56 protein-coding genes (2 of these 56 only partly in view) are annotated in these 55,230 nt (G+C 71.0%); 26 read left to right on the plus strand and 30 right to left on the minus strand.

From position 1 onward, the window contains the following. The 3 genes from hutH to ACIP93_RS06510 form a co-directional block, all read left to right on the plus strand. Positions 1–242, plus strand: partial view of a histidine ammonia-lyase gene (hutH, locus tag ACIP93_RS06500; RefSeq protein WP_401756338.1) — the 3' portion only. It extends 1,387 nt beyond the left edge of the window; 242 of the gene's 1,629 nt are visible here — the last part of the coding sequence; the start codon falls outside the window, past its left edge; it ends in the stop codon at positions 240–242. Positions 243–625: 383 nt separating this feature from the next. Continuing rightward, positions 626–2,044 carry an amino acid permease gene (locus ACIP93_RS06505; RefSeq protein ID WP_401757005.1) on the plus strand — a complete coding sequence of 473 codons (1,419 nt, stop codon included), beginning with the start codon at positions 626–628 and terminating at the stop codon, positions 2,042–2,044. A 366-nt stretch (positions 2,045–2,410) separates the two neighbouring features. Next, entirely contained in the window at positions 2,411–3,001 is a 591-nt protein-coding gene (locus ACIP93_RS06510) for a malonic semialdehyde reductase (protein ID WP_345228646.1), read from the plus strand. Positions 3,002–3,091: 90 nt separating this feature from the next. Here the strand turns inward: ACIP93_RS06510 and ACIP93_RS06515 are convergent, their stop codons facing one another. Then, entirely contained in the window at positions 3,092–3,649 is a 558-nt protein-coding gene (locus ACIP93_RS06515) for a DUF4245 domain-containing protein (RefSeq protein ID WP_401756341.1), read from the minus strand. A gap of 174 nt (positions 3,650–3,823) precedes the next feature. On the opposite strand from ACIP93_RS06515, the gene glpX reads away from it, so the two are divergent. Continuing rightward, positions 3,824–4,855 carry a class II fructose-bisphosphatase gene (glpX, locus tag ACIP93_RS06520; RefSeq protein ID WP_345228648.1) on the plus strand — a complete coding sequence of 344 codons (1,032 nt, stop codon included), beginning with the start codon at positions 3,824–3,826 and terminating at the stop codon, positions 4,853–4,855. Between the two features lie 107 nt (positions 4,856–4,962). Here glpX and ACIP93_RS06525 read toward each other — a convergent pair whose 3' ends face one another. Both ACIP93_RS06525 and ACIP93_RS06530 read right to left on the minus strand, forming a co-directional pair. After that, on the minus strand, positions 4,963–5,346 hold the full coding sequence (locus tag ACIP93_RS06525; protein WP_345228649.1) for a WhiB family transcriptional regulator: 384 nt from the start codon (positions 5,344–5,346) through the stop codon (positions 4,963–4,965). A 126-nt stretch (positions 5,347–5,472) separates the two neighbouring features. Next, on the minus strand, positions 5,473–6,144 hold the full coding sequence (locus ACIP93_RS06530; protein ID WP_401756346.1) for a DUF1707 domain-containing protein: 672 nt from the start codon (positions 6,142–6,144) through the stop codon (positions 5,473–5,475). 173 nt (positions 6,145–6,317) lie between these two features. Between ACIP93_RS06530 and ACIP93_RS06535 the strand changes: the two genes are divergently transcribed. After that, positions 6,318–7,985 (plus strand): fumarate hydratase, encoded by a 1,668-nt coding sequence (locus ACIP93_RS06535; protein ID WP_345228651.1) that lies wholly within the window; start codon positions 6,318–6,320, stop codon positions 7,983–7,985. A gap of 525 nt (positions 7,986–8,510) precedes the next feature. Here the strand turns inward: ACIP93_RS06535 and ACIP93_RS06540 are convergent. After that, the gene (locus ACIP93_RS06540) at positions 8,511–9,923 is read right to left on the minus strand and encodes a class II fumarate hydratase (protein ID WP_401756349.1); all 1,413 of its coding nucleotides are present in this window, start codon (positions 9,921–9,923) and stop codon (positions 8,511–8,513) included. A gap of 106 nt (positions 9,924–10,029) precedes the next feature. Here ACIP93_RS06540 and ACIP93_RS06545 point away from each other — a divergent pair, with 106 nt between their 5' ends. Both ACIP93_RS06545 and ACIP93_RS06550 read left to right on the plus strand, forming a co-directional pair. Then, entirely contained in the window at positions 10,030–11,544 is a 1,515-nt protein-coding gene (locus tag ACIP93_RS06545; RefSeq protein WP_401756352.1) for a ricin-type beta-trefoil lectin domain protein, read from the plus strand. Positions 11,545–11,560: 16 nt separating this feature from the next. Further along, positions 11,561–12,442 carry a trypsin-like serine peptidase gene (locus tag ACIP93_RS06550; protein ID WP_401756355.1) on the plus strand — a complete coding sequence of 294 codons (882 nt, stop codon included), beginning with the start codon at positions 11,561–11,563 and terminating at the stop codon, positions 12,440–12,442. A gap of 86 nt (positions 12,443–12,528) precedes the next feature. On the opposite strand, the gene ACIP93_RS06555 is transcribed toward ACIP93_RS06550, so the two are convergent. After that, the gene (locus tag ACIP93_RS06555; RefSeq protein ID WP_401756358.1) at positions 12,529–12,885 is read right to left on the minus strand and encodes a winged helix-turn-helix transcriptional regulator; all 357 of its coding nucleotides are present in this window, start codon (positions 12,883–12,885) and stop codon (positions 12,529–12,531) included. A 79-nt stretch (positions 12,886–12,964) separates the two neighbouring features. Between ACIP93_RS06555 and ACIP93_RS06560 the strand changes: the two genes are divergently transcribed. After that, positions 12,965–13,906, plus strand: a complete 942-nt coding sequence (locus ACIP93_RS06560) for an NAD(P)-dependent oxidoreductase (RefSeq protein ID WP_401756361.1) — start codon at positions 12,965–12,967, stop codon at positions 13,904–13,906. A gap of 74 nt (positions 13,907–13,980) precedes the next feature. On the opposite strand, the gene ACIP93_RS06565 is transcribed toward ACIP93_RS06560, so the two are convergent. After that, positions 13,981–15,309, minus strand: coding sequence for a hypothetical protein (locus tag ACIP93_RS06565; protein ID WP_401756364.1), 1,329 nt, complete (start codon positions 15,307–15,309; stop codon positions 13,981–13,983). Positions 15,310–15,521: 212 nt separating this feature from the next. Between ACIP93_RS06565 and ACIP93_RS06570 the strand changes: the two genes are divergently transcribed. Beyond that, a complete protein-coding gene (locus ACIP93_RS06570; protein WP_345228658.1) occupies positions 15,522–16,208 on the plus strand; it encodes a DUF402 domain-containing protein in 687 nt (228 codons plus the stop codon). A gap of 332 nt (positions 16,209–16,540) precedes the next feature. Continuing rightward, entirely contained in the window at positions 16,541–18,541 is a 2,001-nt protein-coding gene (locus tag ACIP93_RS06575) for a SpoIIE family protein phosphatase (protein WP_345228659.1), read from the plus strand. 118 nt (positions 18,542–18,659) lie between these two features. Here the strand turns inward: ACIP93_RS06575 and ACIP93_RS06580 are convergent, their stop codons facing one another. Next, positions 18,660–21,083: a transglycosylase domain-containing protein gene (locus ACIP93_RS06580; protein ID WP_401756368.1), complete on the minus strand. Its 2,424-nt coding sequence runs from the start codon at positions 21,081–21,083 to the stop codon at positions 18,660–18,662. Positions 21,084–21,413: 330 nt separating this feature from the next. Here ACIP93_RS06580 and ACIP93_RS06585 point away from each other — a divergent pair, with 330 nt between their 5' ends. The 5 genes from ACIP93_RS06585 (at position 21,414) to ACIP93_RS06605 (ending at position 26,270) form a co-directional block, all read left to right on the plus strand. After that, positions 21,414–22,361, plus strand: coding sequence for an SPFH domain-containing protein (locus ACIP93_RS06585; RefSeq protein WP_401756371.1), 948 nt, complete (start codon positions 21,414–21,416; stop codon positions 22,359–22,361). Next, the gene (locus ACIP93_RS06590; protein WP_401756373.1) at positions 22,358–22,663 is read left to right on the plus strand and encodes a hypothetical protein; all 306 of its coding nucleotides are present in this window, start codon (positions 22,358–22,360) and stop codon (positions 22,661–22,663) included. Before ACIP93_RS06585 ends, ACIP93_RS06590 begins: the two co-directional genes overlap by 4 nt. 96 nt (positions 22,664–22,759) lie before the next feature. After that, on the plus strand, positions 22,760–23,284 hold the full coding sequence (locus ACIP93_RS06595; protein ID WP_345228663.1) for a PadR family transcriptional regulator: 525 nt from the start codon (positions 22,760–22,762) through the stop codon (positions 23,282–23,284). Then, positions 23,281–23,973 carry an ABC transporter ATP-binding protein gene (locus ACIP93_RS06600; RefSeq protein WP_345228664.1) on the plus strand — a complete coding sequence of 231 codons (693 nt, stop codon included), beginning with the start codon at positions 23,281–23,283 and terminating at the stop codon, positions 23,971–23,973. The genes ACIP93_RS06595 and ACIP93_RS06600 overlap by 4 nt, the downstream gene beginning before the upstream one ends. After that, entirely contained in the window at positions 23,970–26,270 is a 2,301-nt protein-coding gene (locus tag ACIP93_RS06605; protein WP_401756377.1) for an ABC transporter permease, read from the plus strand. Before ACIP93_RS06600 ends, ACIP93_RS06605 begins: the two co-directional genes overlap by 4 nt. Here the strand turns inward: ACIP93_RS06605 and ACIP93_RS06610 are convergent. Then, entirely contained in the window at positions 26,206–27,228 is a 1,023-nt protein-coding gene (locus ACIP93_RS06610; RefSeq protein ID WP_401756380.1) for a LysR substrate-binding domain-containing protein, read from the minus strand. The genes ACIP93_RS06605 and ACIP93_RS06610 overlap by 65 nt on opposite strands. Before the next feature lie 135 nt (positions 27,229–27,363). On the opposite strand from ACIP93_RS06610, the gene ACIP93_RS06615 reads away from it, so the two are divergent. Next, positions 27,364–27,918, plus strand: coding sequence for a peroxiredoxin (locus ACIP93_RS06615; RefSeq protein ID WP_345228668.1), 555 nt, complete (start codon positions 27,364–27,366; stop codon positions 27,916–27,918). 51 nt (positions 27,919–27,969) lie between these two features. Next, positions 27,970–28,503, plus strand: a complete 534-nt coding sequence (locus tag ACIP93_RS06620; RefSeq protein WP_345228669.1) for an alkyl hydroperoxide reductase — start codon at positions 27,970–27,972, stop codon at positions 28,501–28,503. Positions 28,504–28,570: 67 nt separating this feature from the next. Here ACIP93_RS06620 and ACIP93_RS06625 read toward each other — a convergent pair whose 3' ends face one another. The 5 genes from ACIP93_RS06625 to ACIP93_RS06645 all read right to left on the minus strand — a co-directional run bounded on the left by ACIP93_RS06625 (position 28,571) and on the right by ACIP93_RS06645 (position 34,338). After that, complete coding sequence (locus tag ACIP93_RS06625; RefSeq protein WP_401756384.1) at positions 28,571–29,299, minus strand: hypothetical protein; 729 nt, start codon at positions 29,297–29,299, stop codon at positions 28,571–28,573. Further along, positions 29,296–30,669, minus strand: a complete 1,374-nt coding sequence (locus ACIP93_RS06630) for an AI-2E family transporter (protein ID WP_401756387.1) — start codon at positions 30,667–30,669, stop codon at positions 29,296–29,298. The genes ACIP93_RS06625 and ACIP93_RS06630 overlap by 4 nt, the downstream gene beginning before the upstream one ends. 141 nt (positions 30,670–30,810) lie before the next feature. Continuing rightward, positions 30,811–31,563, minus strand: a complete 753-nt coding sequence (locus ACIP93_RS06635) for a transglycosylase SLT domain-containing protein (RefSeq protein WP_345229163.1) — start codon at positions 31,561–31,563, stop codon at positions 30,811–30,813. 386 nt (positions 31,564–31,949) lie between these two features. Continuing rightward, on the minus strand, positions 31,950–33,272 hold the full coding sequence (locus ACIP93_RS06640) for a PhoH family protein (RefSeq protein ID WP_401756390.1): 1,323 nt from the start codon (positions 33,270–33,272) through the stop codon (positions 31,950–31,952). A 304-nt stretch (positions 33,273–33,576) separates the two neighbouring features. Further along, positions 33,577–34,338, minus strand: a complete 762-nt coding sequence (locus tag ACIP93_RS06645; protein ID WP_189820801.1) for an isoprenyl transferase — start codon at positions 34,336–34,338, stop codon at positions 33,577–33,579. 140 nt (positions 34,339–34,478) lie between these two features. Between ACIP93_RS06645 and mgrA the strand changes: the two genes are divergently transcribed. Beyond that, a complete protein-coding gene (mgrA, locus tag ACIP93_RS06650) occupies positions 34,479–35,519 on the plus strand; it encodes an L-glyceraldehyde 3-phosphate reductase (protein ID WP_345228674.1) in 1,041 nt (346 codons plus the stop codon). Positions 35,520–35,777: 258 nt separating this feature from the next. On the opposite strand, the gene ACIP93_RS06655 is transcribed toward mgrA, so the two are convergent. The 3 genes from ACIP93_RS06655 to ACIP93_RS06665 form a co-directional block, all read right to left on the minus strand. After that, positions 35,778–37,301 (minus strand): DUF2079 domain-containing protein, encoded by a 1,524-nt coding sequence (locus ACIP93_RS06655; RefSeq protein ID WP_401756394.1) that lies wholly within the window; start codon positions 37,299–37,301, stop codon positions 35,778–35,780. A 237-nt stretch (positions 37,302–37,538) separates the two neighbouring features. Beyond that, positions 37,539–38,693, minus strand: a complete 1,155-nt coding sequence (locus ACIP93_RS06660) for a chemotaxis protein (protein ID WP_401756397.1) — start codon at positions 38,691–38,693, stop codon at positions 37,539–37,541. A 95-nt stretch (positions 38,694–38,788) separates the two neighbouring features. Beyond that, positions 38,789–39,604 carry a prepilin peptidase gene (locus tag ACIP93_RS06665; RefSeq protein WP_401756400.1) on the minus strand — a complete coding sequence of 272 codons (816 nt, stop codon included), beginning with the start codon at positions 39,602–39,604 and terminating at the stop codon, positions 38,789–38,791. A 133-nt stretch (positions 39,605–39,737) separates the two neighbouring features. On the opposite strand from ACIP93_RS06665, the gene ACIP93_RS06670 reads away from it, so the two are divergent. Further along, positions 39,738–40,130, plus strand: coding sequence for a DUF192 domain-containing protein (locus tag ACIP93_RS06670; protein WP_401756403.1), 393 nt, complete (start codon positions 39,738–39,740; stop codon positions 40,128–40,130). Positions 40,131–40,148: 18 nt separating this feature from the next. Here the strand turns inward: ACIP93_RS06670 and ACIP93_RS06675 are convergent, their stop codons facing one another. Further along, positions 40,149–40,736, minus strand: a complete 588-nt coding sequence (locus ACIP93_RS06675; RefSeq protein WP_401756406.1) for a DUF1707 domain-containing protein — start codon at positions 40,734–40,736, stop codon at positions 40,149–40,151. Between the two features lie 89 nt (positions 40,737–40,825). On the opposite strand from ACIP93_RS06675, the gene ACIP93_RS06680 reads away from it, so the two are divergent. Further along, positions 40,826–41,446 carry a hypothetical protein gene (locus ACIP93_RS06680; protein WP_401756409.1) on the plus strand — a complete coding sequence of 207 codons (621 nt, stop codon included), beginning with the start codon at positions 40,826–40,828 and terminating at the stop codon, positions 41,444–41,446. A gap of 108 nt (positions 41,447–41,554) precedes the next feature. Here ACIP93_RS06680 and ACIP93_RS06685 read toward each other — a convergent pair whose 3' ends face one another. Beyond that, a complete protein-coding gene (locus ACIP93_RS06685) occupies positions 41,555–42,253 on the minus strand; it encodes an alpha/beta fold hydrolase (protein WP_401756412.1) in 699 nt (232 codons plus the stop codon). A 233-nt stretch (positions 42,254–42,486) separates the two neighbouring features. On the opposite strand from ACIP93_RS06685, the gene ACIP93_RS06690 reads away from it, so the two are divergent. The 4 genes from ACIP93_RS06690 to ACIP93_RS06705 all read left to right on the plus strand — a co-directional run bounded on the left by ACIP93_RS06690 (position 42,487) and on the right by ACIP93_RS06705 (position 44,672). Further along, positions 42,487–43,146, plus strand: a complete 660-nt coding sequence (locus ACIP93_RS06690; protein ID WP_401757007.1) for an NADPH-dependent F420 reductase — start codon at positions 42,487–42,489, stop codon at positions 43,144–43,146. 113 nt (positions 43,147–43,259) lie between these two features. Next, positions 43,260–43,694, plus strand: coding sequence for an SgcJ/EcaC family oxidoreductase (locus tag ACIP93_RS06695; protein WP_401756415.1), 435 nt, complete (start codon positions 43,260–43,262; stop codon positions 43,692–43,694). An 87-nt stretch (positions 43,695–43,781) separates the two neighbouring features. After that, positions 43,782–44,000 carry a hypothetical protein gene (locus ACIP93_RS06700; protein ID WP_401756418.1) on the plus strand — a complete coding sequence of 73 codons (219 nt, stop codon included), beginning with the start codon at positions 43,782–43,784 and terminating at the stop codon, positions 43,998–44,000. 186 nt (positions 44,001–44,186) lie between these two features. Next, complete coding sequence (locus tag ACIP93_RS06705) at positions 44,187–44,672, plus strand: hypothetical protein (protein ID WP_401756421.1); 486 nt, start codon at positions 44,187–44,189, stop codon at positions 44,670–44,672. 423 nt (positions 44,673–45,095) lie between these two features. On the opposite strand, the gene ACIP93_RS06710 is transcribed toward ACIP93_RS06705, so the two are convergent. Further along, positions 45,096–45,803, minus strand: a complete 708-nt coding sequence (locus ACIP93_RS06710) for a hypothetical protein (protein ID WP_401756424.1) — start codon at positions 45,801–45,803, stop codon at positions 45,096–45,098. After that, positions 45,800–46,330: a SigE family RNA polymerase sigma factor gene (locus ACIP93_RS06715; protein WP_401756427.1), complete on the minus strand. Its 531-nt coding sequence runs from the start codon at positions 46,328–46,330 to the stop codon at positions 45,800–45,802. The genes ACIP93_RS06710 and ACIP93_RS06715 overlap by 4 nt, the downstream gene beginning before the upstream one ends. 481 nt (positions 46,331–46,811) lie before the next feature. On the opposite strand from ACIP93_RS06715, the gene ACIP93_RS06720 reads away from it, so the two are divergent. Next, positions 46,812–47,114 carry a hypothetical protein gene (locus ACIP93_RS06720; RefSeq protein ID WP_401756430.1) on the plus strand — a complete coding sequence of 101 codons (303 nt, stop codon included), beginning with the start codon at positions 46,812–46,814 and terminating at the stop codon, positions 47,112–47,114. Positions 47,115–47,173: 59 nt separating this feature from the next. Here ACIP93_RS06720 and ACIP93_RS06725 read toward each other — a convergent pair whose 3' ends face one another. Both ACIP93_RS06725 and ACIP93_RS06730 read right to left on the minus strand, forming a co-directional pair. After that, positions 47,174–47,365, minus strand: coding sequence for a hypothetical protein (locus ACIP93_RS06725; protein ID WP_401756433.1), 192 nt, complete (start codon positions 47,363–47,365; stop codon positions 47,174–47,176). Between the two features lie 13 nt (positions 47,366–47,378). After that, positions 47,379–48,230, minus strand: coding sequence for a helix-turn-helix transcriptional regulator (locus ACIP93_RS06730; protein WP_345228687.1), 852 nt, complete (start codon positions 48,228–48,230; stop codon positions 47,379–47,381). 282 nt (positions 48,231–48,512) lie between these two features. Here ACIP93_RS06730 and ACIP93_RS06735 point away from each other — a divergent pair, with 282 nt between their 5' ends. After that, positions 48,513–49,007: an ATP-binding protein gene (locus ACIP93_RS06735; protein ID WP_401756435.1), complete on the plus strand. Its 495-nt coding sequence runs from the start codon at positions 48,513–48,515 to the stop codon at positions 49,005–49,007. Positions 49,008–49,051: 44 nt separating this feature from the next. Here ACIP93_RS06735 and ACIP93_RS06740 read toward each other — a convergent pair whose 3' ends face one another. The 8 genes from ACIP93_RS06740 to ACIP93_RS06775 form a co-directional block, all read right to left on the minus strand. Beyond that, positions 49,052–49,855, minus strand: a complete 804-nt coding sequence (locus tag ACIP93_RS06740; protein WP_401756438.1) for an SGNH/GDSL hydrolase family protein — start codon at positions 49,853–49,855, stop codon at positions 49,052–49,054. A gap of 175 nt (positions 49,856–50,030) precedes the next feature. Further along, positions 50,031–50,705 carry an OmpA family protein gene (locus tag ACIP93_RS06745; RefSeq protein WP_401756441.1) on the minus strand — a complete coding sequence of 225 codons (675 nt, stop codon included), beginning with the start codon at positions 50,703–50,705 and terminating at the stop codon, positions 50,031–50,033. Positions 50,706–50,707: 2 nt separating this feature from the next. Beyond that, the gene (locus tag ACIP93_RS06750; protein WP_401756444.1) at positions 50,708–51,310 is read right to left on the minus strand and encodes a hypothetical protein; all 603 of its coding nucleotides are present in this window, start codon (positions 51,308–51,310) and stop codon (positions 50,708–50,710) included. A 32-nt stretch (positions 51,311–51,342) separates the two neighbouring features. Further along, positions 51,343–51,957, minus strand: a complete 615-nt coding sequence (locus ACIP93_RS06755) for a pilus assembly protein TadG-related protein (protein WP_401757009.1) — start codon at positions 51,955–51,957, stop codon at positions 51,343–51,345. Then, positions 51,954–52,163, minus strand: coding sequence for a hypothetical protein (locus ACIP93_RS06760; protein ID WP_401757011.1), 210 nt, complete (start codon positions 52,161–52,163; stop codon positions 51,954–51,956). Before ACIP93_RS06760 ends, ACIP93_RS06755 begins: the two co-directional genes overlap by 4 nt. A 197-nt stretch (positions 52,164–52,360) precedes the next feature. Then, complete coding sequence (locus tag ACIP93_RS06765) at positions 52,361–53,389, minus strand: response regulator (protein ID WP_401756447.1); 1,029 nt, start codon at positions 53,387–53,389, stop codon at positions 52,361–52,363. Between the two features lie 110 nt (positions 53,390–53,499). Continuing rightward, positions 53,500–55,107, minus strand: a complete 1,608-nt coding sequence (locus ACIP93_RS06770; RefSeq protein WP_401756450.1) for a histidine kinase — start codon at positions 55,105–55,107, stop codon at positions 53,500–53,502. A 5-nt stretch (positions 55,108–55,112) separates the two neighbouring features. Continuing rightward, positions 55,113–55,230: the 3' portion of a DUF5936 domain-containing protein gene (locus tag ACIP93_RS06775; RefSeq protein ID WP_345228697.1), read on the minus strand. The gene runs 773 nt beyond the window's last position; only the last 118 of its 891 coding nucleotides appear in the window; its start codon lies off the right edge, out of view; the stop codon is at positions 55,113–55,115.

Raw genomic sequence — 55,230 nt, forward strand, 5'->3', positions numbered from 1 at the left:
GTACGGTCGTGGAACTGGTTCGCCAGGTCACCGCCATCCACCTCCTGGCCCTGTGCCAGGCGGCGGACCTGCGCGGCCAGGACTGCCTGAGCGCTCCGACGCGTGCCGCCTACGAGCTGATCCGCTCCGTTTCCGCCACGATGGACGGTGACCGGCCGCTGGCCCGGGACATCGAGCTCGTGGCCGGCCTCATCGCCTCCGGCGAGCTCCGCCGGGCCGTCGAGGGCACCGACCGCGGCTGACCCACCATTGCGCGGGGAGGACTGCGCCGGATGCGAGACGGGTGGCCACCACACGGACCACCCGTCTCGCGGGGCCGCCGACTCCTGCCACCGCCGCACGGCCTTTCAGCGCTGCCCGGGACCGTCGTGGTCGTGCCGCGGGGGACCTGTACCGAGACGTGGTCAACAGGTGGCCACACGATGCCCCTCCGTCGCAGTACCTGGAACTCGTAAGGCGCCGAAACTCAGCGGATGGCCGCGCATGCATGCGGGGCGCGGTCGCACGCGCTGTGGCAACCGCCGGCCACATGCTTCCCCGGCGGCCACCGCTTTCCGCGCACCTCGGACCCCGCTCCTGCCGCATCACGGACAGGAATCCTCTCGCCCCGGGAGTACACAGCTTGTTGACCACCCCCAGAGACCAGAGCGTGGATTCTCGATCCACACAGCCGGTCGACCAAGATGTTCCGGGCCGCGGTCCGGCGCCGAAACACGCGCTGCAGCAGCGTCATATCGTCATGATCGCGCTGGGTGGGGTGCTCGGCTCCGGGCTCTTCGTCGGATCGGGAGCCGGCCTGCGTCTGGCCGGACCGGGCATCATCCTGTCCTACACGGTGGCCGGAATCCTGTTCCTGCTGGTAATGCGCATGCTGGGGGAAATGGCCGCGGCGTATCCCACCGGTGGATCGTTCTCGGTCCATGCCACGCGCGCCCATGGTCGGTCCGTCGGCACCACACTGGGCTGGATGTACTGGCTACTGCTGGTCGTGGCGATCGCGGTCGAGGCAGGGATCGCGGCCACCCTCCTGCACGGATGGCTCTCGTGGCTTCCGCAGTGGGCCGGCGTACTGGTCCTCATGACGGTCTTCACCGCGGTGAACCTCGCCGCAGTGGGAGTCTTCGGAGAGCTGGAGTTCTGGTTCGCCGCGCTGAAGGTGGCCGTCGTCCTCGCGTTCATCGGGCTCGGCGCGCTCTCCATGTGCGGCGTGCTGCCCGGCTCCCCGGCCACGGTCACCGCCCATCTGACCGGTCACGGCGGATTCCTCCCGAACGGTCTTGCGGGAGTGGCCGCGGGGCTGCTCGCGGTGATGTTCTCCTTCGGCGGGAGCGAAGCGGTGACGATTGCCGCGGCGGAGACGGCCGACCCCGTGCGGGCGATCCGCAGTGCCGTGCGCACTGTCGTATGGCGGCTCCTGGGGTTCTACCTCGGATCCATTCTGGTCATGATCCTGCTGTTGCCTTGCGACTCCGTTCCGGCGGGCCACAGCCCTTACGTCGCGGTGCTCGATGTCATCGGCTTTCCCGGCGCGGCGTTCTTCATGGAGGCAGTGGTATTCGTGGCGGTGCTTTCCGCCTTGAACGCCAACCTCTACAGCGCTTCCCGTATGATCCGCTCGCTCGCCGAGCGGGGTGAGGCTCCCGGCGCACTGACCCGCACCACCCGGCAGGGCGTGCCGGCGCTGGCCGTTGTCGCCTCGGCCTCCTTCGGATTCATCGCGGTCGCCCTCAACTTCCTGTGGCCGACGACGGTGTTCACCGTCTTGCTGAACTCGGTCGGCGCGGTGATGCTCCTTGTCTGGTTTGCCGTCGCGGCCACCCACTTGCGGCTGCGCCGCCATCTCGAAAAGCACGAACCGGAACGGCTGGTGCTGCGCACACCGGGATTTCCGTATCTGACCTGGGTCGCACTCCTTGTCATCGGCGTGCTCTTCGTCCTCATGCTCACCACGTCCGAGGCCCGACTGCAATTGCTGGGCACCGCGCTCACCACGGGAATCGTGCTGTGTGTCGTCACGGTCACCGGGAAGGGCCGCACCTCGTAGATCCCCCTCCGCCGGACACGCCCAGAGCATGCCTGCCACCGGTTCGGCACGGCCCGTCGCGGCGGTGGGCCCCGCCTCGCAGGAGTGCTGCCGCCGTGTTCGCGCTCTTCGGCCCGAAGGCGCCCGGAGGAGGGACGCGACGGGTGCGGTCCGGCTCTGTGCCCGGCCGCACCCCGCGGGTGGTGCGGACGACCGGCCGCCCGTTCCCGGCCGCTGGTGCGGGTTCCTCCGGTCAGCGGTAGGCGGCGAGAGGCGGGGGGAATGTGAGCCCCGCCACGATCGCGGCGCTTTAGTTGAAACTTAACCTAAACCTGTTCTACGGTGGCCGCATCGCTTGATCCTCCGCACGTTTGGAAGGCACGACGCATGTCCCTCGTTCTTGACCCCGCCGCCCAGGACCTCCTCTTCCGTGAGGCCCGCACCGCCAACACCTTCTCCGACGAGCCGGTGACCGAGGAGCAGGTCGCGGCGATCTACGACCTGGTCAAGTACGGTCCGACCGCGTTCAACCAGTCGCCGCTGCGCATCACGCTGGTCCGTTCCGAGGAGGCCCGTGAGCGTCTCGTCGGTCTGATGGCCGAGGGCAACCAGGCCAAGACCCGCACCGCGCCGCTGGTCGCGATCCTGTCCGCCGACAACGAGTTCCACCACGAGCTCCCGGCGCTGCTCCCGCACTTCCCGCAGGCCAAGGACGTCTTCTTCGCCGAGCGTCCGGTCCGCGAGCAGGCCGCGCTGGTCAACGCCACCCTCCAGGCCGGTTACTTCATCGTCGGCGTGCGCGCCGCCGGGCTGGCCGCCGGTCCCATGACGGGCTTCGACTTCGCCGCCGTCCAGAAGGAGTTCCTGGACGACGACCACACCCCGCTGATGGTCGTCAACATCGGCAAGCCGGGCGAGGACGCCTGGTTCCCGCGCTCCCCGCGACTGGCGCAGGACGAGGTCATCACGACCGTCTGAGCCGCCGCGTACGGGTATGCCGTACGGCACGAGGGGCCGTCGCACCGGGCAGGTGCGGCGGCCCCTTTCCGCGTGCGGCGCGGGCGCGGGCTACGTCGCCGGGGCCGACGGCTTCGGCAGTTCCTTCGGCTTGAGGGCCGCGGCCATCTCCGCCAGGCGTTCGTCCTTCGCCGTGCCGAGGACGACCGTCGTCGCGCCCTTGTCGGTGCGCACCAGGGCGTCGTACTTCTCGCCCTTCCACACCTGCCAGTCCGCGCCGCCGATCGCCTGCGTCCTTCCGGAGTTCTTGGCGGCGAGGGTGACCTCGGGCACGTACTTCGCCGGGTCCTTCGTCGACTGCTCGACCGCGACGTACTCCTTGTCCGGGTCGAGGAAGCCCAGGTGCCAGGCCTTGCCCTCGTTGCCCCGGTACGTCACGGAGGTCGCGCGCCACTCCGGGGACAGGCCCTGCGGGGCGAGCACCGGGTAGGGGGCGGACCGCTGGGCCGTGCTGAGCTCGACCCGGTAGTCGACCGTCTTGACCGGGTCGGCGTCCTCGTCGTGCGGGATCACGGTGTAGACGAGGGCGACCACGGCCCCGATGACCACCATCGAGAGCACCATGTCCCGGATCTTCTGATTGCCACGCTTCGCTGCCACGCCCTCCATGCTCCCTCATGGGGTTCGCGGGCCCCGCCGCGGCCCCGCACCCCGGGGACGTAACCCGATATGCCGCTCATACGTGCACCCCCTCTGCTCATTTTGTCGATGTACGGATAGAGTCGCACTACCGCCGCCGCTCCCGTGCAGCCACACAGGCAGAACAGAAAGGGTTGCTCACCGATGACCGAGCACCAGCTCCCGTCGCAGCTCGAAGTGCCCGCCGAGGCTCCCGACCGCAACCTCGCCCTTGAGCTCGTACGCGTCACGGAGGCCGCCGCCATGGCCGCCGGCCGCTGGGTGGGCCGCGGCGACAAGAACGGGGCGGACGGCGCCGCGGTCAACGCGATGCGCACCCTGGTCTCGACCGTGTCGATGAACGGCGTCGTCGTCATCGGCGAGGGCGAGAAGGACGAAGCCCCGATGCTCTACAACGGGGAGCACATCGGCGACGGCACCGGCGCCGAGGTCGACATCGCGGTCGACCCGATCGACGGCACCACGCTCAACGCCAAGGGCATGCCGAACGCCATCGCCGTCCTGGCGGCCGCCGACCGCGGGACGATGTTCGACCCGTCGGCCGTGTTCTACATGGACAAGCTCGTCACCGGCCCGGAGGCGGCCGACTTCGTCGACATCAACGCCCCCGTCGCGGTCAACATCCGCCGCGTCGCCAAGGCCAAGAACTCCACCCCCGAGGACGTCACCGTCGTCATCCTGGACCGCCCCCGCCACGAGGGCATAGTCAAGGAGATCCGGGAGACCGGCGCGCGGATCAAGTTCATCTCGGACGGCGACGTCGCCGGTTCGATCATGGCGGTACGGGAGGGGACCGGCGTCGACCTGCTGATGGGCATCGGCGGCACCCCGGAGGGCATCATCAGCGCCTGCGCGATCAAGTGCCTCGGCGGCACCATCCAGGGCAAGCTGTGGCCCAAGGACGACACCGAGCGCCAGCGCGCCATCGACGCCGGGCACGACCTGGACCGCGTCCTGCACACGAACGACCTGGTCAGCGGCGAGAACGTGTTCTTCGTCGCCACCGGCATCACCGACGGCGAGCTGCTGCGCGGGGTGCGCTACCGCTCGGCGACCGCCACCACCCAGTCGCTGGTGATGCGGTCGAAGTCCGGCACGATCCGCCAGATCGACTCGACGCACCGCCTGTCCAAGCTGCGCGCGTACAGCGCGATCGACTTCGACCGCGCGAAGTAGGACAGACAGAGAAGACAGGCAGAGAAGCAGGACAGACAGAGACGCACCCACGACGAAGGGGCGGCCACCGTGTCGGGCGGCCGCCCCTTCGTCGTCGCGCGTACGCGTCATCCGGCTATGCGGTGGTCCCCCGCTCCCGGGGCCGCCTTGAGCTCCATCTCGCGGCGGCGGCGCCTGGCCAGCACCACCCGGCGCTCGGCGGCGGTCAGGCCGCCCCAGACGCCGTACGGCTCGGGCTGGAGGAGGGCGTGCTCGCGGCAGGCGATCATCACCGGACAGCGGGCGCAGACCCGCTTGGCTGCCTCCTCGCGGGCCAGCCGGGAGGCGGTCGGCTCCTTCGACGGGGCGAAGAACAGCCCGGCTTCGTCCCGGCGGCACACCGCCTCCGTGTGCCAGGGGCCGGCCTGGCCTTGCCGATCACGGACCGGTGCCGGGACGCGTTGCGCGGGCACGGCGGCGACCTGCAAGGACTGATGCGGCGGTTGCAGCACGGTCTACTCCTGACGACGGCTTCGCGAGCGAGCGACGATGCGCAGTCCCTACCCGCTGTGCCGACGCCTATGCACAGGGTTTCGAACCATGTCCAGTACGCGTCACCCGGCGTGTCCCGGTTTCCGTCAGTGTCCGAGGTGTTTGCGCAGGCGGTCGTGCAGGTCGGCGATGAGCTTGCCGCGCCTGGGCTTCGCCTCGATGTTGCCGAGTACCGCCGTCCCGTTCACCACGACCACGGGGGCCTCCGGGTCGGCGGCCTCCAGGGTGCGGATCTCGAAGTTGCCCAGGATGCCGTTGCCGGTGCCGCGCAGGGTGATGTTCTCGGGGACGGTGATCTCGACGTTGCCGAAGACCGAGGTGGCGTTGATGGTGGTCAGGCGCTGTGAGAAGAGCGCCTCGGTCAGGTCGATCTCGACGTTGCCGAACAGCGCGAAGGCGTTGGTGCGGGCGCCGACGCGCCAGCGGCCCTTGCGGGTGGTGCTGCTGAGGACCGCCACCAGGCTCTCGGCGGGCTCCCCCGGCTGTCCCGCGTCGTACAGGTACGGGGCCGGGTCCGGCGAGGCGGAGGCGGCACCCGGCGCCGGCAGGTCCCGCACCAGCGGCTCCAGTTCGGCCACGGTCTTGGCGCGGTAGACCGCGTCGATGCGCTCGCCGTGCTCCTCGGCGTCGAGCCGGCCCTCCGCCAGCGCCTCGCGCAGGATGTCCGCGACGCGGTCGCGGTCGGCGTCGGAGGCGCGCAGGGCGGGGGCCGCCGCGGGCCGGGCGGGCTGCTGCTCGGGCTTCTTTTCGAGGTCCACGGGGACACCGTACCGAAACGCGATAGATCGCGACAGGGGGCAGAGCGGTCCGCCGGGCTCCGGGTGAGGCGGACCTCACCGGCCGGGGCGGAACGGCCGCGTCTTACGCTGTGGGGTGCGCTGCCAATGGAGGTATGCGTCGCCGTCTGCCTGCCTAGTGAGGAATGGCCGAAATGCCAGAGTTTGCCTACTCCGATCTGCTCCCGCTGGGAGAGGACACCACGCCCTACCGGCTGGTGACCGCCGAGGGTGTCTCCACCTTCGAGGCCGACGGGCGCACGTTCCTCAAGGTCGAGCCCGAGGCGCTGCGCACCCTGGCCGCCGAGGCCATGCACGACATCTCGCACTACCTGCGGCCCGCCCACCTCGCGCAGCTCCGGCGGATCATCGACGACCCGGAGGCGTCCGGCAACGACAAGTTCGTCGCGCTGGACCTGCTGAAGAACGCGAACATCGCGGCGGCGGGCGTGCTGCCGATGTGCCAGGACACCGGCACGGCGATCGTGATGGGCAAGCGCGGGCAGAACGTGCTCACCGAGGGCGGGGACGAGGAGGCGCTGTCGCACGGCATCTTCGACGCCTACACCAAGCTCAACCTGCGGTACTCGCAGATGGCTCCCCTGACCATGTGGGAGGAGAAGAACACCGGCTCCAACCTCCCCGCGCAGATCGAGCTGTACGCGACGGACGGGGGCGCGTACAAGTTCCTGTTCATGGCCAAGGGCGGCGGGTCCGCGAACAAGTCGTTCCTGTTCCAGGAGACGAAGGCGGTGCTCAACGAGGCCGCCATGATGAAGTTCCTGGAGGAGAAGATCCGCTCGCTGGGCACGGCGGCCTGTCCGCCGTACCACCTGGCGATCGTGGTGGGCGGGACGAGCGCCGAGTTCGCGCTGAAGACGGCGAAGTACGCCTCCGCGCACTACCTGGACGAGCTGCCGTCCGAGGGGTCGCCGACCGGGCACGGCTTCCGGGACCAGGAGCTGGAGCAGAAGGTCTTCGAGCTGACCCAGAGGATCGGGATCGGGGCGCAGTTCGGCGGCAAGTACTTCTGCCACGACGTGCGTGTGGTGCGGCTGCCCCGGCACGGCGCGTCGCTGCCGGTGGCCATCGCGGTCTCCTGCTCGGCGGACCGGCAGGCCACCGCGAAGATCACCGCCGAGGGGGTCTTCCTGGAGGAGCTGGAGAAGGACCCGGCGCGGTTCCTGCCGGACACGACGGACGAGCACCTCGCGTCGGACGAGGAGGTCGTGCGGATCGACCTCAACCGGCCCATGGACGAGGTCCTCGCCGAGCTCACCAAGTACCCGGTGAAGACCCGGCTCTCGCTGACCGGGCCGCTGGTCGTCGCGCGGGACATCGCGCACGCCAAGATCAAGGAGCGGCTCGACGCGGGCGAGGAGATGCCGCAGTACCTGAAGGACCACCCGGTGTACTACGCGGGGCCGGCCAAGACGCCCGAGGGGTACGCGTCGGGGTCGTTCGGGCCGACGACGGCCGGGCGGATGGACTCCTACGTCGAGCAGTTCCAGGCGGCGGGCGGGTCGAAGGTGATGCTGGCCAAGGGGAACAGGTCGAAGCAGGTCACCGACGCGTGTGCGGCGCACGGGGGCTTCTACCTGGGGTCCATCGGCGGGCCCGCGGCCCGGCTGGCGCAGGACTGCATCAAGAAGGTCGAGGTCGTGGAGTACGAGGAGCTGGGGATGGAGGCGGTGTGGCGGATCGAGGTGGAGGACTTCCCGGCGTTCGTCGTCGTGGACGACAAGGGCAATGACTTCTTCACGGCGCCGGCGGCGCCCCCTCTGCTCACCACCATCCCGGTCCGCGGCCCGGGCCTGCCCTAGCCTTTCCCGGCCCTGCCCTGACTTCCCCCGGCCCCGGGACCTTCCACGACCGTCCCCGGGGCCGGGCCTGTCCCAGCCGTCCCGGGGGCCCCTCGCCCCCTTTGCCCCATTCGGCTTCGCAGCCCTCGTCCCCTTGGGCTTCGCAGCCTTCGCCCCTTGGGCGACGGGGCCGCCCCGAGGGGGCGAGGGGGGTACCCCCTGCTCGAGCGAAGCCGAGAGCTTGGGGGAGGGCGGGCAAGGGGGCGGCCCCTCCCGCTCCCGGCCCACCCGGGTGCCGCCCCCTGCACCGGACGCGCGGCTCCGCCCGGCTCGGGCAGGAGAGGCCCCGGACCCTTCCCCAAGTTCTCGACTTCGTTCGAGCAGGGGAGACCCCGTCCTTTCCCTCAAGCGCTCGCCGCGCGGCTGCCTCCGGTTCGCTGCGGATACGTCGTGGCTGGTCGCGCAGTTCCCCGCGCCCCTGACGCCCCCCGGTGGGAGCCGTACGGGTGCGTCGTGGTCGGGCACGCAGGTTCCCGCGGTTCCGTTCTAGGGCCTTGTCATGGAGAGGACGTCGAGGGCTGCGTCCAGTTGGGCCTCGGTGAGGGCGCCGCGCTCGACGTAGCCGGACTCCACGACCACCTCCCGGATCGTCTTGCGTTCGGCCACGGCCTTCTTGGCGACCTTGGCCGCCTCCTCGTACCCGATGTACTTGTTGAGGGGGGTGACCACCGAGGGGGACGACTCCGCGTATTCGAGGGCCCGTTCCACGTTCGCCGTGATGCCGTCGACCGTGCGGTCGGCGAGGAGACGGGTGGAGGTGGCGAGGAGGCGGATGGATTCGAGGATGTTCTTGGCGATGACCGGGAGCATCACGTTCAGCTCGAAGTTGCCCGCCGCGCCCGCGACCGCCACGGTCGTGTCATTGCCCGTGACTTGGGCCGCGACCATCAGGACCGCCTCCGGAATCACCGGGTTGACCTTGCCCGGCATGATCGACGAGCCCGGCTGGAGGTCGGGGAGGTTGATTTCGGCCAGTCCCGTGCGCGGGCCGCTGGCCATCCAGCGCAGGTCGTTGGCGATCTTCGTGAGGGAGACGGCGACGGTCCGGAGCTGGCCGGAGGTCTCCACCAGGCCGTCGCGGGCGCCCTGGGCCTCGAAGTGGTCGCGCGCCTCGGTCAGCGGCAGGCCCGTCGTACGGGCGACCTCCGCGATGACGGCGGCGGAGAAGCCGGGCGGGGTGTTGATGCCCGTGCCCACGGCCGTGCCGCCCAGGGGGAGTTCGGCCAGCCGCGGCAGCGAGGCGCGGAGGCGTTCGACGCCGTGGCGGATCTGGGCCGCGTAGCCGCCGAACTCCTGGCCCAGGGTGACCGGGGTGGCGTCCATGAGGTGCGTGCGGCCGGACTTCACGACGTCGGCGAACGCGGACGACTTCCGGTCGAGCGCGGCCGCCAGGTGGTCCAGGGCCGGGATCAGGTCGTGGGTGACCGCCGCCGTCGCCGCGATGTGGATCGAGGAGGGGAACACGTCGTTGGAGGACTGCGAGGCGTTGACGTGGTCGTTCGGGTGGACGGAGCCGCCCGAGCCGGCCAGCCGCTCCGTGGCCAGGGTGGCGACGACCTCGTTCATGTTCATGTTGGAGGACGTGCCGGAGCCCGTCTGGAAGACGTCCACCGGGAAGTGCTCGTCCCAGTCGCCGCGCGCCACCTCCTCGGCGGCGTCCGCGATCGCGCCCGCGACGTCCTCGTCCAGGACGCCCAGTTCGGCGTTGACCTTGGCGGCCGCCGCCTTGATGCGGGCCAGGGCCTCGATGTGCGCGCGTTCCAGGCGTTGGCCGGAGACGGGGAAGTTCTCCACGGCCCGTTGCGTCTGCGCGCGCCACTTGGCGTGGGCGGGGACCCGTACCTCCCCCATCGAGTCGTGCTCGGTCCGGTAGCCCTGGGGGGCGTCGTTCTCGGTCATCGTCACGTACCTCCTATCAAAGCTGAGCAGTTGTCTGGTTCTGGCTATTCCCAAGTGCGCTACCGGCCAGTAAATACCTCGGGTAACAACCAACCGGGGAGGCGCCGTGACGCGCACCAGGCACAGATTCCGTAGCACTCTCGTCCTCGCGGCCGCGCTCGCCGCGGCCCTCGGCGGCACGACCGCGCCGGCCTCCGCGGCAGACCTCCGGGCCGCCGCGTCCACCCCGCTGCCGCCCGAGCTGGAGGCCGTCCGCGCCGCCGAGGCGACCAGGCTGTACGGGTCGCCCGAGGAACGGCCGATGGCGCAGCGCAAGACCGGGCTCGTCTCGCTCGGCGACAGCGAGATCTCCGGAGAGGGCACGGGCACCTACGAGGCCCCGACCAACGGGCCGACGAACTGGTGCCACCGTTCGCCGGATGCCGCGATCCACAAGACCTCCATCGGCGCGGACGTGACGTACAACGTCTCCTGCTCGGGCGCGTCCACCGGAAACATCCGGATCGGCGGCAGCAAGCAGTACGCCGACGAACCGGTGCAGAGCGACAGCCTCGCGATCAAGGCCCGCAACACGCGGATCAAGATGGTGGTGCTGGTCGCCGGCGCCAATGACGACCTCCAGTTCGGGCCGGTCATGACGGACTGCGTGACGCGCTACCTGACGCTTCAGGGGCCGTGCGAGCCGAAGTACGCGGGCGGCTGGCAGGCCCGGGTGGACGCCCTGGTCCCGAAGGTCGAGCAGACGGTCCGGGACCTGCGGGCGACGATGACCGGCGCCGGGTACGCCGACTCCGACTACCGGCTCGTGGTCATGGGCTACCCGAGTCCGATCGGGCCCGACTTCCGGGACAACCCGGACTTCCCCGGCAAGGTGGCCTGCGGCGGCCTCGGGTACGACTCCGACACCGCCTGGGGCCGCAACGTCGCCGTGCCCGCCTTCGAGCGCGGGATGCGCAGGGCCGCGGCGGCCACCGGGGCCGCGTACCTCGACGCCTCCCGGCTCTTCCACGGGCACGAGGTCTGCATGGACGACGCCTGGGCGCGCGGGCTCTACATCGACCTGAGCAAGCCCGGCCCGCCCGATGAGAACTCCGTCCGGCAGTCCTTCCACCCGAACATCCGCGGCCACCAGGCCTTCGCCTCCTGCCTCAGCCAGCTCTACGCCTCCGGGCACCGGGAGGCCAGCTGCGCCGACCCGGCCTCGACCGGCAGGCCCGTCCTGACGCCGGGCGCCTGGGACGACGCGTACCAGCCGCTCAGGAACGCCGGGACCGGCACCTGCCTGGACGCCCCGGGGTCCGTGACGCGCAACGGGACCGCCGTCGGCGGGTGGGACTGCCACGGCGGCCGCAACCAGGGCTGGTGGTACGACGCGGCGCGGCAGTCCCTGCGGACCGAGCTGAGCCACGACCGCTGCCTGGACGTGCCGGGCGCGAAGTACGAGGCGGGTGCGGGACTCGTGCTGTGGAACTGCTCGGGGGCGGCCAACCAGCGGTTCGTACGCCAGGCGGGCACCCTGCGTCCGGCCGCCGCGAACGGACTGTGCGTCACCCTGTCGGCGGCCAAGGACCCGCTGAAGCTGCGGGCCTGCGACGGCTCGGCGAGCCAGCGGTTCGCCTAGCCCTTACGTTCGGAGCATGATTCCAGCACTCTCCGTGACCATCGCGGCGCTCGCCGCGACCCTGGCGCCGGTCTCCTCCCCCACCCCCACGGGGGAGGACGCCGGCGCCGTGCGCAGCTACTGGACCGCCGACCGGATGCGGGAGGCGGTGGCCGCGACCGGGGCCCGCGACCGGGCCCTCGACGACGAACCGCCCGCCGGGGTCCCCTGGCCGGGCGACGCCGCGGGCGTCGCGCACGTCGGGCGGCTGTTCATGGTGCTGCCGGGCGGGCAGAAGGCCACCTGCACCGCCGCCGTCGTCACCGCCGCCAACCGCGACGTCGTCGCCACCGCGGGGCACTGCGTGCACCTCAAGGCGGCGGGCGGGGCGATGAAGTCGCTGCTCTTCGTCCCCGGGTACGACGACGGGGCCACCCCGTACGGCAGCTATCCGGCCCGCTCGGTGGCGGTCGCCCCGGCGTGGACCGAGCGCGAGGACCACGCCGCCGACTTCGCCTTCGTCGCCCTGGACACCGACGACCGGGGGCGGCACGTCCAGGACGTGACCGGCTCCCGCCGGGCGGTCTTCGGCGCAGAGCCCGGCGGCCGGCGCACCGCGCTCGGCTACCCGTTCCTGGCGCCGTACGACGGCCGCACCCTCCAGTACTGCGCGGGCGACGCCACCCCGGTCGAGGACGGCCGGCTGGCGGGCGGCTCCCAGCTCAAGCCCTGCCGCATGACCAACGGGGCCAGCGGCGGCCCCTGGTACGCCCGGGAGCCCGGCGGCGAGGACGTCCAGGTCGCCGTCACCAGCTCCCGGCCCCGGGGCGAGGAGTTCAAGGACGTGGCCTGGGGTGCGGTGTTCGACAGGACCGCCGAGGCTCTCCACACCGCCCAGGCGGCCCTTACGTCGAAGTAACCACCCACAAATAAGTGGGTACTTGAGGAAGCCGTCCGCCGGGTGGAGGCTGAAGCCCTGCCCGGTCGGCGGCAACCGCCGCCCGGCTAACCAGCCAGAGAGGAGGACGCCTCGTCCTGCTCCGCGAGCATCCGTATGCGGCGGTCGCCCCATGCGCCCAGCGGAGCCAGCGCATCGTGCAGATCACGGCCGAGCTCCGTCAGGGAGTACTCGACCCGGGGCACCGCCGTGTCCTCGTACACCTGGCGGTGAACCACCAAGTCGGCCTCCAGCTCCCGCAGTTGCGCGGCGAGCACCTTCTCGCTGATTCCGGGCAACGCCCGTCTGGTCGCCCCGAAGCGGCGCGGACGCTCGTACAGCGCCCACAGGATCAGCACCTTCCACTTGCCGTCGATGACGTCGATCGCCGCGTCGAGCCCGCACTGGTACGGCACGTTCTTCATCCCGGCCCACCCGCCCCTTCTTCTCGCATGTCCTCACAGCATGACCTCAAGCATGTCCCCACAACGTCTGGAACCCATCATGAGTGCCCGCACTGACAATTCCCCCGCCGGCCTCGCCGCCGCCTCCGACCCCTCCGCCGCCCCTGCCGTGAAGCAGCCCGTCACCGTCCTCGGGCTGGGCCCGATGGGGCAGGCGCTGGCCCGCGCCTTCCTCGCCGCCGGCCATCCCACCACCGTGTGGAACCGCACCGCGTCCCGGGCCGACGCCGTCGTCGCCGAGGGGGCGGTGCTCGCCGCCTCCCCCGCCGAGGCGGTGCGCGCCAGCGACCTGGTCGTGGTGTGCGTCCTGAACTACGACGCGGTCTTCGCCGTGCTCGGCGCGGCGGGCGACGACCTCAAGGGCCGCACCGTCGTCAACCTCACCGCCGACACCCCCGAGCGGGCCCGCACCGCCGCCGCGCACGCCCAGGAGCGGGGCGTCACCTACCTCGACGGCGCGATCATGACACCCGTGCAGACCATCGGCACCCCGCACGCCGTGTTCCTCTACAGCGGCCCCCGGGACGCCTACGACACCCACCGGCCGACCCTGGACGCCCTCGCCGGGACGCCCACCTACCTGGGCGAGGACCACGCCAGGGCCGCCTCGTACGACGTGGCGCTGCTCGACCTGTGGTGGACCTCGGTCAGCGGTCTCGTGCACAGCTTCGCGCTGGCCCGCTCCCAGGGGGTGGCCGCCGGCGACCTGGCCCCCTTCGCCCGGAACATCGGCGGTCTGCTGGTGTCGTTCGTCGACGAGTTCGCCCGGCAGGCCGACGCCCGCGAGTACCCCGGCGCCGACAGCGACCTCACCTCGGCCGCCACCGCCATCGCGCACATCGCGCACGCCTCCGAGGAGGCCGGGGTGGACGCCTCGGTGCTGCGGGCGGCGCAGGCGGTCGCCGACCGTGCCGTCGCCGAGGGCCGCGGCACGCAGAGCACCGTCGCCATGACGGAGACGCTGGCCCCCGGCGCCCGCTGAGGGACCGCGGCAGGGGTACGGACAGGGGCCCGCCGGCCGTCGCAGCGGCGGGCCCCGGTCCGTGGCCGGGCGCCTCAGCCGGCGAAGACCGCCACCGTGAAGGCGAAGAACAGCCCCACCAGCACCGGCCAGTACAGCAGCGTCGCCAGCATGTTGTCGCGCCACTCCAGCAGCCGGCGGTTGGTGTCCGTGCCGATCAGGATGGCGTTGGCGAAGATGCCCATGATGACGATGTACTGCGAGATGGCCAGGTACTCGAGGTACGTCAGCGAGGTGTCCCCGGCGATCTCCCGGATCTGCTGCTGGTCGACGACGACCACAAGCAGCAGCGTCACCGCGAACGAGATCGCCGTCCAGGTCGAGAAGCCGAAGCGCGGGTTCTTGCTGTCGTCCCGCGTGTAGACGAACAGCGCCAGGAACATCACCGCCGAGATGAAGAACGACTGGATCAGCCGCCCCACCATCGGCCCGGACCACTGCCGTTCCATGCCGACGTTGAAGTAGAGCTCCGGCGCGGACTTGAACGGTTTGTCCCAGTCGGTGAGGCCCTGGGTCATCGTGTACTGGTGCAGCCCGAAGCTCCAGCCCGTGTAGTACGGGTTCCAGCCGGAGGTCACGGTGTCCTGGTCGAGGCCGATGCGGCCGTACTCCCAGGGCGGATAGGCGGCGAAGTCGGGCACCAGGACGTCGTTGGTGAAGGTGGCCGTGGACCACATCCGCAGCCAGACGTTCTGCTTGTCGAGCGGGTAGTGCTTGTAGTCGAAGTCCTGGCGCAGGGTCACCTGGAAGTGCCAGCCCTTGAGGCGGCGGCCGTCGGTGCTCCGGGTGTCGTACGCCTCCTTCAGGTCGTCGTGCCCGTCGGTGGCCTCGGGGAAGACCACTCCCATGCTGGACTCCGGGACGTCCTTGCCGTACCGCTGCCAGACGTAGCCGCTGACCTCGACCTCCTCGGGCGAGGTGAACTTCGAGCTCTGGATGAAGACCCCGGTCGGAATCCGCCGCAGCGGCACCCCGGGAAGCGTCGACTGGAGGAACGCGTTCGCGTCCCGCTGGGTGAGCAGCGGAGTGCCGACGATGGTGTCCGTGGTCCGGTCGTGCGAGACGACGTGCCAGGTCACGCCGATGCCGGTGGCGAAGACGAGCGTCGCCGCCGTCGCCATGAGCGCACAGCGGTGGACGCTCAGCAGGTACGGCTTGAACACGGCGGCCGCCGTGCAGAGCGCGACGGCGCAGCAGGCCAGGAGCAACGGCGCCCAGCCCGAGCGCACGGTGTGGCCCGGGTCGGGCTGCTCGCGGCGCAGGTAGAGGTACGCGAACAGGCCGGCCACCAGGAGGGACAGTGCCAGCAGGGCGTACGTCGCACGGGCGGCGGCGCGCGCGCAGCGGGGGGCGGGCTGTGCCATGCGGTCAGCCCGGGATCGGGGCGAGGAGGGGCAGGCGTGATGTCATCCGCCCACCCTGGATCACCCGGGGGCGCGGGCCGGTGAGGCGACGCGGGGGGTGGCCCGAATGCCGTAGGGGCGGGCCGCCCCCGGGGGCACGTGCCCCCGGGGGCGGCCCGAGGGGGCCGCGGTGGATCGTGCGCGCGGGAAATCGGTACTCGTAACATGCGCTCATGACAGAGCAGACGACCCACGGGGCGGCCGGGAGCGGCGGGGGAAGCTGGGCGCCCGGGGAGCACATCCTCTGGCGGTACCGGGACAACGCGTCGCCCCGCATCCACATCTGCCGGCCGGTCACCGTCGTGCAGGACACCGCCGACCTGCTCGCCGTCTGGCTGGCGCCGGGCACCCGGTGCGTCAAACCCGTGCTGGCGGACGGTACTTCGATCCACCTGGAACCCCTCGCCACGCGGTACACCAGGCCCCGGACGACGACCACCTCGCCCTGGTTCGGCACGGGCGTGCTGAAGCTGGCCCGGCCCGGCGACCCCTGGTCGGTGTGGCTGTTCTGGGAGCCCGGCTGGCGGTTCAAGAACTGGTACGTGAACCTGGAGGAGCCCAGGGCGCGTTGGGCGGGCGGGGTGGACTCACGGGACCACTTCCTGGACATCGCGGTGACGCCCGACCGCCGCTGGCAGTGGCTGGACGAGGACGAGTTCGCCGAGGCCCGCCGGGTCGGGCTGCTGGACGGGGAGCAGGCGCGGGACGTGCGGGAGGCCGGGCTCGCGGCGGCGCGCGCGGTGGAGTCGTGGGCGGCGCCGTTCGCCGACGGGTGGGAGGACTGGCGGCCCGACCCCCGCTGGGAGGTGCCGGAGCTGCCGGATGACTGGGACCGCACTCCGGCGCACATGACGACGTGAGACTCTTGATGCGCCCCCTGGGTCCAAACGTAGGATCGTCCTCCGGAAGGCTGCGCACCCCGCGGCCCCACCTGGGCGGAGGAAGCAACTACCGGGCGTGGAGCAGGAGCTGACCGTATGTCACCGCAGGGGGGTGGATCTGTGAAGCGTCGCGCGAGGACGCCGGGGGCGGCCCGGGCGGAATCGGCGGGGAAGACGTCGAAAACGCACGCGAGTGCGGACGAGTCTGTAACGTTCCCAGGCCACCGTTCTGTCGACGCCGCCCGCAGAGCGGGTATATCGCACCCAGCGATTGCATCGCACAAGCTCCCCGGACGGACGGAACCCCACGCGTGACGGAGCAGCAGTCCACCTCGCACGAAGGCCGGCAGCCCCTGGCCGCCGGGCCGCACGAGCGCACCCGGCCGCGCCGGGACCCGGACGAGTCCGGGCCACGCCGGCAGGCCCAGGCGCAGGTGCCCGAGCAGCCGCAGACCGCGGTGCCGCCGCCGGGCGGACCCGTCGCGCCTCCGCCGGGCGGCCCGACCGCGCCGCCGCCCGCCGGGCCTCCCGGCGGCGCGTCCGGCGGCACGCCCGGTGACGCGTCCGGCGGTGCTGCCGGCGGCCCGCCCGCCCGCACCGAGGGCGACCGGCTGCGGTTCGTCGGGGCGGCCACCCGCCGGATCGCCCGCGGCATCGACCTGGACGAGATCGTGCTGGGTCTGTGCCGGGCGACCGTGCCGACGTTCTCCGACGCGATCCTGGTCTATCTGCGCGACCCGCTCCCGGTGGGCGACGAGCGCCCCGCCGTGCCGTTCGTGCTGCGGCTGCGGCGCACCGACCGGCTGCGGACCACCGCCGAGGGCCCGGCGGGCTCGGAGCTGGACGCGGTGGTCGGCGACGGCTCCCCCGCCCGGCAGCTCTGCGAGGTGGAGTCGGGCGGCGCGCTGGCGGAGGTGCTGCGCGGGGTGCGGCCGGTGTTCGGGGACGCCCCGTCCGCGCGGCTCGCCCTGCCGGACCTGCTGGGTGAGAACTGCGGGCTGCCCGACGGACGCCGGGCGATACTCGCCCCGCTCCGGGGCCGCCGCCGGGTGATCGGCGCGGCCGTGTTCCTGCGCAGGCCCGAGCGCGGCGCGTTCGAGGCCAATGACCTGCTGGTCGCCGCGCAGCTGGCCACCCACACCGCGCTCGGCATCGACAAGGCCGTGCTGTACGGCCGTGAGGCGTACATCGCCGACGAGCTCCAGCGCACCATGCTCCCCGACTCGCTGCCCCGCCCCACCGGCGTCAAGCTGGCCTCCCGCTACCTCCCGGCGGCCGAGACGGCCCGGGTCGGCGGCGACTGGTACGACGCGATCCCGCTGCCCGGCTCCCGGGTGGCGCTGGTCGTCGGCGACGTGATGGGCCACTCCATGACCTCGGCCGCGATCATGGGCCAGTTCCGGACGACCGCGCAGACCCTCGCGGGCCTGGACCTCCCCCCGCAGGAGGTCCTGCACCACCTGGACGAGCAGGCCCAGCGCCTGGGCACCGACCGCATGGCGACCTGCCTGTACGCCGTGTACGACCCGGTGTCCCACCGCATCACCATCGCCAACGCCGGCCACCCGCCGCCCATCCTGCTGCACCTGGGCGGCCGGGCCGAGGTGCTGCGCGTGCCGCCGGGCGCGCCCATCGGCGTCGGCGGCGTCGACTTCGAGGCGGTCGAGCTGGACGCCCCCGCCGGGGCCACCCTGCTCCTGTACACGGACGGCCTGGTGGAGTCGCGGCTGCGGGACGTGTGGACCGGCATCGAGCAGTTGCGGGAGCGTCTCGCCGCCACCGCCCAGTTGACCGGGCCGGACCATCCGCCGCCGCTGGAGGCGCTCTGCGACGACGTCCTGGACATGCTGGGCCCCGGCGACCGGGACGACGACATCGCGCTGCTCGCGGCCCGGTTCGACGGGATCGCGCCGAGCGACGTCGCGTACTGGTTCCTCGAACCCGAGGAGCAGGCCCCCGGCCGGGCCCGCAGGCTGGCCCGGCGGGCGCTGGAGCGCTGGGGCCTCCAGGAGCTGTCGGACTCGGTGGAGCTGCTGGTCAGCGAGGTCGTGACGAACGCCGTGCGGTACGCGGAACGCCCGGTGACGCTGCGGCTGCTGCGGACGGACGTGCTGCGCTGCGAGGTCGGCGACGACTCGCCGCAACTGCCGAGGCAGCGGCGGGCGCGGGACACCGACGAGGGCGGGCGGGGCCTGTTCCTGGTGAACCGGCTGGCCCGCAAGTGGGGCGCGACCCGGCTGAGCAGCGGCAAGGTGGTCTGGTTCGAGCTGGGGCTGCCGGGGGCTGCGAAGGACCCGAAGAAGCAGTCCTAGCCCGGAGGCGGACGTACGCCGGGAACGATCCGCCGCGGTACGAATGGCAACGGCCCCCGTCCTCTTCCCGAGGACGGGGGCCGCCGTCATTCACCTGCCGGACGGGCTGTCCCGGAGGTCACCACTGGCCGTCGTTGGCACCGCCGTTGGCCTGGCCCTGGTGGTCGCCGCCCTGGTTCTGCCCCTGGTTGGCCTGCCCCTGGTCCTGGCCCTGGTGGTCGCCGCCGCCCTGGTTGTCGCCACCCTGGTTCTGGCCGCCCTGGTTCTGGCCCTGGTTCTGGCCCTGGTGGTCGCCGCCCTGGTTCTGGCCCTGGTTGGCCTGCCCCTGGTTCTGGCCCTGGTTCTGACCCTGGTGGTCACCGCCCTGGTTCTGGCCCTGGTCCTTGCCCTGGTTGGCCTGTCCCTGGTCCTGGCCCTGGTTCTTGCCGGGGTCGGGCTTGTGCTCCGGCTCCTCCGGCTCCTCGGGCTTCTCGGGGGCCTTGGTCTCCGGCGGCTTGGTCTCCGGCGGCGGGGGCGGGGGCGGCGGCTCCCAGGCGGCCCCGTCCTTGATCTCCAGGTCGAACTTGGCGTCGGAGCCGCCGTCCAGCGCGCCGAGGGTGTAGTCCGCCCAGATCCGGGCCGGGAAGCTGGAGCCGTTCATGCGGCCGCCGCCCGCGGCGCCGGTCAGGGTGGTCTGGCGGGGCTTGTCGGCGTCCTCGCCGAAGATGCCGATCGCGGTGGCCAGCTCCGGGGTGTACCCGGCGAACCAGGCGCTGCGGTTGTTCTCGGAGGTGCCGGTCTTGCCCGCCGCGTGGTACTTGCCGCTGCTGACGGCGCGGCCGGTGCCCTCCTGGACGACGTGCTCCAGGACGGAGGTCACCGTGTCGGCGGCCTGGCGGCTGATGCCCTGGCCGTCCGCCGCGAAGCCCTTGGGCTCGATGGTGCGGTCCTTGTGCTCGGCCGTCTTGACGATCGAGGGGACGACCTTCTTGCCGTGGGCGGCCAGCGAGGCGTACATCGCCGCCATGTCCATGGTGTTGGCCTTCATGGTGCCCAGGGCCATGGCGGGGCTGGCGCCGAAGTCGCCGCGGTCCTGCATGCCCAGCTTGAGCGCGGTCTGCTTCACGTGCTTCGCGCCGACGTCCACGATCATCTGCGCGAAGACGGAGTTGACCGACTTGTCGGTGGCCTCCTGGACGTCGATGTCGCCGTACGACTTGTCGTCCTCGTTCTGCGGGGCGTATCCGCCGCCGCCCTCGCCCACCACGGGGCGGCGGCTCTTGCCGCTGTAGATCGTGTTGGCGGTGATCTTCTCGCCGTCCTGGTTCACCGACCCCTGCTCCAGCGCGGCCGCGAACACCGCGGGCTTGAACGTGGAGGCGGGCTGGTAGTCGGTGCGGGTGGCGTTGCTGATCTGGTGCTTGAGGTAGTCCGCGCCGCCGTACAGGGCGACCACCGCGCCCGTCTTCGGGTCGACGGAGGTGCCGCCGGCCTGGACGTTGCGGTCGACCTTCTTCTTGCTCCTGCGGTCGAGCTTGGACTCCAGTTGGCGGTCGACCGCCTTCTCCAGGGCCTTCTGGCGGTCCTTGTCGATGTTGAGCGTGATCGTCCAGCCGCCGGCCGCGAGCTCCTTCTCGGTGAGGCCCTCGCGCACCTTCAACTGCTGCTCGGCCGCCTCGATCAGGTAGCCGGCCTGGCCCTTCATGCCCCGGTTGGGCTGGACGGGCTTGGGCATCGGGAAGGTCATCGCGGCGCGCTCGGCCTTCTGGAGCGCGCCCATCTCGACCATGTTGTCCAGGACGTAGTTCCAGCGCTCCATGACGAGCCGCTTGTTCGTCGGCGTCGCGTTCAGCACGTCGTAGCTGCTGGGCGCCTGGAGCAGGGCCGCCAGGTAGGCGCCCTCCTCGACGGTCAGCTTGTCGGCGTCCTTGCGGTAGTACGCCTGGGCCGCCGCCTGGATGCCGGCGGCCCCGCGGCCGTAGTAACTGGTGTTGATGTACCCGAGGAGGATGTCGTCCTTCTCGTACTTCTGGTCCACCTTCAGGGAGATGACCAGTTCCTTGAGCTTGCGGGTGACCGTCTGCTCGGGCGTCAGGTAGTAGTTCTTGACGTACTGCTGGGTGATGGTCGAGCCACCCTGCTTGCCCTTGCCGGAGAAGGTGTTGAGCAGACCGCGCGCGGTGCCTTTGAAGTCGATGCCGTGGTCGTCGTAGAACGACATGTTCTCGGCGGCGACGAACGTCGTCTGGACCTTCTTCGGGATCTTGTCCAGGGAGACGTTCTCGCGGGCGTACTCGCCGCTGCCCGTGCGGGCGATGACCGTCTTGCCGTCGCTGTACTTGTAGACGTTGCTCTGCGTCCTCGCCGAGGCGTTGCCCTCGGGGATGTCGATCGCCATGTACAGCGCGACGAAGGCTCCCATGGCCAACAGGCAGAGTCCGAAGAACGTGCCCAGCACCTTCTTCCAGGTGAAGAGGCGCCGTATGCCGCTCTTCCCGGGAGCCCCCGCCGCCCGGCGGGAACCGCCGGACTGCCGGGCCCTGCGCTCATCCGCTCGACCCATCGGTCAGTCGCTCCGCATCTCAGTCATCACTCGCCACACTCACCGGACATTCGCCGGATCAGCTCAGAAAGCTAACACCGCCGGAAAGGACAAACAGGGGCCGATCGCACCTTTTATGGACGTGACAATCAGCACCTCCCCCTAGGGAACCGACGAACAAGCGTGCCCAAAGGTTGCCAGGCGAGAAGCAAGTTGAGGAAGTGAATCCGAATTGAGGCTTCACGGAAGCGTCCCTCCGGGTTAAAGTGATATCACTTTGCTAGGCACTGTTCGTACGGTGCCGGGCCCGCCGCGCCCAGGCGTCGACGCAGCACAGAAACGGGGACCACGATGACCACCACCGCCCACACCCCCTCCGACAACACACCCGGCGACCTTCCCGACATGCCCGCCCCCCGCGTCACCGAGTTCGCGGCGCACAGCATCGCCGGCGGCCTGGCCCTCCTGCTCGGCCTGGTCGGCGTGCTGGTCGCCGCGGGCCTGATCGCCCTCGGCATCGGGGCCTCCTCCGCGAGCCTGACGGCCACTCTGGTCGTCGTCGGCATCCTGCTCTTCTGCGCCTCGGTCCTCGCCATGAGCGGGCTGAACATGGTCGCGCCGGGCGAGGCCCGCGTCGTCCAGCTCTTCGGACGCTACCGGGGCACCATCCGCACCGACGGCCTGCGCTGGGTGAACCCGTTCACCACCCGCCACAAGATCTCCACCCGCGTCCGCAACCACGAGACCGCGGTCCTGAAGGTCAACGACGCGTACGGCAACCCGATCGAGCTGGCCGCCGTCGTGGTGTGGAAGGTCGAGGACACCGCGCAGGCCTCCTTCGAGGTGGACAACTTCCTGGAGTTCGTCTCCACCCAGACCGAGGCGGCCGTACGGCACATCGCCATCGAGTACCCGTACGACTCCCACGACGAGGAGGGCCTCTCGCTGCGCGGCAACGCCGACGAGATCACCGAGAAGCTGGCGATCGAGCTGCACGCCCGCGTCGAGGCCGCCGGCGTCCACATCATCGAGTCCCGGTTCACCCACCTCGCGTACGCCCCGGAGATCGCCTCCGCGATGCTCCAGCGGCAGCAGGCGGGCGCGGTGGTCGCCGCCCGCAGGCTGATCGTGGACGGCGCGGTCGGCATGGTCGAGCAGGCGCTCGCCCGGATCTCCGAGCAGGACATCGTGGAGCTGGACGAGGAGCGCAAGGCGTCCATGGTCAGCAACCTGCTCGTGGTGCTGTGCGGCGACCGGGCCACCCAGCCGGTCATCAACACCGGGACGCTCTACCAGTGACCGAGGACATCACCGGGGATGCCGCCGGGGACGCCCCGGGGGACACCAGGGACGCCCCCGCCGGCGAGCCCGCGCCCAGGCCGCGGCGCGAGGCCCGCAAGCAGGTGCTGCTGCGGCTGGACCCCAAGGTGTACGACGCCCTGGCCCGCTGGGCGGCGGACGAACTGCGCAGCGCCAACGCGCAGATCGAGTTCCTGCTCCGCACCTCCCTCACCGAGGCGGGCAGGCTGCCCCGGCACACGGGTCCGATCCCGCGCCGGGGGCGTCCGCCGAAGAAGAATCCGGAACCCGAGGAGAAGTAGCAGGAAAGAGCAGGTGGGAGGCAGTTTCGACCGTCTCCCACCTGCTCTTCGCCCAGCTATGCACTGCGCGTATACGCAGCGTGTATAGTCCTGGGCATGTCCATCAGCCACACGCTGCTCGGCCTCCTGGAGGCCGGCCCCCGCCACGGTTACGACCTGAAGCGCACCTTCGACGAGAAGTTCGGGCACGACCGCCCCCTCGCCTACGGCCAGGTCTACGCGACGATGTCCCGCCTGCTGAAGAACGGCCTCGTCGAAGTCGACGGCACCGAGTCCGGCAACGGACCCGACCGCAAGACCTACGCCATCACCGACGCCGGGATCACCGACGTCGAACAGTGGCTCGCCGCCCCCGAGAAGCCCGAGCCCTACCTCCAGTCGACCCTCTACACCAAGGTCGTCCTGGCCCTGCTCACCGGCCGCCCCGCCGACCGGCTCCTGGACACCCAGCGCTCGGAGCACCTGCGGCTGATGCGCAACCTCACCGACCGCAAACGCCGCGGCGACCTCGCCGACCAGCTGATCTGCGACCACGCCCTGTTCCACCTCGAAGCCGACCTGCGCTGGCTGGAACTGACCGCCGCCCGCCTGGACCGCCTCGCCACGGAGGTACGCCGATGACCCCCGCCGGTTCCCTGCTCGCCGCCACCGGCCTGCACAAGACCTACGGCGCCACCGCCGCCCTCGACGACGCCTCCTTCTCCCTGCACCGCGGCGAGGTCGTCGCCGTCATGGGCCCCTCCGGCTCCGGCAAGTCCACCCTGCTGCACTGCCTGGCCGGCATCGTCACCCCCGACTCCGGCACCATCACCTACGACGGCCGAGAGCTCTCCGCCATGACCGACCGCGAGCGCAGCGCCCTGCGCCGCAGCGACTTCGGCTTCGTCTTCCAGTTCGGCCAGCTCGTCCCGGAACTCAGTTGCGTGGAGAACGTCGCCCTGCCGCTGCGCCTCAACGGCGCCAAGCGCAAGGACGCCGAGCGCACCGCGCTGGCCTGGATGGAACGCCTCGAAGTCGACACCATCGCCGCCCAGCGCCCCGGCGAGGTCTCCGGCGGCCAGGGCCAGCGCGTCGCCGTCGCCCGCGCCCTCGCCCCGGGCCCCCGGGTGATCTTCGCCGACGAGCCCACCGGCGCCCTGGACTCCCTCAACGGCGAACGCGTCATGGAACTCCTCACCGAGGCCGCCCGCTCCACCAACGCCGCCGTCGTCCTGGTCACCCACGAAGCCCGCGTCGCCGCCTACTCCGACCGCGAAGTCGTCGTGCGCGACGGGAAGTCCCGCGACCTGACCCTGGAGTTCACCGGATGAGCGCGCTCGACGACCTGCGGCTGGGCGCCCGGTTCGCCGTCAGCGGCGGCCGCGAGGGCTGGATCCGTACGATCCTGACGGCGGTCGGCGTCGGCCTCGGCGTGTCCCTGCTGCTGATCACCGCCGCCATCCCGAACGCGCTCGCCGCACGGGACGAACGGGGTTACGCACGGGGGGAGTTCGCCGGACGCACCGACACGGCCGGCCGGAACACGCTCCTGCTCGGCATCGCGCAGGCCGATTTCCGCGATCTCTCGATCCGGGGCAGGCTGGTGCAGGCCGAGGGTCCGGACGCTCCCGTGCCGCCCGGTCTGACCGCGCTGCCCGGGCCGGGCGAACTGGCCGTGTCCCCCGAGCTCAGGAAACTCCTGGACTCCGACGCGGGCGCGCTGCTGAGGGAGCGCCTGAAGGGCACCGTCACCGCCGTCATCAGCGACGAGGGCCTGCTCGGACCCCACGAGCTCTCCTACTTCCAGGGCACCGACCGGCTCGTCGCGGGCCGCGGCGAAGTCGTCCGGCTCGACGCCTTCGAGGGGGCGTCCCGGGAGGGCCTGGACTCCACCATGATGCTCCTGGTCCTGGTCGCCCTCGTGGTGCTGCTCGTCCCCGTCGCCGTGCTCATCGCGGCGGCCGTGCGTTTCGGCGGCGAGCGGCGCGACCGGCGGCTGGCCGCGCTGCGGCTGGTCGGCGCGGACGCCAGGTCCACCCGGTGGGTCGCGGCGGGCGAGACCTTCGTCGGCGCGCTGGGCGGACTCCTGCTGGGCGGCGGGCTGTTCTTCCTGGCCCGCTCCATGGCCCGGCTGATCACGCTGGAGAGCATCAGCGTCTTCCCGTCCGACCTGGTGCCCGCCCCCTGGCTGGTCCTGCTGATCTGCGGGGCGGTGCCCGCGTCGGCGGTCCTGGTGACGCTGCTCGCGCTGCGGGGCGTGGTCATCGAACCGCTCGGCGTGGTCCGCACCGCCAAGCCGGTGCGCCGCCGGCTCTGGTGGCGGCTGCTGCTGCCGGCGGCCGGGCTCGCCCTGCTGGTGCCGCAGATCCGCCGGGGCGACGCCGGAGGCAACTTCGACCAGTTCCCCGTCGTCGGCGGCACCGCGCTGCTGCTGATCGGCGTCACCGCGCTGCTGCCGTGGGTGGTCGAATCGGTCGTCTCGCACCTCGGCAGGGGACCGCTCTCCTGGCAACTCGCCATTCGGCGGCTCCAGTTGAGCAGTGGTACGGCCGCCAGGGCGGTCAACGGCATCGCCGTCGCGGTGGCCGGGGCGATCGCGCTCCAGATGCTGCTCGGCTCGGCGTCCGGCCGGTACACCACGGACACCAGCGCCGACAAGGCCCGCGCGGACGTCACCGTCGCCATCGACGCCGCCAGCCCCGCCGCCCCCCGGGCCGACCGGCTGGCGGAGCAGCTCGCCGGCATCCCGGGGGTGCGCGTCGCCCTGCGGCTCACCGACACCACCGTCGGTGACGCGCCCAAGGAGTCCCAGCGGATCAACAACGTGACGGTGGGCGACTGCCCGGCGCTGCGCCAGATCGCGGAACTGCCCTCCTGCCGGGACGGCGACGCCTTCCTGGCCGCGGGCGAGGGGACCGCCGGCATCACGCCGGGGAAGAGGTACTACCTCGATCCGGAGGAGGGCACCGGGCAGGGCCGTGCCGTGCCGTGGACCCTGCCCGCCGGCGCGGCGACCGTCCCGGTCAGGGCCGGCGGACTGCGCGACCAGTCGGCGGGCATCCTGGCCACCCCCGGCGCGATGCCGGCCGCGGCCGCCGCCGTCTCCAGCCACAGCATGTACCTCAAGGTCGACCCCGCGGCGGTGGACGCCACCGAGCACGCGCGCAACGCCCTCGCGGCCGCCGACCCGTTGATCCAGGTGTACGGCGTGGCGGCGGAGCGGGTCAACGACCGGTTCGACCAGATCCGGCGGGCCGTCCTCGCGGGCTCGACGTGCGTACTGCTGCTGATCGGAGCCAGCCTGCTCATCTCCCAACTGGAGCAACTGCGCGAACGGCGCAAGCTGTTGGCCGCGCTGGTCGCCTTCGGCACCCGGCGCACCACCCTGGGCTGGTCGGTGCTGTGGCAGTCCGCCCTGCCGGTCGGGCTGGGGCTGCTGCTCGCGGTCGCGGTCGGCTACGGGCTGGGCGCGGTGCTGCTGCTGATGACGGGGTTCCGGGTCGGGATCGACTGGAACGCCATCGGGGCGATGTCCGGCCTGGGCGCGGGAGTCGTCCTCCTCGTCACCCTGCTGAGCATGCCGGCGCTGTGGCGTCTGATGCGGCCGGAGGGCCTCCGCACGGAGTAGCCCCCCGGCCCCGGTCCTGCACCATCCGCACCGGCAGCCCCTCCAGCGCCCCGCGCAGCGCCTGCGCGAACTCGCCGAACTCCGCCGCCCGCGCCGCTCCCGCCCGCATGGCGAGGGCGATGCGGCGGGACGGGGCCGGGTCCGCGAAGTACCCCGTGACCAGGTCGGGGTTGCGGCCCGTCTCCACCTGCACGGCCGTCCGCGGCAGCAGCGTCACCCCGAGGCCGCCCGCCACCAACTGGACCAGGGTCGACAGGCCGGCGGCCGTCGTCGTCACCGGGCCCCCGTCCTCCCGCCCCGCCTCCCGGCACACGTCCAGCGCCTGGTCCCGCAGGCAGTGGCCCTCGTCCAGCAGCAACAGGTGCAGTTCCCGCAGCGCCTCCCGGGGGATGTCGTCCCGCCCGGCCAGCCAGTGCCGGTGCGGCATGACCAGGACGAAGTCCTCGTCGAAGAGCGGGAGTTCGGCCACCCCGGGCACCCCGAGCGGCACCGCCAGCAGGAGCAGGTCCAGGCGGCCCGCCGCGAGCCCCTCCACCAGCGAGGACGTCTGCTCCTCGTGGACCTGCAGGTCCAGCGCCGGATACGCGTCGTGCACCAGCCGCAGGACCGTCGGCAGCAGGTACGGCGCGACCGTCGGGATCACCCCGAGCCGCAGCACCCCCGTGAAGGGCGCCCGGGCCGCCTCCGCCTCCTCCAGCAGGTCGCCGACCGCCTCCAGCACCACCCGGGCCCGCACCGCCAGCCGCTCCCCCGCCGCCGAGAGCAGCACCTTGCGGGTCGTACGCTCGACGAGCTGGACCCCCAGGGTCTCCTCCAGCGCCGAGACCGCCCCCGAGAGGGCCGGCTGGCTCATGCCGAGCGCGCCCGCCGCGTCCCGGAAGTGCAGGTGCTCCGCGACCGCCACGAAAGCGCGCAACTGCGCCAGCGAGGGCTGTTTCCCCCTGTTTACTACGGCCACTGATAGCCACCTCCGATCGGTACGACCGAGTCTAGCTATTTCCGCTATCAATGCCCCCTGTGTCACTCTGGGGATCCGTCCACCCCCACCGGAAACCCCTGAAACGGGACTTTCCCTTTGTAGCAAGGAGCGCGCGTGCTCACTGTTGGTGACCAGTTCCCCACGTACGACCTCACCGCCTGTGTCTCCCTGGAGTCGGGCAAGGAGTTCGAGCAGATCAACCACAAGTCCTACGAGGGCAAGTGGCGCGTCGTCTTCGCGTGGCCCAAGGACTTCACCTTCGTCTGCCCGACCGAGATCGCCGCGTTCGGCAAGCTGAACGAGGAGTTCGCCGACCGCGACGCCCAGATCCTCGGCTTCTCCGGTGACTCCGAGTTCGTGCACCACGCCTGGCGCAAGGACCACCCGGACCTCACCGACCTGCCCTTCCCGATGCTGGCCGACTCGAAGCACGAGCTCATGCGTGACCTCGGCATCGAGGGCGAGGACGGCTTCGCCCAGCGCGCCGTCTTCATCGTCGACCCGAACAACGAGATCCAGTTCACGATGGTGACCGCCGGTTCCGTGGGCCGTAACCCGAAGGAGGTCCTCCGGGTCCTCGACGCGCTCCAGACGGACGAGCTGTGCCCGTGCAACTGGACCAAGGGCGAGAACACCCTGGACCCGGTCGCGCTGCTCTCGGGCGAGTAGAACCCGAAGCACCAGCCCGACCGCACGGACCACAGAACGGATTGATCTGACATGGCACTCGACGAACTGAAGTCCGCCGTCCCGGACTACGCCAAGGACCTGCGCCTGAACCTGGGCTCGGTCATCGGCAACAGCGACCTCCCGCAGCAGCAGCTCTGGGGCACCGTGCTGGCCTGCGCGATCGCCTCGCGCTCGCCGCGGGTGCTGCGCGAGCTGGAGCCCGAGGCGAAGGCGAACCTCTCCGCCGAGGCGTTCACGGCGGCCAAGTCCGCCGCCGCGATCATGGCGATGAACAACGTCTTCTACCGCACCCGCCACCTGCTCTCCGACCCGGAGTACGGGACGCTGCGCGCGGGCCTGCGGATGAACGTCATCGGCAACCCGGGTGTCGAGAAGGTCGACTTCGAGCTGTGGTCCCTCGCGGTCTCCGCGATCAACGGCTGCGGCCAGTGCCTGGACTCGCACGAGCAGGTCCTGCGCAAGGCGGACGTCTCCCGCGAGACCATCCAGGAGGCCGTGAAGATCGCCGCGGTCATCCAGGCGGTCGGCGTCACCCTCGACTCCGAGGCCGTCCTCGCGGAGTAGTGCGCGTTGCGCGAAAGGGGCCCACCGGCATGCGATGCCGGTGGGCCCCTTTCCGTACCGCCTCCGCCTACCTCTTGAGCTGCTCCATCAGCGACCGCATGTCCGCCGTCAGGACGTCCTGCCGCACCCCGGACAGGTCGGGCGCCCGCGACGGACCGTCGTCGGCCCCCTCCGGCGGCCGCACCGTGGGCCGCACATCCAGGGTCAGGACGACGCCGCCGTCCAGGACGGCCAGCCGGGCCCAGCCGAACCCGTCCGTCGCGCCGGAGCCGTAGTAGGCCCCATCGGCCGGTCCCCGTACCTCGCTGAGGGGCAGCTCGTCGGCCAGTCCGGGCGCGTGAAGCGGCGCACGCCTGCTGCGTACGGCGAACTCGGGGCCCGGGTCGGTCTTCCGGTGCTGCTCGACGGAGAGGGTCACCACGTCGACGACCGTGTCGCCGGGGCGCGCCCCGGCGCGGGGCCGCAGGCCGAGAGTGCACTCCAGGGTCACCAGCGCCGGGTCGTGGTGGAAGGACGCGGCGTCCGCGGGCGCGTTCCGGCCGCCGAACTCCGCGGCCAGGGCCGGGACCCGCAGGTCGTCACAGGCTCCGTGCTCCAGCCGGTACCCGCGCTGGTCCGGGCCCTGGCCCAGGACCAGGTGCACCCCGCCCGCCCACACCGCCGACGCGACGACCGCCCCGCCCAGCGCCCACACCCACGGCAGCCGGGCCAGTGCACGGAACCGCTCACCGGCGGCGGGCGGTTCCGGGCGCGGCCCGGCGTCCGGTCCGCCGACCAGCTCCGGCTCGGTGATCACGCGATGCCGTCGCCCTTGTCCTGGGTACGGTCCTCCGTCGCCCCGGGCCCCGGGGGGGCCGGCTCGCTTCCCGGCGCCGGGGTCGGCGCCACCGCGTGGGCGGTCGCGCCGTGCGGCCCGGGGGCGGCCCGCAGCGCGTTCTCCTTGGAGTAGGCGCGCAGGTAGCCGACCGCCGTGTTGAGGACGGCCACCAGCGGCACCGCCACCACCGCGCCGCCGATGCCGGCCATCAGACCGCCCGCGGCGACGGACAGCACCACCGCGAGCGGGTGGACGCGTACCGCGCGGCCCAGGATGAACGGCTGGAGGACGTGGCCCTCGATCTGCTGCACGGCCAGGACCACGATCAGCGCCATCAGCGCGACGAAGGGGCCCTGCACGACGAGTGCGACGACGCAGGCCAGCGCGCCCGAGATGACCGCGCCGACCAGCGGGATGAAGGCGAAGAGGAAGATCACGACGGCCAGCGGCACGGCCATCGGGACGTCGAGGAAGAAGAGGCCGAGCCCGATGAAGATGGCGTCGATCATGGCCACTATCACCGTGCCCCGCACATAGGCGGTGAGGGTGCGCCAGGCCCGCGGGCCCGCGCCCGCCATGCCGGGACGCGCCTGGGCGGGGACGAGCTTGAGCGTCCACTGCCAGACCTTCTTGCCGTCGTACAGCAGGAAGAGCGTGGAGAACATCGCGAGCAGCATGCCCGTCAGGAGCTCGACGACGACGGTGACGCCCTGGAGTCCGGCGGAGGTGATCTCCTGGACGTTGGTGCCGATGGCGTCGCTGAGGTTCTTGGAGATCTCGTTGATCTGCTTGTCGGTGACGTGGAAGGGGCTGTTGAGGAGCCAGTGGCGGAGGTCCTCGATGCCCTTCTGCACCTTCTCGGTGAGCTCCTGGGCGTTGTCCATGATCTGCCAGACCACGAACCAGCCGATGAGCCCCATGATGACGAAGCCGAGGACGGCGGTGAAGGCCGTGGCGAGCCCGCGCGGCAGGCCCAGTCCGCGCAGCCGCGAGACCGTCGGCTGGAGCAGCGCGGTGACCAGCAGGGAGCCCATGAAGGCGAAGGCGACCAGTTGCACCTGGACGATGATCTGGCCGAGCATCCAGATGACGGCGGCCAGGACCAGGATCCGCCAGGAGGCCTCGGCGGCGACCCGCAGGCCCCAGGGCACCGCGGCGGCGGGTTCGGGCTTGGCGGCCACCGCGGGGGCGTAGTCGGGGGGCGGGGGGACATGGTCGGGCACGTCGACCTCCGGAACGGCCACGGCGTCGGGGTCGGCGTGCGCGCGGGCGCGGCGCTCTTCCAGACGCTCTCCCATGTGGGTCAGCCGGGCGCCGAGCCCGCCGAGCCATCCTGGTGTCTTCGACATGATGTTTCCTCTTCCCCCCACGACTCCCCCCGGAGTTGGCGGACGACCGAACCGTACACGTGCGGAGCCCCCCACCGTAGGACGGTGGGGGGCTCCGCGGAGTTGAGTGCCCGGGGGGACGTGTACCCGGGTTCGGCGCTCCTAGTAGTAGTGGTTGTTCTGCCAGAACGACCAGGCCTCGCAGGGGCTGCCGTAACGGACGTTCATGTAGTTCAGACCCCACTTGATCTGCGTGGCGGGGTTGGTGCGCCAGTCGGGCGCGACCGAGGCCATCTTGGAGCCCGGGTTGGACTGGACCAGGCCGTAGGCGGCCGAGGTCGGGTTCTGCGCCTGGTAGTTCCAGGTGGACTCGCGGGTGACGATGTTGCTGAAGCACTGGAACTGGCCGGCCGGGACGATCTGGCGGGCCATCGCCTTGACCTCGGCGACGGTGTACGAGGACTTCTGCTCGAAGGAGACCTCGCCGGTGTCGCGGGAGGAGCGGTTCGCGACCTCTTCGACCTGCTCGCGCTCCTTCGCCTCCTTCTCCGCCTTCTCGGCCTTCTCCTTGGCGGCCTTCGCCTCGTCGGCCTTCTCCTTCTTGGCCTTGGCGTCGGCGGCGGCCTTGAGACGGGCGGACTGCTCGGCCTGCGTCTTGGCGGCTTCGTCGGCGGCGGCGGCCTGCACGTCCGCCTGCTGCGCCACGGCGGCGGAGGCGACCTGCGCCTGCTGGCCGACGGGGATGTCCGCGAGGAGAGTCGTGTCGGCGGCGGCTGCCTCGAAGTTGTTGTCGCTCGACGACTGCACGTCGCCCGATGCGACGCCCACGACGGCGCCGACTGTGGTGACTGCGGTGGCCGAGGCCACTGCGAATCCCCGAACCGAGATCCGGCTCACACGGTTTCCTTCCAGCAGCGTCCGGCCGGTGACCCTCGCGGACGCAATCGCACCCCTGGCGCTGTCCTCCCTACGTGCTGTGTCACGGGAGGCTCGGACCCGGTGGGCAACTCCCGGGGGAGTGCTCCGTGTTACTCGGGCGGCATACGGCGCTGTCTGTTGATTTGTGTGGTGTCGCACCTGTGGAGGTGCGGGTGTGCCGTATGCGGGGCCTGACGGAAGCAAGACTCTGCCGGAAGATCGGGCGGACAATCAATTCTTCGGTGCGTGTGAAAGGTCACATCGGTTTCGGGACGGCGGATTCGTGGAACCCCGGGCGCACGAAAGCGCCGTCCGGCTAGGATCACCCGCTTCCCGCGGGCTGTGCCGGACGGCGCCGTGCCGCCGCTCGATGCGACGGGTGGTCAGATCTGGCCGTCCTCCAGCATCTCGGTCACGAGGGCCGCGATCTGCGAGCGCTCGGAGCGGGTGAGCGTGACGTGGGCGAAGAGCGGATGCCCCTTCAGTTTCTCGACGACGGCGACCACTCCGTCGTACCGGCCGACCCTGAGGTTGTCGCGCTGCGCGACGTCATGGGTGAGCACGACCCGCGAGTTCGCCCCGATCCGGGACAGCACCGTCAGCAGGACGTTCCGCTCCAGCGACTGGGCCTCGTCCACGATCACGAACGCGTCGTGCAGCGACCGGCCCCGGATGTGGGTGAGCGGCAGCACCTCCAGCATCCCGCGGCCGAGCACCTCCTCGATGACCTCCTTGCCCGCGACGGCGGAGAGGGTGTCGAAGACGGCCTGCGCCCACGGCGACATCTTCTCGGACTCGGACCCCGGCAGGTAGCCGAGCTCCTGCCCGCCGACCGCGTACAGCGGCCGGAAGACCATCACCTTCTTGTGCTCCTGGCGTTCCAGGACGGCCTCCAGGCCCGCGCACAGGGCGAGCGCGGACTTGCCGGTGCCGGCCCGGCCGCCCAGCGAGACGATGCCGACCTCGGGGTCGAGCAATAGGTCCAGCGCGATCCGCTGCTCCGCGCTGCGCCCGTGGATGCCGAAGGCCCCCCTGTCTCCCCGTACGAGACGGACGTTGCCGTCGGCCGTGACCCGGCCCAGCGCCCTGCCGCGCTCCGACTGGAGCACCAGCCCCGTGTGGACGGGCAGGTCGGCGGCCTCGGGGACGTACACCCGCTCCTCGCTGAAGAGCAGGTCGACCTGGTCGGCCTCCAGGGTGAGTTCGGACATTCCGGTCCAGCCGGAGTCGGTGATGGCCAGCTCGGCGCGGTACTCCTCGGCGAGGAGGCCCACCGAGGAGGCCTTGATGCGCAGCGGCAGGTCCTTGGAGACGACCGTGACGTCGTACCCCTCGGCCTGGAGGTTGCGTGCGACGGCGAGAATCCGTGAGTCGTTGTCCCCCAGCCGGTAACCGGCGGGCAGGACGCCGGGGTCGGAGTGGTTGAGTTCGACCCGTACCGTCCCGCCGAGGTCCCCGATCGGGATCGGGGCGTCGAGGCGGCCGTGCCGGATGCGGTAGTCGTCGAGCAGGCGCAGGGCCTGCCGGGCGAAGTAGCCGAGTTCCGGATGGTGCCGCTTGGCCTCCAGTTCGGTGATGACCACGATCGGCAGCACGACTTCGTGCTCCTCGAAGCGGGTCATGGAGCTGGGGTCGGCCAGCAGGACGCTGGTGTCGAGAACGTAGGTGCGCCTGTCGGGAAGGCGGCGCTTAGAGCTGTTCACCACGGAAGGACGTACCCCCTCGTACTGAGGTTGGGGTGCGACGACGTCGCGGGCGGAGGGACCGGAGCCGGCCGCGATGCGCGGGCCGGTCGCCGGCCCTCCACGTCGCCTGCGCGTGAGGTGCGCGAGCGTCCTGGTGCAAAGGGCCTCCCGGGCGGGCGACATCCAGTCGCCCACTTCGGATTTCGGCGTCCGTGGACCGGACGCCGACCTGGAAGGGGTATTCCCTCGAACATGCGCCGCCATACCTGGCCGTGGCCGGGACGGATGACGCATGTCCGCTACGTCAGGGGGGTACGGGACGCGGTCAGGAACCGTAACGCCGGTGCCTGGCCGCGTAGTCGCGCAGGGCGCGCAGGAAGTCGACCTTGCGGAAGGCCGGCCAGAAGACCTCGCAGAAGTAGTACTCCGAATGGGCGCTCTGCCAGAGCATGAAACCGGACAACCGCTGCTCACCGCTGGTGCGGATGACCAGATCCGGGTCGGGCTGGCCGCGCGTGTAGAGGTGTTCGGAGATGTGCTCGACGTCGACGATCTCGGCGAGCTCCTCGAAGGAGGTGCCCTTCTCGGCGTGTTCGAGGAGCAGCGAGCGGACCGCGTCGGCGATCTCCTGGCGGCCGCCGTAGCCGACGGCGACGTTGACGAGTATCCCCTTGTTGCCCGACGTCGACTGCTCGGCCTCCTTGAGGACACCCTGCGTTCGCGCGGGAAGGATGTCCATGGTGCCGACGTGGTGGACGCGCCAGCGGCCGTCGGCGGCGAGGTCGCGCACCGCGCCCTCGATGATGGACAGCAGGGGGGTGAGTTCGGCCTCGGGGCGGTCCAGGTTCTCGGTGGAGAGCATCCAGAGGGTGACGACCTCGACATCGGTCTCCGCGCACCAGCCGAGGAGTTCCTGGATCTTGCTCGCGCCGGCCTTGTGGCCCTGCTCGGTGGTGCCGCCCGCCGCCTTCGCCCAGCGTCTGTTGCCGTCGAGGATGACGCCGATGTGCTTGGGCACCTGGGCGTGGTCGAGGCGGCCCTCCACCCGGCGTGCGTAGAGCCGATACACCAGGTCGCGCAGGTTCACAGCGGTTCCACCCTCTCGTGTTCCCCGGGGCCCGGAAGTCTGCGGTCTGCCGTGGTCCCGAGCGGGTCACATTACTGCGCACGGGCCACACCGGCCCAACCCGGTCTGTCACAAGTACGTACGTGATAGGGAGGGGAACCGTGACTGATGACTCCCCGCACTACCGCGCGTCCGACGACCGTTACGACACGATGGAGTACCGACGCTCGGGCCGCAGCGGCCTGAAGCTGCCGGCCGTCTCCCTCGGGCTGTGGCACAACTTCGGCGACGACCGCTCCCTCGACTCGCAGCGCGCGATCCTGCGCCGCGCCTTCGACCTCGGGGTGACCCACTTCGACCTGGCGAACAACTACGGTCCGCCGCCCGGCTCGGCCGAGTTGAACTTCGGCAAGATCTTCGCGCAGGACTTCGCCCCGTACCGCGACGAGCTGATCGTCTCCACCAAGGCGGGCTACGGGATGCACCCCGGCCCGTACGGCGAGTGGGGCTCGCGCAAGTACCTGCTGTCCTCGCTGGACGCGTCCCTGAACCGGATGGGCCTGGACTACGTCGACGTCTTCTACTCGCACCGCTTCGACCCGGACACCCCGCTGGAGGAGACGATGGGCGCACTGGCGTCCGCCGTCCAGCAGGGCAAGGCGCTGTACGTCGGCGTCTCCTCGTACACCAGCGAGCAGACCGCCGAAGCGGCCCGCCTGCTGCGGGAGATGGGGGTGCGCCCGCTCATCCACCAGCCGTCGTACTCGATGATCAACCGCTGGACGGAGGACGACGGCCTGCTGGACACCCTGGAGGAGGCGGGCATGGGCTGCATCTCCTTCGTGCCGCTCGCCCAGGGCCTGCTGACGAACAAGTACCTCAAGGGCATCCCGGAGGGCTCGCGCGCGACCCAGGGCAAGTCCCTCGACCCGGACCTGCTGAGCGAGGAGGTGGTGCGCCGGCTCAACGGGCTCAACGACATCGCCTCCCGGCGCGGCCAGTCGCTCGCCCAGCTCGCGCTCTCCTGGGTGCTGCGGGACGAGCGGATGACGTCGGCGCTCATCGGAGCGTCCAGCGTGAGGCAGCTGGAGGAGAACGTGGCGGCGCTCGGGGCTCCGAAGCTCACCGAGGCGGAGCTGAAGGAGATCGACTCCTTCGCCGTCTCGACCCCCGGCACGAACATCTGGGCCGGACGGGGCTGACGGGGCCACCGGGCTCCCCGGGGCCGCGGAGACAAAAAACGGGCCGGTCCGTGGGGGGGATACGGACCGGCCCGAGGGGGGGTTTCCACCATAACCCTTCGTGAGTGATGTCGTGCACCAGGACGCGAATAATTACTCTCCGAAGTCGGCACTGTGCACGGTGCAAAGTACCGAATCCCTTGCGGCGTATGGCATCGGAGCCCTTTCGGCGGGCGGAAATCCGCTCCTCGGGTTTCCCCCGTCGGGGTGTCGGCCGGTTCACCGGATTGACGTTTCTGCACCGTCGCGCGCGACGGGCCCCTTCCGGCGCAGGAGCGTGATCCCGTCGTCCTGGGCGACGACCCGGTATCCGTACGTCTTCTGTGCCCGTGCCAGCTCCTCCTGTTGCCGGTGCGGCGGGTACGGCCAGTGCCCGTCGGGCAGCGGCCAGGCCGGGTGGGGGCGGCTGTCGTGCAGGATCCACTCGCTCGTGGGCGGCGGGGGCGTGCCGTCGGTGTCGTAGAGCCTGCCGGGGATCGGGTAGCCGGGGAAGAGGACGACGGTGGTCCGGGAGACGAGCTGCGGGACCAGCCGGTTGGAGGCGGCGACGGTCGCCCCGTCGGGGATGCGGGCGAGCAGCGCGCGGGCGGCGTGGACGTGGCCGGGGGTGCGCCAGGTGTCCTTGCGCAGCACGAGGCCGAAGGGGAAGGAGGGGAGCAGGACGAGGGTGACGGCGAGGACGGTGGCGAGCGAGGCGCGCAGGTGGCGCGCGGCCAGGGGGTTGTCCTTGGTCCCGTCCGGGGAGAACGGGCCGAACCTGCCGTAGGGCGTGAGGGCGTCGATCGCGGCGGCGAAGACGATCGGCATGAGCACCGCGCTGTAGTGGAACGCGGTCTCCCAGTGGTAGTCGTGCCGCGACAGCAGCCGCCAGCCGAGGGTGGGCAGGGCGAGCAGGGCGATCGGCGAGCGGAGGGCGAGCAGGGCGGTCGGCGCGAAGACGAGGACGAGGGTGACGGCCTTGACCTCGGGGCGCAGGGCGTCGAGCGGGGCGGCGGCGAGGGTCATGAGCAGGGACCCCCGGCCGCCTTCCGCCACGTACTCGCCGTAGGCGTACGTTCCCGATGGGCTGAGGGCGGGCAGCAGCAGCTTGGTGATGACGAGCGTGCCGAGGACCCCGCCCAGCAGGGTCGCGAACCCGAGCGTGCGCCGCCCGCGCCAGACCAGGTACCCGCCGAGCGCGGCCAGGGTGAGCCCCAGGTCCTCCTTGACGAGCAGCAGGGGTGCGGCGAGGAGCACGGCCCGCTCGTGGCGTCCCCGCCCGAGGGCCTCCAGGGAGAAGGCCAGCAGGGGCACGGCGAAGGCCACTTCGTGGAAGTCGAAGGCGACGGTGGAGGCGATGCCCCAGCTCAGCCCGTACCCGAGGGCCACGGTGTGCAGCGCGGCCCGTCCGAGCACCCGCCCGGCCCACCGGGCGAGCGGCACCACGGCGAGGGCGAGCAGGGCGGCCTGGGCGAGCAGGAGGGTCTCGGCGGCGGGGAACACCCGGTAGAGGGGTGCCAGGACGGCCAGGATCGGGTGGAAGTGGTCGCCGAGGAGGTTGACCGTGCCGCCCTCGCCCTTCAACGGGACGTACGGCAGCCGCAGTCGGGAGTACGCCTGGACGGCCTGCTCGAAGATGCCGAGGTCGTAGCCGGTGGTGCGCAGGAGCTGGTGCCGCCGCACGGAGAGGGCGCCGTACAGGACGAAGAGGGCGGCGCTCCAGGCCCAGGGGGCGGCTCTTCGCGCCCTTCGGCGCACGGCCACGGGCACGACCCGGACCGACGTCCGGTCAGGAGTCGTCCGCGTTGTTCGCATTGTCCACATATGCGGAGGTTAACCACTGGGGGTGCGGCCCCGTCGGAGCCGCACCCGCCGCCGCGTCGGCCGTCACCGCACCGCCCGCCACCGCTGCGCGGGCCCCGCTCGATACCGGGGGCCTCGCTCAGTACCGGGGGACCTCGCTCGGTGCCGGGGGCCCTGCTCGGTATCGAGGGGCCCGGCTCAGTACCGCAGGGCCGCCGCGATGCCGCCGGTCTCCGTCAGCGAGCCGTCCGGTACGAACGTCACGTCGCCGTCGGCGTCGAGCACCATCTCCGCCAGCGAGTCGACGACGTCGTCCTCGACCCCGTCGCCGACGCCCTGGCCGCTCTCGCCGCCGCCTCCGCCACCTCCGTCGCTGGCCTCGTCCACGATCACGAGCGCGGCGCGGGGCGCGCCCTCGACCTCCTCCACCCGGGCCGAGACCCGCACCGACTCCTCCACCACCAGGTGCCCCACGCGGCCCTCGCGCGCCGCCTGCCAGCAGTCCTGGACCCCCGCCGCGTACCGCTTGCCGCTGCGGGCCGCGTCCAGCGCCTTCAGGGCCTCCTCGGCGTCGATCGCGGCCAGCGAGGCGCGGGCCGGGGCGAGCTGCTCGACCAGTTCGGGGGCGGTCGCCTGGAGCAGGCCGCCGACCTCCAGGTCCGCCGCCAGCACGGCCTTGTGCCGGGACAGCTCGCGGAAGGTGACGACGTGCTGCCGCAGCCCGACGACCACCACCGGAAGCGCCGCCTCCTGGAGCAGCGGGGTGAGCCGCCGGTCGGCCTCGGTGAGCATGTTGCGGAAGTCCTGCTCCTCGCCGTGGCCGCCCTCGCGGTTGGGCGGACCGTCGCGCTCCACACCGGAGGAGATCACCGGGAAGCCGCTCTCCGCCTGGTCGATCTCGTGCAGTTCGTAGCCGACGCCGTGCCAGAGCCGGACCTCGCCGGTGCTGAGGAGCAGCGCGAGGTAGGGGATCTGCCGGGCGGAGGCGGCGACCAGGTTGCGGGTCAGGTACGTCTCGCCGATCACGACGCGCTCCGGGACCGTCGAGCTGACCAGGTACGTCCGGGCCTCGTCGGCGGAGGCGAAGAGGACCAGGCCCTCCAGGAAGTGCTCGGGGTCGAGCTCGTCCACCGCCTCGCTCAGATTGCCCGTCACGGCGGCCGCCTGCTCCTTGCTCACCTGCGGGTCGGCGGCGAGCCGCTTCTCGGCGTCGGCGAGGAGGTTGCGCAGCCGGATGTGGTCCTGCTGGTTCTCGGGCCGGTGCCGGTGGGTGGGCAGGGTGAGGGAGACGGCCGGGTAGGGCCGGGGGCGGCGCAGTTCGGCAAGCAGGTCGGAGGCGTCCTCGTCACTCATGGGCACTCCACTCGGGATGGCGGTCGGGCAGGGCACAACTACTCCAGGCAATTTCTCACGATTGGCCCCGTTCCGCCCGTGCGCGGCGTCCGGCCTCAGCGCGCCCCGAGCGCTCCGAGCAGGACGCCCGCCCAGGCCCCGGCGATCATGAACGGCCCGAACGGGAACTGCGACTTCCGGCTGCCGTGCCCGGTGACGATCAGCCCGAGCCCGTACAGCGACCCGAGGAGGAACCCCGCGAAGGTGCCGGTGAAGAGCACGGGGAACCCGTACCAGCCCAGGGCCGTCCCGGTCACCAGCGCGAGCTTCACGTCGCCGAACGCCATGCCGTCGGGGTTGATCAGATGGAGCAGCAGATGGGCGGCGCCGAGCCCGGCCCCGCCCAGCAGCGCGCCGAGCCAGGACCCGCCGTCGCCGGGCAGCAGCTCCGCGAGGCCGAGCAGCACCGCGCCCGCGGCGGCGAGCGGCAGGGTGAGGACGTCGGGCAGCCGCCGCACCCGCAGGTCGACGGCGGCGAGCAGCAGGACGAAGGGCGCGAGCAGCAGCCAGACCCCCAGCTCGGGCCGCGGCCCGGTGGCTGCGGCGAGGGCGGCGCAGGCGAGGGCGCAGAGGAGGACGTAGGGGAGAGTCCTGGTGTGGTTCCTGGTGCGGGTCGCGCTGTGGGGTTCGCCGTACGTCGTGGAGCCGACGGCGGTGCGCAGCGGCGCTCCGCCGCCGCGCCCCTCCTCGCACCGCGCGCACCGCCCGGTGCCGGCCCATCCCCGGGCGAACCCGGTGAAGGGGTGACCGGCGGGGCAGGAACTGCGCCAGGGCTCTCCGGGCTCGACGGAGAGCCGGTGGGCGGCACGCGGCAGGAGCAGTCCCGTCGCGGCGCCCCAGAGGGCGGCGAGGGCGATCACGGTGGCGAACACCCGCCCCACCCTAGGCGCGGCCCTCCCCCGAGTCATGGGCCCGTGGACCCACTCCCCCTGGCACGGCGGCCTGTGGCTCGTACAGTCCGGGCTCCCCCTGGCACGGGCGGCCCGGGGCTCGTACAGTCCGGGCATGGGACGGCAGGAACGGCAGGGGCGTTACGAGGACGGTCACGGCGCCCTGCACATCGACGGCGTCCCGGCCCCCGTCCCCCTGGAGATCGCCACCTCCGCGCACGCCCGCTCCCGGGGCCTCCTCGGCCGCACCGGCATCGAGGGCGCGCTCCTGCTGACTCCCGCCTCCGGCATCCACACCTTCCGGATGCGTTTTCCGCTGGAGGTCGCCTACCTGGACCGGGACCTGCGGGTCCTCGCCGTCCGGCTCGCGCCCCCGAACCGGCTCCCGCTCCCCCCTCTGCGCACCCGGCACGTCCTGGAGGCGGAGGCGGGGGCGCTGACGGGGTGGGGGGTACGCGCGGGCACCCGTGTGCGGGTCGCCGACGCCACCGCCCCGCGGCGCGAGTGACCCCGGGCCACGACTCCGTCAGCTCTCCGACTCGCGCCGCAGCTTGCGGCGTTGCAGCAGACCGGGGTTGCGGACGTAGACGCCGCCCATGCCGCCGCTGCCGGTGACCCGGACCAGCGGGGTGCCGGGCCGCTGCTCGCCCTTGGTCTTGTTCCAGAGGCCGCCGACGCCGGGGTGGACGCCGTCGGTGTCGACGCCCCAGCCCTCGGGGACGACGAGGGTGACGGGGGCCACGGAACCGTTGGCCTCCACCTCGATCACCTTGTGCCGCACGGAAGTTCGGGTGAAGTCGAGGGTGACGCCGCCCATGCCGCCGTGGGCGACGATGCGCGCCGGCACCTTCCACGCGCCGACGCGGGACTGTCCGTGCACCCCGCCCTTGATCACGAGGGGCTCCCCGGCGGGGAGGTCCTGCGCCGGAATCACGTCCTCGACCAGCGGCGCGAGCTCGGCGACGGTCTTGGCGGTCAGGGCGAGCCCGAGCCGCTCGTCCAGCTCCTCCATGTCGAGCCGCCCCTCGGCGGCGGCCTCCCGCAGTTGCTCGACCACCTCCTCGCGGTCGGCGTCGGAGGCACGGAGCGGACGGCGGCCGGGTTCTGAGGTCATGAGCCGATGATACGAAGCACGGTGTGCCGCGGCACGGTGTATAGGTTGCCGGTGGATGCACCGCGTGAAGAGATGAAGAGGTACGTGTGATGAAGTCCCGGAGGATCTGGGTGGGGGCGGCCGCGGCCGCGCTGCTGCTGACGGTGTCGGCGTGCGGCGGCGGGGACTCCGACGGCGCGGACGGCAAGGGCGGCGGGTCCGCGCAGGCGGGGCTGTCCGACCCGGCGGCCCCCTTCAAGGACGTACCGTCGCTGGACGGGGCGCTGCTGCGGGCCAAGGATCTGCCGAAGGGCTGGGCGGAGGACAGGCAGGGCGACAACGGCGGGATCAAGGCGCAGGCGGCGGCCTGCGAGGGCCCGTGCGACGGCCTCACCCACGAGGGCGTCGGCAACTACACGGACGCGTCCGGCGCGTTGGTCGGCACGAGCGTCAAGTCCTACGGCAGCAAGGCCGCCGCCGAGGCGGGGTACAGGGCGGAGACGAAACTGGCCTCCGACGCCACGGCGGAGAAGGGCCCCGCCGTGGGCAACGTCTCCGCCTACGTCAAGTCCGGCGAGGACGACGAGAGCGCGCTGCGGGTGGTGCACTTCCGGGTGGGCCCGGTGGTGGTGGCGGTCTCCCAGGAGTACCGCAGCAAGGACACGGCGGGCCTCTCGGAGTTCGCCACGAACCAGGCGGCGCGCATCGAACGCGCCCTCAAGGGGGCATAGCGTCCGCGGCGTCCGCGCCCCGCCCGGGGCGCGGGGAACCGCGAACGAGCCGTCACGGGCGCGCAGTCGGCAGGACACCGGTGGTGGTCCGCGCGCATGGACGTGCGGTCACGCCCCGGCTGCGTCGATGAGAATCCGTGCCAGTTCGCCCGGCCGGGAGAACATCGGCCAGTGGCCGGTGTCCATCTCGATCAGCCGCCAGCGCCCGCCGGTCAGCAGCTCGGCCACGTCGTCACTCGGCTCGGGGTCACCGAGCGTGCACTTGATGTACGTCGCCGGAAGGTCGCCGAGCGGCCCGTCCAGCACGGCGGCCTCGGTCAGCGTGGCACCCGGGTGCGGCGTCGAGCCGCCCACGATCCGGGCGATCTGGTCGTCGGTGAGGCCGTGGTCCTCGAAGTGCGTCGCGGGCGCGACCGGCCAGAATCCGCCGTTCTCGGCGATCGTCGCCCTCATCGCCGTTCCGCCGTCCGGCCAGGTGGCGACGAACGGTTCACCGTCGGCCGGAACACTGGAGTCGAGGAAGACCATTCGCGCCAGCCGGTCGCCGATCCGCCCGGCGGCCTGACCGCTGGGGACACCGGAGTAGCTGTGCCCCACCAGGACGACATCGCGCAGGTCATGTCGTTCGACCTCGTCAACGATGTCCTGGACGTGGGTCTGCTGCCCGGCGGGCACACCCTGCTTCTCGGCGAGGCCGGACAGCGTCAGCGGGTGGACGCCATGGCCGGCCGCGCGCAGGTGCGGCACCACGTCGTCCCACGCCCACGCCCCGAGCCGCGCACCTGCAACAAGCACAAAGTTCACCATGGCCGCACCGTAGCGGGGCGGCCCGGCGACTGCTCCGGAAATACGTGCGGTACGCACCCTGGCTTGATCTTCGACCTCGGCAGGTCACCGTCCCCGTCACTCGACTCGCCCCCGGCGCACCCGCCCCGCTGCTGGAAGGCGGCGCCGTCAACGATCCGGCCGACCACACACCCCCGGCCTACGACTTTGGTGCCGGGCGGGCCGGTCCCACAGCCCGATCCCTCACCCCGCACATGCCAACTAGCTTGCCTGGTATGCGAATTGGAATCCTCGGCACCGGAAACGTCGCCCGCGCCCTCGCCCACGGCTGGCAGCGCGTCGGCCATGACGTCCTTCTCGGCTCCCGCCACCCCACGGAACGCGGGGACCTCGGCCTCCCCGTCGCCGGCCTCGGTGAGACCGCCGCGCACGCGGAGGTACTGGTCAACGCGACCCCGGGCACCGTCTCCGTGGACCTGCTGCGCGGCATCGGCGCCCCGGCCATCGCCGGAACCCTCCTCGTCGACGTGGGCGTCGGCCTCTCCGACGACTACGCCGAGCTCTCCCACCCCAACGACAGCCTCGGCGAGCAGATCCAGGCGGCCTTCCCCAAGACTCCTGTCGTCAAGACCCTCTGCACCATGGACTCCGCCGCCATGACCGCCCCCGGCGACCTCGAAGGCCCGAGCACCGTCTTCCTCTCCGGCGACGACACCGAGGCCAAGCGGACCACCGGCCGGCTCCTCGCCGACCTGGGCTGGCCGCCCTCCTCACAGCTCGACATCGGCGGCATCACCACCGCACGCGGCCAGGAGCACTTCGCCCTGCTCTTCATGGGCATCGCGAACGGCCTGGGCTCGCACGTCTTCAACGTACGGGTGGTGCCCCGGGCCGCAGGCGCCGGAGTGTCGTGACCCCGGGGCGACGCGCGTGCCCCTCCGCGCCGCCCTTGACCTCAAGCATGCTTGAGGGGCTGGAGTGGTCCATGGCGGCGAGAGCGTCGCCATGAACCCGGAGCGAGGACATCATGACGAACGACACGCTGGTCGTGGGCGACATCCCGGCGGACACCCAGGCCGCCGTCATCCGCGTGGTGAAGGACCTGCAGGACGCCTTCAACGCGCACGACGGCGACGCCCTGGCCGCGCAGTTCGGGGTACGGGCCTCCTGGACGAACGCCGTGGGCAGGCGCCTCGACGGGCGCGAGGAGATCGCGGAGTTCAGCGGGCCCGCGCTGAAGGGATTCCTCGGTGACGTCTACGCCCGGTACGACGTGGTGAAGCTGCTCGCCGTCGCGGACGGGGTGGTGGGGGTCAACGTCCACCAGACCCCAACGGACAGCGCGGGCAACTCCGTTGAGGGCCCGCAGGGCGTGACGACGTACGTGATCGCCCGGCAGGAGGACGGCTGGAAGATCGTGGTCGGCCAGAACTCGGCCGTCGACGCTCCGCCCGCCGCCTGACCCCTCGGCGGGCACCTGCGGGCCCCGCAGGACCGTCGCGCGAACACCGGCTCATACGCAGCCCTCTTCAGGGGTATCCGGCCGCACATGGAGCCTTCCAAGATGCTCAAGCTGCTCGGGCTGACGGTCCTGGTGTACGTCGGAACCGTGCTCTATCTGCACTTCGGCCGCGACGAGGGTTGGGGGTCCGCCCTCCTCATCGGCCTGATCGTGACCCCGTTCTCCGTGGCCATGATGAAGTTCCGCGACTGGTACATGGAGCGGGCCGCCCGCGCCGGCCGGCGGTGGCGCGAGTCGCGCGGCTGACGGGGCGGCTTCGGCGAGCGGAGCGTTCTGGTCGCATATTCGTCTCGGGGGGCTCTGTGTCGTACGCCGACGGCGGGTCATGATGGGCGTCGCGGCGGCGGGGAGGGCTCCGGGAACCACCGGGTCCCGTTCGCCCCCGCCTGCCGCAGCGGACACACCTACGAGCCCAAGGAACGGTGGCCGGCATTGTCGCGTCGCACTTCCGGTCCGTTCGGTCCGCGCTCCGTACGCGAGCGGCCGCGACGACGCCGCGTGCGGTGGTGCGCGGCCGGTGTCGCGACCGTGGCGCTCCTGGCCCTCACCTCCTGCGCCGAGGACGATCCGACGTCCACCGAAGGACTCGACCCCTTCCTGGTGACGTACGTCCAACTCCTCAACGACTCCGACGAGTCGGGTCTCGTCCGTCACCTCTCCGCCCACCCCCACGGCGGCGAGGACGCGAAGGCGCGCATCGCCGCGTACGGCGGGCAGGGGTGGCGGGTGAAGTGGACGAAGGCTTCCGAGTTCCCGGGGTTCTGGAACGTACGGCTCCGCGGGTCCCGTGATCCCGGGGCCACCCCCGTGGACGTGGCCGAACTGCTGGCCCGGGAGGACGGGGAGTGGTCGCTCGCCCCGATGGACGGTGTCGTCCCCAAGCCGGACGGAGCGGCGGACATAACACGACCCGAGTGAATGCGCGGGAGAGTACGTCGGAAGCGGGGCCGCCGGGCGTCCGGTCGGGGCCGGCGGCTCCTGCCGGCCGTAGGTCAGTTCTCCCGTACATATCCCCGCCCGGCCACCGGACCCGTCACCAGGCTCTCACTGGAGGACCGCCGCAGGAGCGGACTCCTGGTGGAAGTGCGAGGAGACTGGCTACGGCAGTCCTCCACCGGCAGGGAAAGGACCAGTGAGCGCGGGGTCGTCGAGTCCATACCCCGCCCTCCTTCCCGGTGAAATGGCGTCACCAGCCGCCAGCACTTCACCGCCTGTCTCGGCGTGGCCGCCCTCACCCTCGCGGCGGTCATTACGGCGGCGGTCACCCTCGCGGCGCGCACCGGCCCACATCGGAGTGGGTGAGCGCCCCTCAAGGTGCTCACCCACTCCGGCATGCTGTTGTCAGGGCGCCAGTTCCTCTCGGACGAGGAGGTGGCCGGAACCCAGGTCCGGGGGCACGGGACCTGATTCCACTGGAGGGAACATCAGAACCGCAACCTCGTAAGCCGCCGGGTCCCGCCAGATCTCTGACCAGCTTGTGGAGGGGCACAGCGTGTCACGCTTTCCGAGGTCTTGTACGGAAGGGCTGCCCGGACCGACTTCAATTGTGTGACCGACCAGCGATTCGGGCTGTGGCGTGAGGTCTCCCGGCTTGTTCAGAGCAGGCCCTCCACCGACGACGATCCCATCCTTGAGATAGACGACTCGTACAGACTCCGGCGGCGTGGAGTTCAAGCTCCGCGAGTGTTTCGACGTCACCACCACTCGGATTGCCGGACCCGAGTTCCCTCCCTCTCTGACGATGGAATCGAAGCCGATGGAAACACCCTCCGGGGTGACGTCCTTCCCCTGGTAAGTGAAGGACTGGCCACAGACGATCAAGGGTTCCTCGGGAGACTTGGCCACTTCTTCGGTCGGCCATGAGTCGGGGAGCACGATTCCTGCTGCAGCACCGGCGCTCAGGACTGCGACGACCGCCCCCATGACGAATGCCGCCCGTCGCCTTCGCCGCCGCCTGGAGTCCCGGATGACCTTGAGGGAAGACAGCCTGTGAGGACCTGCCTGGTCGGCGGCTTCGGACAGGACCGAACGGAGGTCCTTCGGATTCATTGCCTCACGCCTCCTTCCGGGGTGTCACAAATTTCGCCCAATGTCCCGCCCAACGTGTCGTTCAACCTTTTCAACCCGTCGCTCAAGTAGCGCTTCACCGCTCCCTCGCTGCAGTCGAGAAGCGTTGCAATGCCTGCGACGGACTGATCCTCGTAATAGCGAAGAACGATGCAAGCTCGCTGCCGAGGAGACAGCCCCGCCATCGCCGAAATCAGGTCGACCCGGCTGTCGACATTCCCACTGATGTCATCCTTTGACGGAGACTCGGCGATCTTCGGAGTCAGCTCCTGCAAATTCCGGCGCCGACGTCTGGTGTCGAAGAAGTAGTTGAGCATCACCGTGCGCACGTAGCCTTCGACCGAGGCCACGTTCCAGGACAGACGCGGCCTGGCAAAGACTCGCACCAAAGCCTCCTGCACGAGGTCGGAAGCATCGGTCCGGTTTCCACACAGCAGGAAGCCATAGCGGTGCAGCGCCGAAGCCCGCGTCTCCACCAACTCACCGACGACCGACTCCCACGAGGCCACGGGTCCCCCTTCCGCTCACAGACTCACACGAACGGGAGGAAGGTTTCGTTGGGGCGTCACTCAAGATCTTTCCCTCGGACCCTCCACTCGGCAGGTCGGCTGCGGTAGTTGCAGATTGCCTCCGGGCGGTACTGGGTCCTTGAGACCGGCGAGGTCCCAGGTGAGAAGGAAGCCGACGTCACCCGTTTTGAATGTCCAGGACGAATACGCGGAGGCTTCGCGGGTGTCCGTGAGGGCACTGTCCTCCGCGTCCAGTACGACGATGTGGCCGTGGACGGCCCCCGCCTGACAGTTACCGAGCGGCACCGGGCGAGTCGCTCCCACCGCGCACCGGGGTCCCGCAGTGGTGTTGGCCTGGCTCTTCGCTCTTCTCCTTGGCCGGGATGAGGCTCCCCCTGAAGCATGCTGCGGTCACCCCTCGGAACGCACCCGCTCTCCGCTCGCCCCGGCCGAGAACGTTCCTGGGAACTCGCTCCAGCACGTGGTCCGCATCGCAGCCGATGGCCGCTCGGTCTCCGTCCTGGCCATTCGGGGGTCGTGTGACAACGCACCCGCCCTGAAGGCGCTGGAGATGCGGGGCAGCGTGGTCCTGACGTCGTACGCCAGCAGGGAGGCCGCTGGAAAGCTCTGCACCAAGCAGGGGAAAGAGGAGCACGTCACGGTCCGCATGAAGCGCACGCTGGGAGATCGCGTCCTGCTGGACGCTCTGAGCGGGCGGCCGCTCACCCATCGTCCGGAGACCGGGCTTCCGGTCAGCCGGGGAGGACCCCCGCTCCAGGAGTAGGACACGGGGCGAGGAAAGTGTCCCACTTTTCGGCTCGCCCCGTCCGGGCTGCGGGCGAGTCAGAGGAGGTGGTCGGCCTTGCCCGCCTTGATGTCGAGAATCAGCGCGCGGAGGGCTTCGCGGGTGTCGGTGAGGGGTCGGTCCTCCGCGCCCGCCACGGCGATGTAGCCGTTGCCCTCAGTATCCGTGCCTATGCGGAAGCAGTTGTTGCCCTCGCCGCAGAAGGCGTCTTCCCACCGGATGTCCGTCATATTGGGGTTCTCCTCAGAGTTCGTGCGCGATGACGCGAATGAAGTCCCGCGAAGCCGCTGCGGGCAGCGCCGCCCTGTCCATCCAGTCCAAGTGGGACTGGTACTTGCGGAGCTGAGCCTCCGAGTGCATGAACTCCGGTCCGTGCGCCGAGTCGAGCTGCACGGTGTCCAGTTGGGGCACGACACCGTGCGCGTACAGCAGTGCGTGGCCCGCCCCCGGGAAGGCTCCGGCCTCGTTGGGAAGCACCCGCAGGGTGATGTTGTCCTGCTCGGAGACCTCGCACAAGTGCACCAATTGCTCGCGCATCACGGCCCGGCCACCGAACAGCATCCGCAGGGCCGCCTCATGCACGTATCCGACGTACGTCAGCGATTCCTCCCGGGTGAGCACCTGTTGCCTCAGCCTTCGGTGCACGACGCGCAGCTCGACCTCCAGGCGCGGAAGCTTCGGCAGCACGGCGTCGAAGACGGACCGGGCATAGTCTTCGGTGTGCAGCAGCCCCGGTACGTGCACGGACTGCACCGTGCTCAGAGCCTGGGCGTACCACTCCAACTCGGCGATATCCAGCAGCCCCTGGGGCAACTCTCCCCGGTACTTGTCCCACCAGCCCCGCTCCCGGCGTCCGGCCATCGCAGCCAAAGCCTCCACGTACGCGGCGTCGTCGCACTCGTAGTTACTGGCCAGCGTGCGGACGCGCTCGGGGGCGATCGGGCGGACCCCGGACTCCATGTTGGAGATCTTCGTCCGGTCGAGACCCAACAGGCCGGCCGCGTAATCGGTGGTGGCACCTGCGGCGGTGCGCAGCTTGCGCAGCTCGGCACCCAGACGTTGCTGCCGCTGGGACGGGGTGGGTCGCGTAGGCATGCTGTCCCTTTCCGGGCCGACTGTGGCGCTCAGTGTGCCGTCGAACGACCTCAACCGTCCACTCAAAGAGGCAATTGCCCCGTTCAAATGCGGCACACGTGCCAACCATGCTCTACTTTCTGTAACGCACCAACTACGCAACCGAGTTGAAGCGCATCGCGCGAGCCTGCCCGCAGATTCCTTTCCCTGGGAGGGGCGGGCCGCGCAAGGGAGACAGGCCACTGCTCATCGGCGTAACGAGTGCGACGGGTCAACAACCGCACTGAACGAGGGAGTTCAGACATGCACCAACCCGCCACCCCCACGCACACGCTCTGCCCGGTCGCCGATCACCCCGACCCCTCCTCCCCCACCACCAGAACCGGCTACGACGAGGCCGACAACCTCGCCGTCAGCCTGACCGTTCCCGGCACGGCACGCAGTGCGGGGATCGTCCGGCGGGCGCTGGCCGGGGCCCTGCACGCCCACCGTCTCGACCGGTTCGAGTCGATCCTCGCGCTGGTCGTCACGGAACTCATGGCAGTGGCCGGGAAGTTGACCGCTGATGCCGACCTGTACGTGTCCCTGCGCCACCACCGGGACACCCTCCGATTGATCGTCTGGGACCAGCACCCACCGCACGCGGACCCGGACGCCACCTCCCTCTGTTTCGTACGGAGGAGGCGAGCCCTGTGGCTCCTCGCGGAGGCGGTGGAGGACTGGGGCGGGGAGTGGGGCGTCGACGAGGCCGTACCGCCGCACCGGGGCATCAAGTCCTGGGTGAACCTCCCCCACTGAGCGCGGCCGTCCGGGCCCGGTGGTACCACGGGCCCGGGCCGGTCTCACGAGCAACCGGCCATCCCGTACGACGCGTCCCCCGTCCACTTGCCCGTGGCCCACTTCTCGGCCGGGGCGAGCGTAAAGCCGTACTGCTTCCCGAGCCGGCCGCCGAACCACTGGGCGAACGTCGCGGCGGCCTGCTGGCAGTTGTGGATGCCGTCCTTGCTGCGCATCGCCTTCTCAGCAGCCGGGTCGGTTCCCCACAGCTCCGAGGAGTCCACGAAGGTGACGGTGTCGGCGTGACGGCGGGCGACCTCCTGGGCCACGTCCTTGGCCTTCGCCAGCTCCGCCGCGTGCGGCTTCTGGATCTCGTTGTGCCTGATGGGCGGGGTGGAGACGATGACCAATTTGCCGCGCACGTCCTGGACGGCCTTCACGAGGCGTTCGTACCCCTTCCGCTGTTCGTCCGGGGTGCCCCAGTCGAAGGCGGTGATCTGGTAGCCGAGCACCTGCGGTTTCTCGGCCGCGAGCTTCTCGGGGAGCCATTTCCAGGTCTCGGCGGCGTCCGATCCGGTGACGTTTCCGCTGGCGGTGGCCGCCACGGAGGTGAACTCGCCGCCGCTCGCCCGGAGGGCGGCACCGAGCGCGGGGGCTTCGGCCTCGGCGACGGAGTCGCCCATCCACAGGAGCTTCGGTGGTTTGCCGCGGCCGGTGGGCCCGCCGGCCTGCGGGACGGCTGCGTCGGCGGTGGTGCTTGCGGGGTCGGTCTTCGCACCGGTCCCGCCTTCGCAGGCAGCGAGGCCGAGGACGCTGAGGGCGGCGAGGGCGAGGGCGGCCGCTGTGCGGGGGTGGGGGAAATGGTTCATACCGCCCAGGGAAACGCGCCGACCCGGGGTCGCCGGGGGCTGTCACCGGTCGGTCATCGAGCGGGGGCGGGGTCGTCATCGTGGACGCACGATGTGGATACGGAGGGGGCCCTTGCGGGTATCCGTACCGTCCGCTCGGGTCGTTCTCCTCTCCGGAGCGGACGGTACGGGTGCCTCACGTGCTGGGGCTGGAACCCGAACCCGAACCCGGTGCCGCGCCGCGCGGGAAGGTGATCTCGACGCGGCGGTTCTTCTTGCGGCCCTCTTCGTCGGAGTTGTCCGCGATGGGGTAGTCCTCGCTGTAGCCGCGCACCTCGTAGGTGACGTTGGAGCCGAGGGTCTTGATCAGCTCGCGGTGGACCATGTCCGCGCGGTTCTTGGAGAGCGCGAGGCCGTGTTCGTAGGTGCCGAGGTTGTCGGTGAAGCCGAAGACCCGGATCTTGGTGGCCTCGTTCTTCTGGGCTTCCGCCGCGACGGCCTTGATACGGGCCGCGGCTTCGGGCTGGAGCTTGTGGCTGTCCTTGGGGAAGAGGACTTCGGCCTGGAGGGCGAAGGTGACGTCGGTGTTGGTGTCCTCGCGGCGCTCCTCACCGCCGAGGTCTTCGACGACGGACTTGATGTCGACGACGCGGGCGGGGGCGAGGGTGCCGCCGTCGGCGAGCTTGAGGCCGGGGGAATTGGCGTCGACCTTGGGGGCGGGGAGCTGGGTGGTGCTGCCGGGAGGCTTGCCGGGGCTCGGGGTGGGGTCGGCGTGGGCAGTGGTGACGCCGAGGGTGCCGACGAGGGCGGCTGCGGCGATGGTGGCTGAGGCGAGGAGGGTGGGCCTACTTCGCAGGAGGGGGAGAGTCATGGTTACTGGCCCTCGGAGATTTCGATCGAGGCGGGGGGCATGTCGGCGATCTGGAAGTCGACCTTTGTCGTGCCGGCTGGTGGAGCAGGGAACTGCGCAAAGAATGGCTTCTCCTCGCCTGCTTTGAAGCCGCCGGTGAACTGCGTGCACAGGCAACGGCCATCGGTGTCACGAAGCACCAGATACTTCTTCTTACCCGCCCGGTCAACTAGCGAGGCCCCAGCCATGGAGGCCCCGTTGGCCTTGAGCTCTCGTTCGTCGCCGCTCCACGTATTAGGGTTCCAGAACCGCCCGGCCCCAGAGACCTTGCCGCTGACCGTAAGGAATCCGCCAGCGTCCCTAACTGCGGAATTGATCTTGATGGTGGCATCGAACTTGCCACCCTTGATCTCGGCCAGCACCGCATCATTAGTCGGCGAGGTGGCCTCTGTCCCCTTCGGCTTCTGGTCAGGTTCCTTCCCAGGCTTAGGAGCAGAAGAAGCAGGCGGGTTTGACGGCTGCTTGCCCGAATCGCCGCCACATCCAGCCACCGCGAGCGCCAGACCAGTCGTGATCGCCACAGCGGTCAGAGCCCTTCGGGCCTTCATGGCATGCCGCATGCTCATCAACAGCTCTTCCTTCGTTCGGTGTTCGCTCGTTACTGGACCAGGTGGACATCGAAAAGGTCTTTAGGCTCTGGCAGCAGACCGGGAAGGTTCACAATTTCCTTCGGGTCGATTTTCCAGATCTCGCCGTCCTTGCAGTGGACGAACACCAACTTAGTTGGATCACTCTCCGGACCAATGAAGCAGCGGGGTTTGATAACTGCCCTGGCAGACGCTTGGGCGGTCTGAGTTTCGATGCCGGGAACAACTGAGTCTCCACCCGTGAAACGGGTCTGAATCGTCACTGTGCGAGCGGGAAATCCGCTGTCGCGCGTCAGCGTCGGTCCGGCGGTAAGGTTCGAGTCGTTTTCATTGGCAAGAGCCGCCGCACCGGCCGCACCACTTGCTACCTCTCCCTCGCCCAATAGCCACAACGGCCACGCCTCTGGGTCGACGATGTCGCGGAAGAAGTTCTCTGTGTACTCGTCCCGGGACTCCTGCGCCGCCGCAAGTGCCGCAGCGTCCGCAGCAGACTGGCCGCCACTACGAGCAGAGGCAGCCTGGGCGAAGACGAAGAGCGCGAACGCGACAAAGAGCAGGATCCCCACCGACATGATGTAGATGGGAAATGCCTGCCCTCGGTCACTGCTGATGCTAGGTACGGTCAGCCGCCGGTGATGTCCGCCACGGCCTCGCCAATCGCGGTAGAGATCGTGTCGTCCAACCCCAACCCATTCACCGCCACCACAATCAACGCGATGATCACCACCAGACCCGCGTACTCCACCACACTCGCACCCCGGTCGGAACGCTCCTTCATCCTGCTGACGACCGTGTTCCGCCACGTCGTGATCGCGAGCAATGCCTTTTCCATGGGAAGCCCCTCCGGATGCGTACGTCTCGTCAGAAACGCCACCCGCAGGTCCGGTCGGCGCCTTCTGTCCGGGCCCGCTTGCGACATCCGGAACGTATGCCCGGAGACGCCGTTCGGGAGAGGGCCCGTGGGCCCAACTCCGGGCCCAAAGGGCGGCGTGGGCCCGGGTGGGGCGTGACGTCGTCCCCGTCGTCGGTTCAGGCACGGCCGATCACCCCTCCCCCGTTGCCGCCGGCGCCGCTCCTCGTCGTACCCATCCACATCGCGATCGCTTCGCTGCGGCTCGTGCTGTGCAGCTTCGCGAAGATTCGGTTGATGTGGTTCTTGACCGTCTTCTCGCTGATGAAGCAGGTGGCGGCGATTTGCTGGTTGTTCATGCCTGCGGCGATCAGGTTCATCACCTCCACCTCCCGCGAACTCAGTCCGAATTGCTGCCTGTTGACGTTAGCCCATGACTGCTCGAACGAAGAGGGTGTCATGGAAGGTTGCAGATGCGAAGAGGAGGGAACGGACCCGGGCGAACTGTGGACGTCTGGCTCCGGACGGGGCGTTCTGGGTGGCGGGGTTGTCGCGCTGCGGCCCGTGTACGGGACGCCCGAGGTGTAGACGGAGCCGAGGCCCTCGGGGAGCGGGGGCGGCATGGGCCCGCCGAGGGTGCCGTTGCGGAGTTGGGCCAGGAGGGCCGTCTGGGCGGAGGTGGTGAAGTAGGCCCGGCCCTGGGACAAGTCGTGGATCGCGGTGACCAGTTGGTCGGCGGTGAACTCGCCGTGGACCACGTAGCCGCCCGCGCCCAGGCGCAACGCCTCCTGCACGATCTCGCTCTCGCTGCTGTACGTCAGCATCAGGACCGGCGCGATCCTCACCAGGTGCGGGAGTGCCGAGATGCCGTCCACGCCCGGCATCCGGACGTCCAGCAGGATCACGTCGGGGCGGGAGCGTTCGGCCAGGGCGAGGGCCTCGTGGCCGTCCACGGCCTCGCCGACGACGTCCACGTCCGCGCGGGCGCCCAACAGCGCGGTGAGTCCCGCCCGTACGACCGGATTGTCGTCCACCACCACCACCCGCAGGACGGGCGGCGGGCCGAACGGGTCCGGGTGCGGGGAGTGGTGCGGGTCCGGGTGGGGAGCGGGGATCGGGAACGCCGCCGCCGGAGGGGGGGCGGGGACCCCGTGCGGGGTCTGTTCCGAGCGGGGAACGACCGTGTGCGGCGAGGTGTGCTGCGACACGTGGGTCGAGGGTGCGGACCGGGGGTCTGAGCTGTGCCTGTGGGTGTTCTCGCGGTGTGCTTCCGGCATGGTGCGGCCTCCTCTCGGGAGTCAGGGGTGGTCGGGTCCGGTCAGGTCTGGTGGGGGGCGAGGGCGGAGAGCGGGAGTTCGAGGCGTACTTCGGTGCCGTTGTCGCTGCGGCCCCGGCCGATGCGGATGCGGGCGCCGATGGAGGCCGCGCGTTCCACCATGCCGACCAGGCCGAAGTGGCCCGCCCGGCGCAGGTCGTCCAGGGAGAGACCCGGGGGGAGGCCCGTGCCGTCGTCCAGGACGCTCAGGCGCAGGAGGCCGTCGGCGGTGCCCGCCTCGACCGTGATGCGGGTGGGCTGGGCGTGGCGGTGGGCGTTCTCCATGGCCTCGGTGGCGATGGTCAGGAGCTGGCGGGCCACGGCGTGCGGGACGGGCGGGAGCGGGGTACCGCCGGGGGTGGGGTGGAGGGTGGTGGGGACGGCTGTGCGGTGGGTGAAGTCGGTGGTGCGGGCGGTGAGTTCGGGGGCGATGTCGACGGTGGCGTCGGTGTCGCCGTCGTAGCTGGAGTGGCGGCGGAGGTCGGAGAGGATCTCACGGGACTCGGCCGCCGCCTTGCGGGCGGAGCGGGCGACCACTCCCGCCTGGTGCTTGACCGTGAGCGGGTCCATGCGGTCGGCGGACTGGGCCAGGCTGTCGGCGGCCAGGGCCACGCCGTGCAGGGTCTTGGCGACCGAGTCGTGCATCTCGCGGGCGAGGCGGGTCCGCTCGGCGCCGACCGCGTCGGACACCGCCAGGCGGGCCTTCACCTCGGAGAGGGCCTGGGTGGCTTCGCCGAAGCGGAACATCAGGTTGCGCAGGGTCACGCCGACGGCGCCGGCGGCGACGCAGAAACCGCAGATCAGGACGGTGCCGGTGGGGCCGGTGAGGCGGGTCGCCCAGGCTCCGTAGGCGAGGGAGAGGAGGAGTGTCTGGATCGCGGTGAAGATGCCCGCGCCGCGCCAGCCGTAGAGGAGGCCGGCCAGGAGGGGGGTGCAGACGGTGGCGTAGCCGAGGGCGGAGTCCGGGGAGGCGGTGAGGAGGAGGACGGAGCCGAAGACGAGGTCGACGGCCATCAGGGAGCGGTACTTGAGGAGGAGGGGGGCGAAGGTCTCCCAGTCGCGGAGCATGGCGTAGGAGCCGACGAAGGTGACGACCACGGCTGCGCCGACGAGGGTGGTGCCGGTGGTCGTCTGGGCGCGGCTCAGGGCCAAGGGCGCGCCGATGGCGATCATCGCCAGGCGGAAGGCGAAGACCTGGCGGCACAGGGCTTGGAGGGCGTTGATCTGGATCGGGAGGCTGGGGGCGGGGGCGTCGGGGGCGAGCGCGGAGACGGCGGGGGGTGTGGGGGGACTGCCGGTGAGGGTGGTGGGGGTGCGGCGGAGCCGGGTGGGGCGGGGGACGAGCGGCGTGCGGCCGGGCCGGGTGGGGCGAAGGGTGCTGGCCGTGCGGCGGAGCCAGGCGGGGCGGGGGGTGTCCCGGTGGGCCGGGAGCGGGAGGAGCCGCTCCCTTGTCCGCCCTCCCCCAAGCTCTCGGCTTCGCTCGCGCAGGGGGTGTCCCCCTCGCCCCCGGGGGGCGGCCTCGTCGCCCAAGGGGGCGGGGGTGGCGGCGGTCCCGCCGTCCGAAGGGGCGGAGGCTTCGTCCGAGGGGGTGTGGGGGGAAGGGGAAGGCATCGGGGTCAGCCTCCGAAGATGGAGGAGAAGTCGGCGCCGGAGCCCAGGAACATGTTCGCGACGATGAGGATCAGGGTCGCCGGGACCATGAAGGTGAGGGTGACGACCGTCGTCTTCGGGATC

Origin of the sequence: Streptomyces sp. NPDC088745, from assembly GCF_044751045.1 — a bacterium.
Classification (GTDB): Bacteria; Actinomycetota; Actinomycetes; order Streptomycetales; family Streptomycetaceae; genus Streptomyces; species Streptomyces cremeus.

What these genes read in the sequence shown, in the direction of transcription:
- ACIP93_RS06510 (WP_345228646.1), top strand. Translation starts at nt 2,411, where the DNA reads ATGTCCCTCGTTCTTGACCCCGCCGCCCAGGACCTCCTCTTCCGTGAG.
- ACIP93_RS06515 (WP_401756341.1), bottom strand. Translation starts at nt 3,649, where the DNA reads ATGGAGGGCGTGGCAGCGAAGCGTGGCAATCAGAAGATCCGGGACATG.
- glpX (WP_345228648.1), top strand. Translation starts at nt 3,824, where the DNA reads ATGACCGAGCACCAGCTCCCGTCGCAGCTCGAAGTGCCCGCCGAGGCT.
- ACIP93_RS06535 (WP_345228651.1), top strand. Translation starts at nt 6,318, where the DNA reads ATGCCAGAGTTTGCCTACTCCGATCTGCTCCCGCTGGGAGAGGACACC.
- ACIP93_RS06540 (WP_401756349.1), bottom strand. Translation starts at nt 9,923, where the DNA reads ATGACCGAGAACGACGCCCCCCAGGGCTACCGGACCGAGCACGACTCG.
- ACIP93_RS06550 (WP_401756355.1), top strand. Translation starts at nt 11,561, where the DNA reads ATGATTCCAGCACTCTCCGTGACCATCGCGGCGCTCGCCGCGACCCTG.
- ACIP93_RS06555 (WP_401756358.1), bottom strand. Translation starts at nt 12,885, where the DNA reads ATGAAGAACGTGCCGTACCAGTGCGGGCTCGACGCGGCGATCGACGTC.
- ACIP93_RS06560 (WP_401756361.1), top strand. Translation starts at nt 12,965, where the DNA reads ATGAGTGCCCGCACTGACAATTCCCCCGCCGGCCTCGCCGCCGCCTCC.
- ACIP93_RS06565 (WP_401756364.1), bottom strand. Translation starts at nt 15,309, where the DNA reads ATGGCACAGCCCGCCCCCCGCTGCGCGCGCGCCGCCGCCCGTGCGACG.
- ACIP93_RS06570 (WP_345228658.1), top strand. Translation starts at nt 15,522, where the DNA reads ATGACAGAGCAGACGACCCACGGGGCGGCCGGGAGCGGCGGGGGAAGC.
- ACIP93_RS06580 (WP_401756368.1), bottom strand. Translation starts at nt 21,083, where the DNA reads ATGGGTCGAGCGGATGAGCGCAGGGCCCGGCAGTCCGGCGGTTCCCGC.
- ACIP93_RS06585 (WP_401756371.1), top strand. Translation starts at nt 21,414, where the DNA reads ATGACCACCACCGCCCACACCCCCTCCGACAACACACCCGGCGACCTT.
- ACIP93_RS06595 (WP_345228663.1), top strand. Translation starts at nt 22,760, where the DNA reads ATGTCCATCAGCCACACGCTGCTCGGCCTCCTGGAGGCCGGCCCCCGC.
- ACIP93_RS06600 (WP_345228664.1), top strand. Translation starts at nt 23,281, where the DNA reads ATGACCCCCGCCGGTTCCCTGCTCGCCGCCACCGGCCTGCACAAGACC.
- ACIP93_RS06605 (WP_401756377.1), top strand. Translation starts at nt 23,970, where the DNA reads ATGAGCGCGCTCGACGACCTGCGGCTGGGCGCCCGGTTCGCCGTCAGC.
- ACIP93_RS06620 (WP_345228669.1), top strand. Translation starts at nt 27,970, where the DNA reads ATGGCACTCGACGAACTGAAGTCCGCCGTCCCGGACTACGCCAAGGAC.
- ACIP93_RS06630 (WP_401756387.1), bottom strand. Translation starts at nt 30,669, where the DNA reads ATGTCGAAGACACCAGGATGGCTCGGCGGGCTCGGCGCCCGGCTGACC.
- ACIP93_RS06660 (WP_401756397.1), bottom strand. Translation starts at nt 38,693, where the DNA reads ATGAGTGACGAGGACGCCTCCGACCTGCTTGCCGAACTGCGCCGCCCC.
- ACIP93_RS06670 (WP_401756403.1), top strand. Translation starts at nt 39,738, where the DNA reads ATGGGACGGCAGGAACGGCAGGGGCGTTACGAGGACGGTCACGGCGCC.
- ACIP93_RS06675 (WP_401756406.1), bottom strand. Translation starts at nt 40,736, where the DNA reads ATGACCTCAGAACCCGGCCGCCGTCCGCTCCGTGCCTCCGACGCCGAC.
- ACIP93_RS06680 (WP_401756409.1), top strand. Translation starts at nt 40,826, where the DNA reads ATGAAGTCCCGGAGGATCTGGGTGGGGGCGGCCGCGGCCGCGCTGCTG.
- ACIP93_RS06685 (WP_401756412.1), bottom strand. Translation starts at nt 42,253, where the DNA reads ATGGTGAACTTTGTGCTTGTTGCAGGTGCGCGGCTCGGGGCGTGGGCG.
- ACIP93_RS06690 (WP_401757007.1), top strand. Translation starts at nt 42,487, where the DNA reads ATGCCAACTAGCTTGCCTGGTATGCGAATTGGAATCCTCGGCACCGGA.
- ACIP93_RS06695 (WP_401756415.1), top strand. Translation starts at nt 43,260, where the DNA reads ATGACGAACGACACGCTGGTCGTGGGCGACATCCCGGCGGACACCCAG.
- ACIP93_RS06700 (WP_401756418.1), top strand. Translation starts at nt 43,782, where the DNA reads ATGGAGCCTTCCAAGATGCTCAAGCTGCTCGGGCTGACGGTCCTGGTG.
- ACIP93_RS06710 (WP_401756424.1), bottom strand. Translation starts at nt 45,803, where the DNA reads ATGAATCCGAAGGACCTCCGTTCGGTCCTGTCCGAAGCCGCCGACCAG.
- ACIP93_RS06725 (WP_401756433.1), bottom strand. Translation starts at nt 47,365, where the DNA reads ATGACGGACATCCGGTGGGAAGACGCCTTCTGCGGCGAGGGCAACAAC.
- ACIP93_RS06730 (WP_345228687.1), bottom strand. Translation starts at nt 48,230, where the DNA reads ATGCCTACGCGACCCACCCCGTCCCAGCGGCAGCAACGTCTGGGTGCC.
- ACIP93_RS06735 (WP_401756435.1), top strand. Translation starts at nt 48,513, where the DNA reads ATGCACCAACCCGCCACCCCCACGCACACGCTCTGCCCGGTCGCCGAT.
- ACIP93_RS06740 (WP_401756438.1), bottom strand. Translation starts at nt 49,855, where the DNA reads ATGAACCATTTCCCCCACCCCCGCACAGCGGCCGCCCTCGCCCTCGCC.
- ACIP93_RS06745 (WP_401756441.1), bottom strand. Translation starts at nt 50,705, where the DNA reads ATGACTCTCCCCCTCCTGCGAAGTAGGCCCACCCTCCTCGCCTCAGCC.
- ACIP93_RS06750 (WP_401756444.1), bottom strand. Translation starts at nt 51,310, where the DNA reads ATGAGCATGCGGCATGCCATGAAGGCCCGAAGGGCTCTGACCGCTGTG.
- ACIP93_RS06760 (WP_401757011.1), bottom strand. Translation starts at nt 52,163, where the DNA reads ATGGAAAAGGCATTGCTCGCGATCACGACGTGGCGGAACACGGTCGTC.
- ACIP93_RS06770 (WP_401756450.1), bottom strand. Translation starts at nt 55,107, where the DNA reads ATGCCTTCCCCTTCCCCCCACACCCCCTCGGACGAAGCCTCCGCCCCT.